Origin of the sequence: Streptosporangium sp. NPDC000563 (assembly GCF_040299985.1) — a bacterium.
Lineage (GTDB): Bacteria > Actinomycetota > Actinomycetes > Streptosporangiales > Streptosporangiaceae > Streptosporangium.
On record NZ_JBEPDA010000005.1, the window covers coordinates 139,011 to 196,681 of the forward strand.

Below are 57,671 nucleotides of genomic sequence, written 5' to 3' on the forward strand. Positions count from 1 at the left end.
GGACGACCGATCGCCGTCACCGGCGGCTACGACAACACCGTACGGATATGGGACCTGACCACACGCAAACCCATCGGCAAACCGATGACCGGCCACACCGAAGCCATCCAAGCGGTGGCGGTCGGGCAGATGAAAGGTCAGCCGGTCGCCGTCACCGGTGGCTACGACAACACCGTGCGAGTGTGGGACCTGACCACGTACAAACCCATCGGCGAGCCGATGACCGGCCACACCGAAGCCATCCACGCGGTGGCGATCAGCGAGGTCGACGGCCGACCGATCGCCGTCACCGGCGGCTACGACAACACCGTACGGATATGGGACCTGACCACACGCAAACCCATCGGCAAACCGATGACCGGCCACACCGACCTCATCCATGCGGTGGCGGTCGGGCAGGTGAAAGGTCAGCCGGTCGCCGTCACCGGCGGCCGAGACAACACCGTGCGCGTGTGGGACCTGACCACACGCGAACCCGTCGGCGAGCCGATGGCCGAGCACGCCAAGGATGACTACACTCACACGGTCTGGGCGGTGGCGGTCGGACACGTGAACGGCCGACCGGTCGCCGTCACCAGCGACGACGGGCGAGTCTGGGATCTGACCACGCGCGTACCCAGCGGCGCGTTGACGACCGGCCGCATAGAGGCCGTTCATGCGGTAGCGGTCGGGCAGGTCAACGGCCTACCGATCGCCCTCACCGGCGGCTATGACAAGATCGTGCGGGTGTGGGACCTGACCACGCATGAACTCCTCGGCGAACTGGCGAACCAGGAATCGACCCCATCGACCCAGTAGCCGCGGTCGGCCAGGTAAACGATCAACCAATCGCCGTCACCGGTGACGGCGATTGTGCGGAGGTGGGACTTGAGTTCCTACACCTGACGAGGCGGCCGCCACACAGCTGAGCCAAAAGCCTGACTCCGTTCACTGCCTGGGCGGCGCCTCCCCAACCCATAGTCACTCAGTTGGTCACCCAGCAACGCAGAAGGCCACTCCCGATCTCTCGGAAGTGGCCTCTGACCTGGTGGAGATGAGGGGATTCGAACCCCTGACCCCTTCGATGCGAACGAAGTGCGCTACCGGACTGCGCTACATCCCCAAGACGTGGACTAGATTAGCAAACTTCCAAGGGCACTCGCGCCATCCGGAGCGCGGGTCAGTCGCCGACCGCGCGGCGGGGTGTCTCCGCGTACTGGTCGAAGAGTTCGTCGCGGAGCGCGGCGAGGTCGATGATCTCGGCCACGGGGCGCTGGGCCTCCAGCAGGGCGGCGCGGCGGCGGGCGCGCTTGGCACGTTCCGCGTGGGCCTGAGCGATGGCTACGCGCCGCTCGGCGTCGATCTGGACCGTGACCCTGAGGATGGCCATGTAGATCCCCAGGAGCACCACTGAGGGCGCCACGCCCCACCAGGGGATGATCTGGACGGCGGCCGTCACCACGGAGGCGAGCAGGAGCAGCACGCACCAGAGCGTGAGGCGCCTGCGCTTGGCCACCTGCTTGCCCCTGCGGCGAAGCTCCGCACGGCGACGCTCGGAGAGAACGCCACCGGTGGCGGCCCTGCCGGTCGCGGGCTTACCTGCCGAGGGTCCGGCGGGCGTCGCCGCGACCCCGGAGGCCGCGGAGGTCCCGGAGGCCGCGGGCTCCGACGCGGCCTGGACGCCCGCAGGGGCTTCCCCGGCGCCGCGCACCTCCCCGGCACCGGACGACGCGGCGTCATCCCCCTCCAAGGACGAAGGAGGCGGAGAGGACGAGGCTGCGGAGGGGACGGGCAGGGGCTCGGCGAGGGTCTCGGCGGAGTCCTCGTCGATCACCCGCTCGTCGTAGGCGTACGGCTCGGCGTCCTTGTGGGTCTCGGGGAGGGTGTTGCGGTCGCGGTGCAGCCACATGGGCACGAGCACGCACAGCCACATGACGACAATGGCCAGATAGAGGACGACACCGCTGCTCACGACCACCTCCGGGCAGCGTGAGGACAGGGGTGGTCTCCCGGCGTCCTCAATCTGCTCATGTCACGCACCGTAAGACCGCGTGTCACTATTTGACGAGCATTCGATGCGGTGTGTCGCGAGATCTTCAAACCTCTTCGTGGGGAGTGCCCCCGTGGGCGGCTGCCTCACGGTCCCGTCGCCACCGTACGAGCAGCCCTCTTGGCGCGTCCTCGACCGTGAGCGCGTAGCAGATGTGGTCGCGCCAGGCGCCATCAATATGCAAGTGTCGACGTCTGACCCCTTCTTCCCTAAAACCTAGCTTTTCAACCACTCTGCGGCTTGCATGATTCTCTGGGCGGATATTGGCCTCGACACGATGCAACCCGGTGGTGAAGAAGCAGTGGTCGACGGCGAGCGCGACCGCGGTGGGGATGATCCCGCGACCGGCGAGCGCGCCGTCCACCCAGTAGCCGATCTGGGCCGATCTGGCCGAACCCCAGACAATGGCGCCCACCGTGAGCTGTCCTGCGAAGGCGCCCTCGTAGGTGACGACCCACGGCAGTGCGAGCCCCTGCCTGGCCTCCCTGCGCAGGGTTCCGGCCATGGAGACGTAGGGACCGAGACCGGTCTTGAAGAGGGGGGTTTCCGGGTTGCTCGGCTCCCAGGGGCGAAGCCAGTTCGCGTTGCGCAGCCGCGACTCCCGCCAGACGCGTACGTCCCGCAGTCGCAGCGGCCGAAGTCCTACCGGGCCTTCCGTCAGGGTCACCGGCCAGCCACGAAGTCGATCCACGCCCTCCATCATCCCCCCAAGAGTGCCCGTCGTGCCATGTGAGCCGGGCAGACGGGTCAGCGGGGGTGGTCTCCGCCCCTGATCTGGTCCACGGCGTGCCTGAGCACGGGAGACAGCACCCCCATACCGTCGCGTACCCCTCCCGAGGAGCCCGGCAGGTTGACGATCAACGTGCCGCCGGCCTGCCCGGCGAGCCCGCGGGACAGGATCGAGGTAGGCACCTTGTCCCGGTTGACGTGACGGATGGCCTCGGCGATGCCCGGGACCTCCCTCTCGATCACCCGCCGGGTCATCTCCGGGGTGAGGTCCGCGGGGGTCAGGCCGGTGCCGCCGGTGGTGACGATCACGTCGTACCCCTCGGCGACCCCCGAGCGCAGCGCCGCCTCGACCGGATCGCCGTCGGGGACCACCCTCGGGCCGTCCACGTCGCATCCGGCCGCCGTAAGCAGCTCGGCGAGCAGCTTCCCCGAGGTGTCCTCGTACGTCCCCGCGGCGGCCCGGTTGGAGGCGGTGATCACCAGAGCTCTCATGGGCTCATTCTCCCAGGATCTCGGGGGTCCGGTCTCAGGGGCGGGTCCAGATCCCCGTCTTGCCGCCGGTCTTCTCCTCGACGCGGACATCGGTGATCACGGCCGCCGGGTCGACCGCCTTCACCATGTCGATCAGGGTGAGCGCGGCGACGGAGACCGCGGTCAGCGCCTCCATCTCGACGCCGGTACGGTCGGCGGTCTTGACCCGCGCCACGATCTCCACGCCGTCGTCGGCCACGGTCAGCTCGACCTTCACCCCGTGCAGCGCGATGGGGTGACAGAGCGGGATCAGGTCGGGGGTTCGCTTGGCACCCATGATCCCGGCGATCCGCGCGGTGCCGAGCGCGTCGCCCTTGGGGACCTCGCCGGAGCGCAGCAGCGCCACGGCTTCGGCGGAGAGCAGCACCCTGCCGGTCGCGGTCGCCGTACGAACGGAGACGTCCTTGGCCGAGACGTCCACCATGCGCGCCGCGCCGGTCTCGTCGATGTGGGTGAATCCGGTCACTTCGCTCCGCTCCCCGCTCGTTCGTAGGCTCCGCTCCCGCTCGTTCGGGGAGAGGCAACCTTCACGGTCCTGCTCGTTCAAAGGCTCCAGTCCCGCTCGTTCGGGGAGAGGTGACCTTCACGGTCCTGCTTGTTCAAAGGCTCCGCTCCCGCTCGTTCACAGGGGGATGACCTCCACGTCCGCGCCCTCGGGGAGCTCGGTGACGTCCTCGGGCACCACGATCAGCGCGTTGGCCGCGGCGAGGGCGGCGAGCTGGTGGGAGCCCTGCCCGCGCACCGGGCCGACCGTAGCGTCGCGCCCGAGCACGCCGCGCAGGTAGGAGCGCCTGCCGGCGGGTGAGCGGATCGGGCTCGTGGTGACCGCCCGTACGGTCGGCGTGGGCTCGTCGGGCAGGCCGTTCATCTTGCGCAGCGCGGGCCGGACGAACAGCATGAACGACACGAACGACGAGACCGGGTTACCGGGCAGCGCGAAGATCGGTATCCGGTCCTCGCCGACCACGCCGAAGCCCTGGGGCATGCCCGGCTGCATCGCGACCCGCTCGAAACGGACCGTGCCGAGCGGGCCGAGCGCCTCCTTGACGGGCTCGTACGCCCCCATCGAGACGCCGCCGCTGGTGATCACGAGGTCGGCCCGCAGGAGTTGCGCGTCGAGCTGGTCGAGGAAGCCGGCGGCGTCGTCGCCGACGATCCCCGCCCGGTAGCCCTCGCCGCCCGCCTCGCGGACGGCGGCGACGAGGGTGAAGCTGTTGGACTCCCAGATCTGGCCGTCTCCCAGGGGCAGGCCGGGCTCGACCAGCTCGGCCCCCGTGGAGATCACGACCACCCTCGGGCGTGGTCGTACGAGAACCCTGCGGCGGCCGACACCGGCGAGCACCCCGAGCTGGGCGGGCCCGATCGGAGTGCCCTCGGGCAGGACGACGTCACCGGCCCGCACGTCCTCCCCGGACCTGCGGACGGCGTTCCCCTTCTCGGCGGGGCGGCTGATCGTGACCTGCGCGGTGCCGCCGTCGGTCCACTCGACCGGGACCACCGCGTCGGCCCCGGCGGGCATCGGGGCCCCGGTCATGATCCGCATGACCATGCCGGGGCCGATCGCCTGTACTCGGCCGTCTCCGGCCGCGATGTCGTCGATCACCGGGAGCGTCACCGGGGCGTCCGCGACGTCCTCGGCCCGCACGGCGTAGCCGTCCATCGCGGAGTTGTCGAAGGGGGGCAACGGGATCGGGGCCGTGACCTCTTCGGCCAGCGTGGTGCCCTGTGCCCGTTCCAGCTCCAACTCCAGCGGGGCGAGCACCCGCACGGTGCCCAGGATGTCGGAAAGGTGGTCGTCGACTGATTTCATGGAGCTCATCGCGAGGCCAGGAACTCCTTGAGCCAGGGCATGAACTCCGGCGCCAGGTCAGGGCGTTCGGCGGCGAACTGCACCACCGTACGCAGGTAGTCGATCTTGTTACCGGTGTCGTAGCGGCGGCCCCTGAACAGCACGCCGTGCACCGGGCCGCCCTGGTCGGTGCCGCGCCCGGCGAGGGTCCGCAGGGCGTCGGTGAGCTGGATCTCGTTGCCGCGTCCCGGCGGGGTGTTCTCCAGGACTTCGAAGACGGCCGGGTCGATCACGTACCGGCCGATGACGGCCCAGTTGGACGGTGCCTCGTCCACCGGGGGCTTCTCCACCAGGTCGGTCACCCTGACCACGTCGTCCTCGCCGGTGGCTTCGATGGCCGCGCAGCCGTACAGGGAGACCTGCTCCTGGGGGACCTCCATGAGAGCGATCACGCTGCCGCCGTACGTGCCGCGCACCTCGATCATGCGCTTGAGGAGTTCGTCTCGGGGGTCGATGAGGTCGTCGCCGAGCAGGCAGGCGAAGGGGTGGTCGCCCACGTGCTGCTTGGCGCACAGGACCGCGTGGCCGAGGCCGCGTGGCTTGCCCTGCCGTACGTAGTGGAGGATGGCCAGGTCGGCGGGCTCTCTCACCTGGGAGAGTCGCTCGTCGTCTCCCTTGGCCTCCAGGATCTCCTCGAGCTCGTGGGCCCGGTCGAAGTGATCCTCGATGGAACGCTTGTTCTTCCCGGTGACCATGAGGACGTCGAGCAGCCCGGCGGAGACGGCTTCCTCAACGACATACTGGATCGCGGGCTTGTCGACGATGGGCAACATCTCCTTGGGCGTCGCCTTGGTCGCCGGGAGAAAACGGGTGCCCATACCCGCTGCGGGAACGACGGCTTTCGTCACAGCTTCGAAGTCGGCCATAACCAAAACCATAGTGGAGGGACCTGTGGACAAGCAGACGCTGCGTACCACAATCGAGGGGGCACGCGCCTCGATGTCCGACGAGCAGCGGCATGCGGCCTCCGTCCAGATCAGGGAGTCCCTGCTGGACCGTCCCTGGGTCCAGATGGCCGGACTGGTCGCGTGCTACTGGTCGATCGGGACAGAGCCCGCGACGCACGGGCTCGTCTTCGCCCTGTGGAAACACGGCGCGACCGTGATCCTGCCCGTGCTCCGCGACGACGACGATCTCGACTGGGCGGTGTACGACGGCCCGGACACCCTCGCCCCCGGCCGTTTCGGGATCATGGAACCGGTCGACACCAGGCGCGGGGTCGACGCCATAAGGACCGCGGCCCTGGTGATCGTGCCCGCGCTCGCGGTGGACGTCTCCACCGGCGTACGGCTGGGCAGGGGCGGAGGCTCCTACGACCGCGCGCTGGCCAGGGTCGGCCCGAACGTGCCGACGGTGGCGCTGCTCCACGAGGGCGAGCTGCTCGGCGGTGCTCGCGACAGTGGTTCCAACGACGCTCTCGACAGTGGTTTCGACAGCACTCTCGGCGGCGCTTTCGAGGGGGTGCCCGCCGAGCCCCACGACGTCCCGGTCCGCTACGCCGTGACCCCCTCGGGAATCTTCAGGACCGCCGCCGCCGGAGTGTGACCTATCGCTCAGCCGCCCGGACTCCCTCAGAAGCCCGAGCGAAGTGCCCCGACGGGATCGACCTGCGAAACCCCCGCCGGGTACGGGATAGAAGGCGCCGGAACGTGCCGGGAGGCGTCCGCCACCTGGTCGTGACGGCCTTTGCGAATACGACACAATGGTCCCCGGAGTGAGAGAGGGGGCCAGATGGGACTGGACGTCTGGCTGCTTCTCGGCGCCGGGATCGTCATCGCGGCCATCGTCGCGGTGCGGGTCGCCCACCGGAGCGGACTGCCCAGCCTCCTCATCTTCCTCGGCTTCGGGCTGATCGTCGGCGAGGCCGGGTTCGGGTTGCAGTTCGAGGACCCGCGGCTCGCGCAGCAGATAGGCATGATCGCGCTCGCGATCATCCTGGCCGAAGGTGGTCTGACCACCACCTGGAGCCACGTCAAGGACGCCATCCCCACCTCCCTGGTGCTCGCCACCGTCGGCGTGGGGGTGAGCATCGCGGCCGTCGCGGTCCCGGTGCACCTCATCCTCGGCATGGACTGGCGGACCGCGTTCCTGCTCGGCGCGATCCTCGCCTCCACCGACGCCGCCGCCGTCTTCTCCGTACTGCGCCGCCTGCCCCTGCCGCCGCGCCTCGCGGGCATCCTGGAGGCCGAGTCCGGCTTCAACGACGCCCCCACCGTGATCGCCGTCATGCTGCTGAGCACCGCCGCCTCTCCCAGCCTGGGGGTGGCGCTGTTCGACGTGTTCTTCGAGCTGGCGGTGGGTGCCGCCGTCGGCCTCGCGGTCGCCCCGCTCGGCGCGTACGCGCTGCGCCGCATCGCGCTGCCCGTCTCGGGCCTGTACCCCATCGCGGTGCTCGCGCTCGCGTTCGTCGCCTACGGGGGGGCCGTGCTGCTGCACGGCAGCGGCTTCCTCGCGATCTACCTCGCGGCGCTGGTCATGGGCAACTCGCAGATGCCGCACCGCGCGGCCTCGCGGGGCTTCGCCGAGGGCGTGGCCTGGCTCGCCCAGATCGGCCTGTTCGTGATGCTCGGGATGCTGGCCAGCCCTTCCGAGATGCCGTCCTCGCTCGTACCCGGCCTGGTGGCCGGGCTGATCCTGGTCGCGGTGGCCCGCCCCGCGTCGATCATCGTCTCCGCGCTGCTGACCCGGCTGCTAGGCATCGACCGGCTGGGCTGGCGTGAGCAGGCGTTCCTGTCGTGGGCGGGACTGCGCGGTGCGGTGCCCATCGTGCTCGCGACCATCCCGTGGGCGGCCGACTCCGTTCCCGACGGCACCGCCAAGTTCGTGTTCAACGAGGTCTTCGTGATCGTCATCGTCTACACCCTGCTGCAGGGGCCGACGCTGCCGTTCGTGGCGAAACTCCTCAAGCTGACCAGGCCGGAGGAGGCCCGCGACCTGGAGGTCGAGTCGGCGCCGCTGGAGGAGCTCAACGCCGACCTGCTCCAGGTCAAGGTGCCGCCGACGTCCAAGCTGCAGGGCGTGGAGATCTTCGAGCTGCGGCTGCCCAGGGACGCCCAGGTGACGTTGATCGTGCGGGAAGGCCGTTCGTTCGTCCCCTCCGACTCCACGAGGATCAGGGTCGACGATCAGCTTCTCGTCGTCGCCACGGCCGCCTGCCGGGACGTGGTCGAGCGCCGGATGCGCGCGATCAGCCGCAGGGGCAAGCTCGCCGGATGGTACGGCGAGAAGGGGACGTGACGCCCTCGCAGGCCCTCTGAGCAGGGGATTCGCCCTCGCCACGGCCTCATCCGATCGGAATGTGGCTACGGAATGCGAGGACCCCGGCTCGCGTTTAAGCTTGTCAGCTGCATACCATTAGCAGTCGCGCCACTAGAGTGCCAATCGGCGCGGATCACACGAGGAGGAGAGCGTGCCCACCTACCAGTACGCCTGCACCGCTTGTAACAACCAGTTCGAAATCGTCCAGAAGTTCTCCGACGATGCTCTCACCGAGTGCCCGAGCTGCGCGGGCGACCTGCGCAAGGTGTTCTCCGCGGTCGGCATCGTCTTCAAGGGCTCGGGCTTCTACCGGACCGACAGCCGGTCGTCGTCGTCGAGCACCGTGGCCTCCGCGAACGGCTCGTCGAGCGCCTCGGGCTCCTCCGACTCCGGCTCCTCGAAGTCCTCCGACTCGTCGAGCTCGTCCTCGTCTTCTTCGTCGTCCTCGTCGTCGAGCTCCTCGACCTCGTCGGACTCCAAGCCCGCGAAGGCCGCGAGCAGCACGGCCGCCGCGGCCTCCTGAGCCGCGCGCCCGGAGCCGTTCCCCAGCCCTCTTGCCCCTGTCCCCAGCTCCTTCACCCCCTCCCCGCCCTCAACCCCCTCAGCCTCGTCAACCCCCGATGATTACCCGGCGAACTCGGTTATCCACAGGCCGTCATCGGGGGTCCTCAGCGGTCGGTTCGTGGCGCTAGCCTCAGCTTCATGGTCACTCGCGCGGACATCGGGGTCATCGGCGGCTCTGGTTTCTACTCCCTGCTCGACGACGCCACAGAAGTCGAGATCACCACGCCGTACGGCCCGCCCAGCGACGTCGTCACCGTCGGCCGCATCGGAGGGCGTTCGGTCGCCTTCGTGCCCCGCCACGGTCGCGACCACCGCTTCCCACCCCACCGCATCCCCTACCGGGCGAATCTGTGGGCGCTGCGTTCCCTCGGCGTCCGCCAGGTCCTCGCCCCCAGCGCGGTCGGCTCCCTGCGCGCCGAGATCGGTCCCGGCGCCCTGGTCGTTCCCGACCAGCTCGTCGACCGCACCATCGGCCGCCCGCAGACCTACTACGACGCGGGCGGCGTCGTCCACGTCTCCTTCGCCGACCCCTACTGTCCCCTGGGCCGTGCGGCGGCCATCTCCACCGCGCGTTCCGCCGAGGGCTGGGAGACCGTCGACGGCGGCACCCTGGTCGTCATCGAGGGCCCGCGCTTCTCGACCCGCGCCGAGTCCCGCTGGTTCAGCGGCAACGGCTGGTCGATCGTCGGCATGACCGGCTTCCCCGAGGCGATCCTCGCCCGCGAGCTCGCCCTCTGCTACACCACGCTCTCCCTCGTCACCGACCACGACGCCGGGGTCGAGGCGGGCGAGGGGGTCACCCACGAGGAGGTCCTCTCCTTCTTCGCCACCAACGTCGGCCGCATGCGTTCTCTCATCGGCGACGTCGTGGCCGCACTCCCGGAAAAACGCACCTGCCCGTGTCCCGACGTCCTGGACGGCCTCAAGCTCCCCTTCGAGCTTCCGGGCTGACCGTTTTCTGTAGCGGCCGGGCTGTGCCGTGGCGGCCTGGCCGTAGTCGCGCCGGGCCGCAGCGGCCTGGCCTTGCTCCACCGCCACTCCGTCACTCCGTCACTTCGCGGAGTGATCCCACCACCCATCGCGGGCACCGCGCCGCCCGACTCCCCATCCCTGGAGTCAGCCATGCGCGCTCTGCGCCGCTTCCTCGGCCGTCGTCACCGTCTCATCGCGACCCTCGTCGCCGCTTCGGCGATGGGCTGTGCCATCCTCGCGCTGCGCCAGGACACCGCCTCGGTGACCGTCCTGGTCGCCGCGAGGGATCTGTCCGGAGGCGTGCTGGGGGTGGCCGACCTGATACCGGCTCCGCTGAGACCCGGTACGGCCCCCGACGGCGTCCTGAGGCCCGGCACGCCGTTCGCGGGCAAGGTCCTGACAGGTCCCGCGAGGCGAGGGGAGCCGCTGACGGACGTCCGCCTGCTCGGCCCCGGCCTGCTCGCCGCCCACGGCCGGGGAACGGTCGCCACTCCCGTACGGGTCACCGATCCCGAGACCGCGCGCCTGCTCTCGCCGGGTGACGTGGTGAACGTGCTCGCCGCGACCTCGGCGTGGGAGGGCACCGCCCCGGCGAGCGTCGTGGCCGAGGACGTCACGGTCCTCGCCACCCCGGGTGGGGAGTCGGAGCGGGGTGCGCTCGTCGTGCTGGCCACCACAACGGCCCAGGCCACCGAGCTCGCCTCTGCCCAGGCCGGCGGGCGGCTCTCCATCACGATCGGCCCCCGCGCGGGATGAGCTTCTCCCGACGGCCCTCCATCATGACCGCCCCCGGCACGGAGATCTCTCCTGACGACACTGCTCCATCATGATCGGCTCCCGGACGAGGTGAGGTCTCCCGACGACGCTGCTTCGTCACGATCGACTCTCGCGCGGGGGCCTCACGGCGGCCGACGAGGGTACGGCGGCCGGGGCCTTTCCCGGCCCTGGCCGCCGTACCCGCTCAGGGGCGGTCGGTCGTCTCGGTGATCGCCCAGCGCTGGACGATCGCGGTCATCTCGGCCTCGCGCATCTGGGACTTCAGGCCCTCGACGGTCCGGTCGCAGAGCAGCACCGGTTCCGGGGTGGGCCAGGTGGCGATGGCGTGGAAGAGTCGGCTGCCGGTGCCGTACAGCACGGCCCAGCCCGGCCAGGTGACCTGCAGCAGCGCCGCCTCCGCGCGCGCCTGGTGGTCCCAGGTGTAGCGGGGGACGGCGACGGCGACCACGCCGTCACGGTGACGCCCGCGAGCGGAGACCCGCCTGCTCGGAAGGCGGCGGATCACGAGATCCCCCATCCCGCGGCCTGCTCCTGGGCCTTCCTCGCGATGCCCTCCTGCCGTTCGGTCTCGGCCTGGAGGGCGTCGAGGGTGTCGGCGTCGACGGTCCGTTCGGCTCCGGCGTGGAACGCGATCGACGAGAAGGGCTCCTCGCGACTGGCCCACAGCCGTCCGGCGTCACTGAGGATCAGCCGCCAGCCGGGGATGGCCGGTTCGGGGGCACTGGACCTACCATCGTTCATTGATTGGACCTCCATCCGATCAAGGGCCCGTCCGGACGTTGGTAGCGGTGGACGGGCCCGCTTTGTGGAACGGGCGAGAACACGGAGGGGTGAGCCGTACGGGCCGGGCGGCCGGTACGGAGACGGGGTGAGCGCCGCCGCGCGGCACGGGGTGGGGGTGGCCGTTCGCCCGAGGTGGTGCTCAGGGTCGAAGGGCGAGGGTGGCCGGGGCGGGCAGGGCTCGTTCGGGTCGAGCACGCGAGGCCGCCCGGTGCCTGGCCGGAGTCGGTGGGTTGGACAGGTCTCGTGAAGCCGCCCTGTGCCGGGCCGAGGTGAACGGTTTGGCCGGGTCGGCCAGGTCCGCCGGGCGTGCCGGTTCGGTGCGGCCCCAGACGGAAGCCCCGGACGACGAAGGCAGTGCACCCGGCGCGGTGACGACGCCGGTACGGCCCGGATACGTCCCCGCCCCTGTCGGGAAAGGCGCCGAACGGTCGCCGACGTGACGTCCCCCGCGGCCCGGACCTCGGCCTGCTCCTGCTCTGCGGACCGCTGGGTGGGCACCGAGAGGATCACCTCGGCGGGGCATACGGCGGCGAGCGGCTCGAAGCAGGGCATGGAGCGGTTCCCCGTACGACGGGCCTCCAGACGGACGTCCATCAAGGCGCCCGAGGGCTGCGCGTACTCGTGATCGGCGGGCCAGCCGGGGCAACCGTGCGCGTAGGGAGCGTGCCCGCAGGCGGCACACCCCATCGGCAACGGCGGTACATCGGCGAAACAGCCGCAGCCGCTCACCACACTCCGGTCGAGGACCGGAGCACTAGGGTTGTTCACGGGTCAGGACTCACTTCCTGATCAAGGACCCGTCCGGTCGTTGCAGCGCCGGACGGGTTCGTTTTACCGGACACAGATTGGATGTGCACCAGGCTCTACCCTGGTGCACCACAGTTGAGCAGGGTAGAGCTTGAGCGGGTTAAGTAGGGCAAAGTGCAGCCCTCTACGGTACGGATCATGGAGTGGGACGAAGATCGCACAATCTGGGAGCAGCTCTACAGCACCCTTCGGACGCGCATAGAAAATGGTGAATATCGGGAAAGATCCGTCATCCCCAGCCTTACTCAGCTGGAGCAGGAGTTCGGTGTCGCCAGGACGACGATCCAGAAGGTCCTGCGCATCATGAAAGATGAATCTCTGATTCGCACCATTCCGGGCAAAGGAACTTACGTACGCCCCCAGGGTGAATGGCGACATAACGCGCATAGCCCAGAAGAGTGACGATACGGGGAGCATCAACGACCCTCCAGCCATCGCGCGATTACTATGTCGCAGGCATCATCTCCCCAGACGACAATGAGACGCTAGGATTTCCGAAAGAATTTTAGAAACTTCTATTTTTCGCGGAAGACTGGATCATGATGGCTGGCTCGGGTCCGACGGTACGGCAACGCCGACTGGCGACAGAGTTACGCAGACTTCGTGAGCTCCAAGGACTTACCGGGGAACAGGCCGCGCGACGAGTCGGGTGGCAGCCATCCAAGATCAGCCGTATCGAGCACTGCACATCCCGCGTGAAAGCCGCCGACCTGATCGCTCTCTTGGACGCCTACGAGGTGTCAGGGAAGGTACGCCAGAGCCTGATCACCCTGCAGGCATCAGCCCGTGAGCAGGGATGGTGGGACGTCTACGACGACCTGCCGTCCGACTACGCGGGCTACATCGGCCTGGAGTCCGACGCCGCCGCGATCAGGTGCTACAGCATGCAGCTCGTCCACGGGCTACTCCAGACCGAGGAGTACGCACGAGCTGTCATCACGGCGACGATGATGTCTGGGGAACCCGCCGAGGAGATCGATTGGCGCGTCGAAGTCCGGATGACCCGCCAGGCCGCATTGGGCAAGCCCAAGCCCCTGCGCATCCATTCGATCATCGACGAGGCCGCGCTCCGCCGCGTAATGGGCGACTCCAAAGTGATGAGTGCGCAATGTGCCCACCTACTTGCCCAGACCCGGCAACCTCATGTGACAATTCAGGTCCTACCGCACGATGCCGGGGCACATCCCGCCGTTGTCGGCCCCTTCGCGATCCTTGGCTTTCCCGGCACCCATCCAGACGTCGTTTACATCGAGACGCTGGCGAGTAGCATCTACATCGAAGCGGACATTGAAGTGCACCAGTACAACCTGGTTTTCGACCATCTATCCACGATGGCACTTAATCCCGATGATTCCCGCACCTTTCTCCATATCATCGCGACCGCACCCTGAACGTACGGAGGATGCTGATATGCCGGACCTGGCAGCTACCCCCGCGTGGCGCAAATCCACCCTCAGCGACGGCGGTAACGGCTGCGTCGAGGTAGCCACCAACCTGCCGGGCCTCGTCGCCGTACGCGACAGCAAGGATCCCTCCGGCCCGACGCTCACCTTCTCCCCCGCAGCCTGGAACGACTTCCTAATCGGCATCCGCAACGAAACGATCTGACCTATCCCAAAAGTCCACGGCATCCATCACCGCGACGAGGAGCAACCATGATCTCCCCTGACCTGTCCGGCGCCGAGTTCCGTACGTCCACCCTCAGCGGACCCAACAATGACTGCGTCGAGGTGGCCACCAACCTGCCCGGCCTCGTCGCCGTACGCGACAGCAAAGACCCCTCCGGCCCGACGCTCACCTTCTCCCCCACAGCCTGGAACGACTTCCTGACCAGCATCCGCAACGGAACGGTCTGACTGTCAGGGACAGCATCCACGAAACCGTGAGGCCCTTACAGCAGGGAGCCGATCTCGGGGTCGTACTCCCAGTGCCAGGGCTCGAAGGGGCTGACATAGGCCCACTTGGGGTGGATCCAGCCGTACTTCTTGCCGTTCGCCTCCAGCCAGTTGAACTCGGCTGAGCGGAAACGTTCGACGCCCCCGCAGAGGTCGACGGCGAGTCCCAGGCCGTGGTTGCTGCGACCGGGGACCGCCGCCAGGCCAGGGCGGCGGTAGTAGACCGACTGCTGCTCGGCCAGGCTCCGGTAGCTGTCGGTCACGCACATCGGCTTGCCGAACTGCCGCTTGTACGCCTCGTTGAGGCTGATGAACGCGAGTGCGGCATCCCCTCGCAGCTGGTTGCCGCTCTGCTGGAGCGGGCAGAGATATGCCTGCGGAATCAGCCCGTTGGGAAACTCGCTCATCGAGGTCGCCCTGGTCGGGTCGCACCCGGCGGCCGGACGCCCCTTCTTGTCGATCTTGACGCCCAGTTTCACCAGGGCCTTGGTGAGAGACTGCACGATCTTCTGTGAGCGCACCCTGAGCGTTCCGATCTCGGCGCCCATCTGCGCCTCCGCGAGGAGGTTGCCCGCCCTGAGTTCCTGCGCCTCACCCGCCAGGCGCTCCCGTTCCAGCTGCAGACGACTGCTGTCCTCAAGGATGCGGTCGCGCTCGGCGACGATCTGGGTGAGGCCGGCCATCGCGCGCAGGGTGTCGGCGTTGGACTCGCCGGATAAGAAGCCGGCCAGATCCCCACCGGAGGGCTGCTGGTAGAGGATCCCGACGAGGTCCGACAGCGGCTGCCGTACCTGGGCGAAGGCCCGCTCGGCCACCTGCAGCTCCCGCAGCTTGGCGGAGAGCTCCTTCTCCGAGTTGCGGATCTGGGTCCGCCGCTGCTCCAGGGCCTTGGTCGCGGCCTCCAGGTCCTTCGCGGCCTTCTCCGCCTCACGACGCAGCTCTGTGAGATTCACCGGATCCGCGGTGACGACGGTCTGAGCCTCCGCCGGCGCTCGCTGCGCGACAGCGGATCCCGGCAGGAGGGACGTCAGCGTCGCGACGACGGCGATCAGACCCGCTGATCGACGAGGTGGCACGTTCGACCCCTCCGTTTGCGAACTCGTGACCTGGGTCAGGCACGCACGCTACTACAGCTGACCAAGTGAACGGGCCAGCTCTCCACAGCCGTTATGCGCCGAACACCCCTTTTTGGGACCGGACAAGTCAGGCTTCTTGCCGCGCGTGCTTCTTGCAGACCCCCCAGAGCCACGTCCCCTTCCACTCCGCCGAACACTCGTCGCGGCGCTCAGGCCGCGCGAGTGGCGGCGTACGACGCACCCGAGACTCAGGTGCCACAGGGGGTGGAGATGCCACCTTCCGTGGGCCTCTAGGGGCTTGCGGGCGAGGTGTGATGGGAACGACCGCCTCCGCCTCGCTCGCACCATCGGTCCCGCTCGGGTTGCTTTGCCAGCCAGCCTCGTCCGGATCTGTGTCGCGCACCCTTGATTTCGCCGCGACGGGCATCCATCCTCCGTACACCCGCTCCGGCCGCAACGGCGGAGGCATCAGCCTCGGCCCGAACACCCGGCTCCGTACGGCCCCGACCACGACCGGCACCACGGCCACCACTTCATCCGGTGCTCGCGCCTCTCGCGGCTTCTCCGCTTCTCGGGGCGTCCCGGCCTCTTGAGGTGCCTCCACTGCTGTCGGCGTTCCCGCCTCCGCCGGTGTGTCCGTTTCTGCCGGTGACCCCGCGGTTCCTTGCGGCTCATCCTGTGGCTCGTCGTCCGGCGATTCCACAGGCTCTCCGGCCCTCAGCCGAGACGCCGTGCCTCTCCAGGCTCCCCCGCCTTGCCGGAATCCCCGACGCACCCTGTCCCCCACCCAGAGGGCCTCACCGTCGTCAAGCCTCTCGGTTTCCTCGCCCTCTTCAGCCTCCTCGGCTCTCCGGGCCTCCCCGGCTCCCGCCGTCTCCCCGAGTCGTTCGGCTTCTCTCGCCCGTTCGGCCTCCCGGAGTTCACCGGTCCTCCCGGCCTCTTCGACCTCCTCAGGCCCCTCAGGCTCCGCACCGACGTCAGCCCGCTGGACAGCGGCCTCGTACCCGGTGAGCTCGGCCACCAGTAACCCCCCGGCCAGAAGCGCGGGCGCCAGCATCGCACCACACAGCACCACCGGTCGCAGGGCTCGATGCCCGCGAATGCGCTTCCGTCGCCTGTCGATCACAGATCGTGACGCTAACCTCACCCAACGCCGCACACCCGCTCACTTGCCGCCCTTATTACTCCAGGCCAGCGAACCGATAACCCGTCGCCCGCCCCCAACTCCCCCTTCGGGCGCGCAACCACTCGCTACTTTCGCTACTCTTACTAGGAGCCCCTGCCTCCGTAGCTCAGGGGATAGAGCACCGCTCTCCTAAAGCGGGTGTCGCATGTTCGAATCATGCCGGGGGCACCATCTTGACCAGCCGTTTGTCCCCTGACCTGGGGTTCAGCGCGCCCTCTCTTAGTGATCACATGCAGCCGGGTGCTGCCACAGGCAGCCGCATGTCAGTGGTCGCGGGATATACGCGGGATGGCTCTGGACACCTTTACCCAGGTCGAGGCGTGAACTTCTGTGTGGCAGAGCCGCACCCACCGCCGTCCACAGTCTCGGCGTTCCCGCCGCACGAAAAGCTGGACACCATGACCTCGTATCAGGATCAGCTACGCGCTCGTTTCCGCACCGCCCCTCTTCAGCCGCCGCCCGTGCCGTGGCAGTCGTTGACCCCAATAGCGGTGGGCGGCCTGTCCTGTGTCGGGTTCGGTATGGTCTGAGCTTCCCCCAGTAGTCCGGACACCCACCAGGCCCAAGCGGTCACGGTGCTGGCCCGCGCCCAGCAAGACGCCATCTGGCGAGTGCATCGCACCGGCAACGAGCTGCGCTCGGTACTACGCGAGTACTACCCCGCCTTCCTGGAGCTGTTCGCCACCCAAGAAGGCGGAGTCAGCTGCCGCGAGGCCCGCGCGATCCTGGCCATCGCCCCGACCCCCACCGCAGCCGCCCGGCTGAGCCGACCGCAGATCCGCGCCGCCCTCAAGCGCAGCGGCCGGATCTACCACCTGCAGCCCTGGACCGAGAAGATCCACACCGGGCTGCGCGCCGAGCACCTGCGCCAACCCGGCCCCGTCGAAGAGGCCTACGGCCACCAGGCGCTGGCACTACTGGCGGTGCTGGACGCCGCCTGCACCTCGGCCGCAGCCCTGGAAGAAGCCGCCATCGCCGCGTTCCGTTCCCACCCCGACCACGCGATCATCACCAGCTTCCCCGGCCTGGGCGATCTGACCGGCGCCCGACTGCTCGGCGAGGTCGGCGACGACCGCAACCGCTTCGCCGACGCCCGAGCCCTCAAGGCCTACGCGGGCGCGGCCCCGGTCACCCGCTCCAGCGGACGCAGCCGCGCCGTGATGCACCGCCGGGTCAAAAACCAGCGCCTGGCCGCGGTCGGGTATGTGTGGGCATTCGCCGCCCTGACCGCCTCATCTGGAGCGCGAGGCCACTACGACCGGCGCAAAGACCAGGGCGAGCGCCACGCCGCCGCACTGCGCAACCTCTACAACCGCTTCCTCGGGTGCCTGTTTCACTGCCTGACCACCCGCCAGACCTACCGGGAACAGGTGGCGTTCCCCACATCGGCCCAGCAGCCCGCCGCAGCGTGAGCCGGCCGGGCTGAGCACCGTTGCCGCTGAGGGCTTCGCAGCCCCCAGACCCCCGCGCACCGGAGCAACCGCCGGCGCGCCCACTGTCATGCCCACACCCCGCCGCTCGCGCCGACGGTCACTCCGGACCGGGTTGACACGCCCCGCCCATCGGATGTCTCGGGCCTGACGGCCCTGCGGTACGGGTCCCCTTGCCACCGGGTAACGTGGTTGCTGCCCGTTCTATCGAGGTGTGTTTAGCGAATCTCCACCCAATTGGCATCAGCCCCCCTGCTATGCAGCCATGGCTCTCAACGATGAATTGCTATGACACTGCCCCCCGTCCTCAAGCAACTGTCCAGCATGAGGATAATAGCCAGTCAATCGTTCGACCTTTAGCTAGGCGGTCATCAGTGCCCGCTTGATGGCTAGGGTACAAGCTCATCACACAACGAGCAGTCATCTCCGGCTTGCAAATTAATTTCCTGGCCAGCGAAGCGGATGAGTCGATTTTCTTCTACATAGTAACCTTCAGGGAGAGGTAGTGAGGATTGATTTTTCGGCGTTGTATGGAAGTAAAGAGCTCGTTGTCGAAAGAGACGACTTCTCTCAACTTGAGATTCGCCAAAGCGATAAGGACTCACTCCATTACTTCTATGACAAGAAAAACCGACGTCTAGTCACAGACTTCGTCCTCCAGGAAGGGGCGAGAGTGGCAACTATATGCACTGTCACTCTTATTTATAAGGACGGAACTTACACGCCGCGCCTTAGGTTCTGGAAGAAGGATAAAGCCAAGCCCGGCAATCAGCCTTACCTTGATATTGAAATTCCAGACACTTCGGACACGCGAATGGTCAAATCTGTCGTCGACACAAGTGATGCACATCGGCAATTTTGGATCCTAATCAAATTCCTTCAAGAGTGCAGAGAGCTCAGCCTCCCCGCAGGCCAGTTCAAGATCGTCGGCAACGACAGTGCAGAGATCGCCAAGATGCTCCAGGGAAGTGACAAAGCCCAAGTTGTCGAAGCGCTGAAATCCGTACTGGGCAATTCGCTGACTCAAGCTGATCTTGACGTCATCGCGAATCGCAAAGGTCAACTTGAAGTCTTCTGCAGGTATCTCACTGATAGTGATTACTTCGATGAGCGCCGAAAGCAACTACGGAAAGAAGAGAAAGACTGGGGGCCAGAAGCTGTTTGGCAAAATTTTTTGAAGACAACCCTTGGATATTCGGTTATGGATTAAATCTAATCGCTTGCGAGTCTTATGATGATCAGAAACTTCAGCAATTAACGACCGGGGCAAGTAAGTTCGGCGGCGCAGGGAAGCGAACCGATGGCCTCCTTCGAACGCGCGGCATAGTCAGTAGTTTACTGTTTTGTGAGATCAAGCGGCATGATACTCCGCTACTTGTGGCAAATCAGTATCGAAAGCCAGACGTTTACGCTCCGTCCTACGAGGTTGTGGGGGCAGTGTCACAAGTTCAAAAAAAACTGCCGAAAAGGCAGTTCGCGGAATAAGGGAATTCCTTCATCGGCAATACGACCCAGATGGCACGCCTACTGGCCTCGAAGTTTCAACTGTAAAACCGAGGCAGGTGGTTGTCGTTGGACACACTGGTGAATTCGAATCCGAAAATAGGCTCAATCGCGAAAAGGTTTCTTCGTTCGAACTCTATCGTCGTTCCGTGAGCGACGTGGAAATAATAACGTTCGATGAACTCTATGAACGTGCGTGTTTCATTGTTCAAGATAAGGGGTGACAGCTCTGCTGTGGGGATAGCTTTCCCTGGGAATCGTATGCTTGCAGCATTTAGTTCGTGAATTACCGCTGTTCATGTGATGGTGCCGTGCAGCAACATCGCCTTATATGATCACACACCACCGGACTAGATCTGCCGAGTGACTAGGGCGAAGGCCCCTCTACGTCGTGGCCGGCTCCCACTTTGCAAACAGGAACTCACGCTCGTGACGACGACCCTGCGTAAGCTGTCATCGTGCAACGGCTTGCGCTTTTCGACTTGGACAACACCCTCGTCAACCTGGACGAGGCTTTCTAGATATGGGTTGGGGAGTTCGCTGAGGAGCATGGCTTGGGCCACGAGGCGCCTGGCTGGCTGATCGCTCTCGACCGAGCTGGCTACCCACACCGTGAGGTCTTCTTCAGCAAAGTCCGGGACCACTTCGCCTACCCGAGCTGGTCGACGAGCCGTGGAACCACTACCGTCAGCGCATGCCGTACCTCGTTCACCGTTGGCCCGAGGTAATGGACGGCCTGTCTCGACTCCGCGCATCCGGGTGGAAGGTGGCGATTGTCACCAACGGCACTGCGGACAACCAGCTCGGCAAGATCCAGCGAACGGGACTGGCCGAGGCCGTCGACGCCTACGCGCTCTCAGGGGTCGACGGCATGCGTAAGCCCGACATTGGTCTGTTCGAGGTCGCGGCCAAGCGCTGCGGTATGGCCCTCGAAGGCGGAGGATGGATGGTGGGCGACAACCTCGTTGCCGACATCGGTGGGGGGCGGGCGGTCGGCCTACGTACGATCTGGATCGACCAAGGCGCACGGGGAAATATCCAAACCGTCAGTTACTTCGAGTGCACACATCGCAGAGCGCAAGTGTTGGAGAATCAAGCATGTCTACGTGGCGCGATCAGGTTCCGACGAGCGGCTCGATCGAACTGCCGCCCGATCCACGCGCCCTCGAAGGGCTCGGCCGCAACCACTCTCTAGAAACCGCCGTCGCCGACCTTGTCGACAATTCCATCGATGCGGGCGCAAGCCGCGTGCTCATTCGTCTCGTGCGAGTAGAAGGGCGCCTTCGCGCTCTGTACGTGGTCGACAACGGTCACGGCATACCCGAATCGAAGATCGACGCGGCGATGACCGTTGGTGGCCAGCGCGCCTACAACTCCAAGGATCTAGGAAAGTTCGGCCTCGGGTTGAAGGCCGCTTCATTCAGCCAGGCCCGTAGTTTAGCCGTGGTCTCCAAAGCGTTCGGATCTCCCGCCGTCGGTCGACGCTGGCTTCTCAACGAGAATCGCAAAAGCTTTCACTGCGACATCATCCCTACTGACTTCGCGACGGACGAGTTCGAGCGGAAGTGGGGCATTGAGGAGATCGACACCGGAACGGTGATCCGCTGGGACGACGTCACAGGATTCCCAGCAACCGATGACTTTGCGCGAGTGGAGGAGTTCATCTCCCACACGGCCAGCGCACTGCGCAACCACCTCGGTCTCGTCTTCCACCGCATCCTTGATGCGGGTCGGATCTCGATCGAGATCGACGTAGAGGACATCGAAGGTGACGTGTCCGGTCCCAGGATCCCGGTGGGCGCGCTCAATCCTTTCGGCTACACCCGATCCGGTCGCGCCGGCTACCCGAAGGGTTTGTCGGCGCAGGTAGGCGACATCGATCTGAAGTTCAAGTGTCACATCTGGACGGGCCGATCCACGCTGCAGCAATTCAAGCTGCCCGACGGGGCAGAAGCCCGCCAGGGTCTCTACTTCTACCGCCGCGACCGTCTGCTCCAGGCGGGAGGGGGATGAAACGGCATCCGTTCCTCCTCTCGGCGGCTCCAGCTCGCCCGTGTCGAAGTGGAGATCGACGACGACATCGTGCGGCTGTTCACGATGAACCCGGAGAAGTCCAAGGTCAATGTCGGCCCCGAGTTCACTCGGCTGGCCGAGCACGCCAAGGCGGAGGACGGCACGACCTTCAGCGACTACTTAGAAGCCGCCGAGCAGGCGTTCCGAGAGTCACGCAAGCGCAGCACCGAGCGCCGCAAGATGGCGCCACTGGGTAAAGGCATCGCCCCCGAACTACGTAAGGCCATCGAACGAGAGATCCCGTTCGATGAGGATGCAGACCCCATCGACATCCGGTGGAAGCGATTCTCCAACGACAACTTCTTCGAGATCGACCGGGAGCAGCGCGCTCTATGGCTGAACGAGAAGTACCGCCCCAAGACTAAGGGCGAGCGCCGCAGCGTGAATGATGCTCCACTTCTCAAGGCACTGCTGTACGTCGTCGCTGAAGACTTGTTCCGCGGCGAGTACCTTGGCGCACGCGATAAGGACAACATCGAGCTATACCAGGAGATCCTTACCGCGGCTGCGAGGAGCGAGCAGATATGACGAGCCCCGATCGGCATCTGAGCGCGGACAACTTCGAGGAGTTCGTACGACGCGCGATTCCGCTTGAGCACCCGATTCCCGGCGAGCCCCAACTGATCTTGTTCATCGATCCCCGACGCCAGGAGATCGGCCTCCGTGTTCGGGCCACCAGCGGAGAGCCGCGGCTGGAAACCGGGCTGGAGCACGTACAGCTTCGCCCTGTCCAGCGAGGTGTTAAGCGATTCCTGGAAATCGTGATCACCGATCCACGACTCTTCTCCGATTCCTACCCCGTGCTGTGCGCGGTGGCTGACCGAGTTCAACTACAAGGCCTCAGTCTCGGCGCCGCACTCAGCGACACACTCAGGATCCTGGGACGGTTGCTCACGCGCACGGACACTCTCCCCGTAGAGATGGAACTCGGCCTCTTCGGTGAACTCATGCTGCTCCTCGGTCTGAGCCGCAAGCTGGACCCGGAGGAGGCCCTCCAAGCGTGGCGCGGACCGGAGCGGGAGGAGCACGACTTCGGCCTGCGCGGCCATGACATCGAAGTCAAAACAACGGGAGCCGAACGGCGCACCCATTGGGTCGGCTCGCTGACCCAGCTCCTCCCTACCGGAGATCGGCCGCTCTGGCTGATCTCCCACCAGCTGACGAGGGCTGATGCAACCGATGGTCGCACCCTGCCCGACCTGATCAACCTGGTACGGCTTAGCGTCGGCGACCTTCTTCCTAAGCTCGATCGGCACCTTCACAACGCCGGCTGGCGAGACCAGTTCACGGACACTTGTCGCAACCGCTGGCGTCGACGAGAACCCTCCGTGATCTTCGCCGTGGATGCCGACTTCCCCAGCCTGACACCTATGAAGTTGAACGGAGTACCGCTCGCCCGCATCCCGGACGTCCGCTATCGGGTCGACCTGACAGAACAGCCCATCGGCACCGCCGGACCCGACTTCCTGATCGAAGCACTGAACCACGGAGAGATCGCATGACTGAAGCGCTCCGCAAGGCATATCTGGGCGCACTCGCCCTCATGGACACCATGGGCCCCCGCGACCTGCACAGCGCAGCTACCTTTGCCTGCGAGGATCCCGCTGTGGTCTGCGACGACGCGAACCTGCGCGCATATCTGGCGAACGTCCATCCCAACGATGCGTTGAGCAAAGGCCTTCATCTTCGACTGGCCACGTGGGACAGCGCGGCAATCAACGGACTGTGGACCGACGACACGGCGACCAACACCGAGGAACGCCGCACAGCAGTCATAAGACGGCTGAAGGTAGACGACGAGACCGCCATCCTGTTCCGTGAGCGCTTCCCCGTCGCCGGCGTAGAAGAACCGATCACCATCGCCGACCAGTGGGATCCCTGGTACACCGAGGCCATCCGCCATGAACACGGCTTCTATTGGAACCACTACAGCAGATTCTTGAGCGAGAGACGCGGTTGGACGCCCGAAGCAGTCGCCACCTTGGATGTCGCGACAGACCGGGTCGTTGAACGGTTGTCGAACCCTATGCGTGAGGAGGCCTACCAGGCCAAGGGTCTCGTTGTCGGCTACGTGCAGAGCGGTAAGACCGCGAACTTCACCGGTGTTCTCGCCAAGGCGATCGACGTCGGCTACCGATTGATCATCGTCCTGACCGGAACTACCGACCTTTTGCGTGCACAGACACAGCGCCGCCTTGATCTGGAACTTGTAGGTCGCGAGAACATCCTTCGTGGCATCGACTCCACAGATCATGTGGCACTCGACTCTGCCGACTACCAGGACGACCCGGACTGGATCGACGACAAGTTCGTACGGCACGGCACCCGCCCATCCGACGCGGGATATCCAGACATCCACCGCCTGACCACTCACCGATTCGACTACAAAAGCCTTCGTCAGGGCATCGTCGCACTCGACTTCGAGAAGCGGGAACGCCAACGGCCGTTCTTCCACCCGGAGAACCTGTTCTTCAGCGACACCCGCCTTCTCATCGTCAAGAAGAACGCCTCCGTACTCGGAAAGCTGGCGAAGGACCTCAAGAAAATCACCGCTCGTCTCGGTGAGATCCCCGCACTGATCGTGGACGACGAGTCGGACCAGGCGTCGGTCAACACCAGCAACCCTAAAAAGTGGAAGGCGGACCAGGTCGAACGAACCGCCATCAACCGGCTGATTTCGGAGTTGCTGGTGATGCTGCCGCGAGCCCAGTATGTGGGCTACACAGCGACCCCGTTCGCGAACGTCTTCATCGACCCGAGCGACGCCGAAGACATCTTCCCCAAGGACTTCCTGATCTCGCTGACGCGGACACCCGGATACATGGGCGCGTCCGACTTCCACGACTTGGACTCGAAGATCGAACCTTCGAAGCGTACTTACGCAAACTCCAATAAGGAGGCGCACGTCCGCGAGCTCGATCCACACGAGAGCCTCGACACAGAGCTCCGCGAAGCAATGGACATGTATGTCCTGGCGGGCGCGATCAAGGTCTACCGGGAGCGTCAAGGACTCGCCCTGTTCAAACATCACACGATGCTGATCCACGAAGCGATGAAAACAGGCATCCATCGCGAACAGGCCGAGAAAATCCACAGTCTGTGGACGTCTGCAGGATACTTCTCCACAACGTCACACGGTCGGCTCCGCGCCCTCTACGAGAAGGACGTACTTCCCGTTACGCAGGCGATCGGCGACGGAATGCCTGCTCCCGAAACCTTCGAGGAGCTCCTCCCCCACCTGGGAGAGGCTGTCTCCCGCATCGGCCGCACCGGCAACCCTGTCATCGTGGTGAACAGTGACAAGGACATCGAGCAGGAAGACCTCGACTTCGATCGCAACGAGGTTTGGCGCATCTTGGTCGGCGGCAACAAGCTGGCGCGCGGATTCACCGTGGAAGGCCTGACCATCTCCTACTATCGTCGGCTGACCAAGCAGGCGGACACCCTGATGCAGATGGGCCGCTGGTTCGGCTACCGAAAGAACTTCAGGGACCTGGTCCGGCTCTACATCACTCCTGAACTGTATGAAGCGTTCGAGGCGATCGTCCTCGACGAGGAGCACTTCCGCTCCGAGCTACGTCGCTACGCCGAGATCGTGGACGGCCGACCCCAAGTCACCCCCAAGCAGATTCCCCCGCTCGTCGCACAGCATCTTCCATGGTTGAAGCCTGCTGCTGCGAACAAGATGTACAATGCCATCCTCACAGAGCGCCGATCCCCCGGCGTGGGGGTCGAGCCGACAGGTTATCCGGACGACAAGTCTTCGCTGCTCATCAAGGCCAACACGATAGCTTTCCTCCCGGTTCTCCAGGCCGCGCAGCAGAGAGTCGACCTGCTCACGACCGAGACCTCACGCTTCTCAGCACTGGTCGGCGCAGTGAGCCACGCCGCTCTTCTCGACGTCTTGGGAGCATTGTCCTGGGTGGACTCCGAGCACTTCGCACCCGACCTCAGGTGGCTCCGTAGCTTGAACAGCGATCAGATCCACGACTGGATCGCCATCCTGCCCCAACACACGCGAAGTGGCGAGGCCCAAGGGGTCGTGCTCGGCAACGGGCCCTTCAGCCTGCATCACCGCGAACGTCGCCGGCCTCCTTTCTTCGGTGCCATCAGCATCCCGCGGCACCGAATCCCGGCACAGAGGATCGCGGGAGTGAGCGAGTCGATCGGAGACCCTGTCGCCGATGCGCTCGCACGGCCTCATCGAGGAGCGTTGCTCGTCTATCCGCTCATTACAGGTGATCTCCCCTCGGACGATGAAGCGAGCCTCGGGAAGATCATCATGGCCTTTCACCTGATTGCACCTCAGTCTGCTCAAACCAGCGATCGGAAACTGGTCACCTTCACCACACGCGACAAAAAACAGCAGAATGCCGCCATCATCAACTCGGTTAATCTCAAATAATAATCGGCAGCAAATGAAACACCGCCCAAGCCGGACCTCTGTCTACTATTCGCGCGAGAAAGTCGTGACCAAACCCTGCTTCAAGGGATTTAAATAGAAGCCAAGGCTCTGACGAATCGAGGCAGGCATAATTCAAGCAGGTCCCAGCAAGGAGGGGTATGCGTTTTAATAATATGATCTATTTCTCCAGGCCGCGACTGGAAGCTTTCTTCCCGGAACGCCCTTCGAGGCGGCTGCCAACAGTGAACGTAGAGCTAGATCTTCAGGTGGCGACGGTTGGCTTGGGACCTGCGGCTCCCCGGAGCCCTAGCGACGCGGAACTTCGCAAGCTGCGGCAGGTGCGCCATCAGATTGAGCGCGAAGCGTCGCACTTCTATGCTCCTGGCCTATCTGCAGGAGAGTGGATTTACTTCGATCTTGAGATGGGCTGGGGGACCTCCTATGAAGACACGACTCTTCCTAACCTAGATGACGTCCTCATGTTCTACGGGTCGCTATCCTGCGACCGTAGTCGCGTTGGGGGGCCTGTGGATCTCATGTTGTGCGGATCGACCGAACACCTGCTCAAGAAAACCGCCACGGTCGGCAGGTTGGGCTCCGGAACTGACTGGTTGTACGAGCTCGTCGTTAAGATCAACGACTTGGATGCCCGCGGTGACACCCGGATTCCCGAGGAACTGGCGAAGGAAGCCCTGGCCCTTCCTCGTGTCAATCAGCCCGATCAGGTGGCACGGTGGGTGTTCGATGTCATCGCATGGCACCATTCGCCCCGGCACCGGGCGCGCGTCCAAGGGTTAGCGCGGGTAGACCTCAACATTCCAGGTTGCGAAGGGGTTTCCCGGTTGATCTTGGCCACTCCGATGTATGTGCAGTACGCGTCAAGGAGGTCGTTGCGGTGGATCACCAAGCTCCGGCTTCATCGCGACCTGCGCCGCCGCTACGGACGTCCGATCTGGAAATGGAAGCCAGATCTTCCGCCAGAAGATCGCCGCAGGTTCTATGACCCGGAAGGCATTTCAAGCCCAAGTTATGACGAAGAGTGAGTCTCGTGGCAGCTCCTGATCGACAACAGTATGTCGATACAATTCGGCGCCCCAGGTCAAGGTAGTTTCACCGGGGCGCAGTTTCGGCCCTACCAGGGGTTGCCACATCCGATACCACCGTGGCCCCCCCTTTAGAAGCAAACTTGTCCATCCCCCGAAATCAGATGTCCACCAAACCGGGCCAACCCAATCCAGGTCACCTGGCCCAAGCCGTTGTGGGCCGACAGGACCCTGCTGTCTGGACTAACCGAGGTACACCTGTGTCCGATGCCATGCGAAGTAGGGTTCGCGTTCGATGTTCCACTTCTGTGTCTTGCGGCCCAACAGACGTTGGCGAACGTGCTCACCTAGCGCCGGGTACTGATCGAGAGCTTTGCTGAGCATGATGGTCCCGTCCTCGGAAACGGCGATGTAGCCATGCTCGTACAGGCTGTCACAGCCCAGGGTGCAGGCCAGCATGGCGATGTTGTCCAGCGAGCGACGTTCTTCCTCCGTGCAGTGGCTGCGCTTTTTGATATGGGCGGCCACCAGGAAACGCTCAGGCAGTTGAGCTTCGCATAAAGCGCATGCAGCGCCTCTTCCCCGCAGGAGTAGTCGTCTTAGGGTTGCCTGTTCGCCGCGCTGCTCGACCAAAGAGGACTTGCTCAGGGTGCCCTGGAAGGCGCCAGCGGCTGGTTCAGAGGCTGGCCCGTCGGTGAGGTGTGAGGTCAGGAAACGCCGGCGGTGGGCTTCGATAGTCGACGTTGCTTCGTCCAAGCCGACGGCGTGGAGAAGCGCGGCTTCGTCCGTGCCGTCGAAGTATGTGAGCAGGAGTGAGTCGGCCACGCGGGCGACGGCTTCCGTCGAGGTGGCGAAGAGGTTGTGGACCGGTTGCTGCAGCCCGCCGTGGACATGCGGCCGAGTCGTGTTGAGCCATCTCAGGTGCGCGTCTCCCGCTAGACCTTTGGGAGGTGGAGGGGCGCTCAATTCCCATAGAGCAGTGCCGTTGAGCGCCAAGAACGGCAGGTGGGGGTTACGAGCATCGCCCGGATGCCCAAACTCGTCGATGAGGCGCCCGATCTCCATCTCGGCCTCGGGCCAGGGCGCTAGCCGGTTCTTACCATTTCTCGCCCGACCGATCGCCCACAGCAGAGTCAACGGCTGGTGCCGCTTGGCGAAGCCGTCAACGTACCGCTGTGGACGGAGTTGCTCCACTGCCGTGAGCATCGTCTCAATGGTGACCTCTGAGGCGGAGACACGGCCCATCGCATCGTGTGGGGGGTGGGGATCCGAGGGCGGCCCGTCATCCGTAGCAGTGGTGGAGGGGAGGGCAGCTAGATCACGGGCCAACCGGTCGGCCTCATGCAGCGCGTAACCGGGGAGGCTAATTCGTAGCCGAATTCGCTTGGTGCTGTTGCCGCCTTTGGTTGCCGTAGGGCTCTGACCGATCCTGACCTGGGCGGTCGTCAGTCTTCGACGCAGTCCTTCGGAATCGGAATGGTCTGACAGGCGGATGGGTCCCCTTATCAGCCGGCGCTCTTCCTCTGGTAGGTGGCGGGTGCGGCTGGAGTCCACCAGCGCGTCCAGCAGGACGGCGTCGCGCTCCCTCAGCCTGGTGATGAGCAGAGCCAGGGCTTGCTTGTATTCGGTGTTCCGGCCTGGTCGGCCGGCGTTACGCCCGCTGGCGCTTGCCAGAATCAGAGCGAGGTGATCGCCGTCTCGCTCAATGGAGTATTCAGCGTCGAGAGGTTGATCACCGATGTAGGGGTGCATGTCTGCAGCATGGCAGTGCAGTCCGACATCTCTCGCCCGTACAGCGACATAGGAATGAAAGATGATCTCTGGCAGAACTCGACTCCAGGAAGCATTCATGGATCACTGCGAGCGAGAGGCGCTGAAGGGGGTCGCGTCGCATGTGCATCGTCGCCAACGGTCTGTGAACCGTTTGGATGGGCATGCTGACGTGCTTTCCAATTCGAGAGCGCGGGACATGCACGGGATGATCTTGTCTTCTGCAGATGGAGAGCACGGTGTTGATGCAGCTCATAGGTCATAAGCCGTGTGCGCAGCAACCACTCTCCTAACTCGGCGCTCTATGCCTTGTACACGGCTCTCATTCCGATCGCCCTGTACCGGCCGCTTGACGCACTTCTGCCAGAACCCCGTCCCAAAAGCCGACGACGTTTCCTCCTCCGAGCACCAGCTGACGGTCGAGCAGTCTGTTGCCGGTCTCGCACGAGGTCTCGCTCACAAGGGAGCAACCGTGGCATGCAGACAGGTTGAGTTGGGACGAACCCTGCCTGTCTCTCTCTATGCACACAGGGTCGTTCGAGCAGACATCCGCGTCGTCAAGCGCCGAGACGAGCAGCGGGATCAGCTTCCCAGGCTGTCCGAGCCGAGCCAGTCCTCCAAGGGTTCCCTGGGCATCCCCTGCCGCAGTGTAGATCAGGATCCCGGCGGTCTTGTCCTTCCGGTCGGAGTTCGCATAGATCCGTTCCCGCAGCGACGCTGATGCGTATCCGCTGGCGAACGCCAGCCTGCGGATGAGCAGGTGCGACAACGTGTGCAGAACGATGTAGCGCGGTTCGGGAACGTCGAGCCGGTCCGCCCATGGCGTGCCCGCGCGGCGCTTCAAGAGGATCCCTGCCCGCGCCTGGACTCCCGGTTGCGCCTCCCACTGTGCGAGCTTGTCCTCGTCGAACCTCAGAAAGATTCCCTCGCCGAACATTTCCATCGCCGGATAGATGGGGAACCCTGTAGGTCCGAGATCAGCAGCGATCAGATCGGCCTCCGCGCTGTGGCGCCTGAAGCCCCGCAAGGCAGTCACCTCGCGTACCCGGTGCACCTGTCCGACACCAGCGATCCGGCTGACGAGACTCTCCGGTCCCGAGGTCGTGTCCCGGCTCCATCCGTCGACGACGAAGTCTCCACCGGTACGGTCTCGTCCACCCTCGAGCTTCTTCAAGAAAGCGGCCCACTCCCCGTCCTTGAGGTCGAGAAGTACGTCGTCGGCCGAGGGCTCGTCTCCTGCCGCGACCTCGAGTACGGTCTCCTGAGACACGCCCAGCTCGCCGGCTATCCATCCCGCAATCACCTCCGTCTGAGGTCCGCCGTTGTCCGCCACGAGCTTCCCGAAGAACATATGACCACGGATCTTGTCGGCGACCTCCGCTGACGGAGGACGTTCCTCAGGGATGTCGAGCGCGGAGATTCGATCGGCGATGTAGTTCCCTGTCGCCCCCCGCTGAACCGCGACAAGACGGTGGTTGCACGGCTTCTTCACGGAGCTGTCCGGCTCCCACGGCTGCCGGCCGACGCAGTGGAGGCCGTCGCGGTGCAGGGCGTCCTTCGTCACGAGCTCCGCCAGAGACCGGCTGTGCCCGCAGCCGTAGCACTTGACCCGGAGGGAGGCCAGACCCTCGCCCTGACCGGACAGCCTCTCGAACCGGAGCTCCTTGTAGGCCTTGCAGAAGCGAACAGCTTCGTCGAGGCTCGCCCCGTGGCCCCTGTGCGCCCACTTGAACCACGGGACGTCCTGGGCGTGACTGCCTTGTTCGCAGATCGCGATGTAGCGCATCGGGACGAGGAACCCTCCGCACTCACAGGTGTTGCTCCACTTACCTTTTTTCTTTCCTGTCAGCTTGGAAAGCTTTGAGCACCTCTCGCAGAACCGCCAGGCGGGAAAGCGCCAGTAGAGCAGTGCCGGTGTGTCCTTCCCCGCATGGCCGGCATGAGTCGGCGGCTGCCTGAGGACACCCGCACCGAGCCTGGCGAGGAGTCGCTCACAGCTGATCTCATGGGCGTACTTCTTGTCCCACCACGAGGTGTCCGCCGCGATCAGTGACTCGCCTCGGATGTCGACGATCGCTCCGACGCCGAAGGGCATGATCGTCTCTGACAACCGCAGGTCATGCTTGATCTTCTCCACGGTGCACCTCCTCCTGAGGTTCCTGGACGTTCACGGCCACGTTCGGTTCGACCGACCTCATCGAGTCGCCGACGAGCCACCCTTCCCCGGGCTGTCCGAACCTCTTCACCAGCGCTTTTTCGATCTTGGCTGACCGCTCGTACCCCAGCGTCTCGTCCGCTTCGCGGGCCGCACTCGCTCGACGGTCCCAGTCGCGCAGAAGGCTCCAGATCGCCTGTCGCGTCTCCTCCGCCTCGATGTCGTCGGCCCGAGCCACATATCCGAGGAAGCGGTCGACAAGATTCGACACAGCATCACTGAGTGCCATGTCATCGAGGTCGAACCGTCCTGCTGTGTCATTGTCAGCCAGCGGGACGAACGACTGTCGCACCAGCGCCACGAGCGCCCCGGCCAGCGAGCGCTCCCGCGATGCCAACGACCAGGGGGTCACGCTCGTCGGTTCGACGCTGCGGTAGAGCGCCTCGTGGTATGCACGGAAGGTCTCGAAGTGCGACCGGTCCCGCGCACGACTCGACCTGAAGAGCGTCACCACGATGCCGTTGGTGTCGCCACGTCCGACACGGCTCGTCGCCTGAATGTACTCCGCGGTCGTCTTCGGCTGCCCGACCATGAGCATCAGGGCAAGCCTGGGGATGTCGATGCCGACGGAAAGCATGTTCGAGGACAGGACGACGTCGATTGCATCCGGGGACTCGTCCACACGGACCCGAAGCGCTCGAAGGTCGCTCGGGAGTTGCTCCGCTCCCCTTCGGCTGGTCAGCTCCAGCACACGCTCCGCCCTGACCGTTCGCGAGGGCAGGCCCAGACGTTCCGCGCGGGGCTCGAGTCGGGCCCGAATGTCGTCAATGACGAGCGTTCCGGTACGTCCGAGTTCCCGGAGTGAGTTGTGGTACATGACCAGTGTCCAGTAGGCGTCTTTGGGTACGACGGTTCTGCCACCGGCGGAGAGGACCTCGGGTATCTCGATGAGCGGGGTGACCGCAGAGATGACGGCCGAAGGCTGGGACACCGACTGAGGCATGAGCCCGATGTAGAGCCGCCCTTCGCCGTTCTTGACAGGTCGAGAGAAAAAAGTCTGGTCGTCGTCGAGCCCGGACGGCGGGTAGAGCACGACCTTGCGCCCGTACAGCCCCTGCACCTGTTCGTCCGAAGCGCGGATGGTCGCAGTGGAGGCAACGATCTTAGGACTCGTACCCATCCGGCTCAGCAGGAGCTGGATCACGGCGTCGAACACCGCGACGGTGGTGCCCAGCGGCCCGGACAGAAGATGGAGCTCGTCCTGGATGACCATGGAGGGCTGCTTGAACGTGGTTCCGAGACCCAGCAGCCTTCCCGCCGCGGGCTTGAACTGGAGGCGGGCGAACTTGTCGACGGTCGCCAGGAGAATCGTGGGCGGATCGTCGTACAGGACCTCGTCGACGACGGCGAGCGGCAGTTCGTCGCTGAATCGACACGATGTGTCAACGCAGTGGAGCACGACGTCCTTGCCGAGCAGACGCATGCCGTAGTCCTTCGGTTGCGTGCTCTTGATCTTGGGCACCATCGGTGCCAGGCACCAGGGGCAGCTTTCCACCTGGAACTGGTTGGCCTCTTCGGGTCGTGCCGCCTTCAAGAGCCGGTCCAGCGCTGCTTTCGCCTCCGAGCGGGTCCCGGGAGTGACCTCGTTCCCCACCCACAGGCCGATCGTGAAGGGCGTCATACCCTTCACTCGAGAATCCGCGCCACGGAGCAGCTCCATGGCACAGACGAGCGCTGCTGCCCGCTGGAACTGTTGGGAGGTGAGGAGCCGAAGTGTGTACCTGGTGATCACCGCGGTGCCACCACCCGCTGTGCCATGGAGCAGTCGCCGGTGGAAGATCTCGATCGCCGCGAGGCCCAGATACGCCTCCGTCTTGCCACCGCCGGTCGGGAACCAGATGAGATCGACGAGGTCACGGTCACCGTGCTTCTCGTCGACGGTGGAGGCGAGCGAGACGAGCAGGAACCCGAGCTGGAAAGGCCTCCAACGTGGTTCCTTGGAATCGGCCCCAGGGCCACCTCTGTTGATCGAGGACTGACGCATCTGAAGACGCATCGCCGCCATGCCCAGAGCGAATGCCGTACGGAGGAGTCCCTGAGCCGGATCACGAAGCAGCGCCACGCCGGCCCGCATCCGTTCGACCGCGTCCTGGGAGCGGCGGGCAATTCGTCGAGCGACCTCCGCCTCGTCACCGAATCCTTCAGCCCGCCACGTCTGTTCGTCCACCCACTCGGCGAACGCGTCGGCGAACGCATCCAGAGACTGCAGCACCGGCTCCGGGTCCGAATCCATCCTCATGAGATGTGCGAGTTCCAAGGACTGCGCTTCGGGGGTGTTCTTCGGGAAGCCCGTGGTCTCGACGGCGGGCACGACGAAAGCCGGCACCGGATCGAGGAACACTGCATTACAGCGACCGTCCGTGAAGTCCCAGTCGGCGGCCATCCCGTGACCGACGGCGTAGACCTTGCGGTTGCGGTACCTGAGCCGAAGCTCGGCGGTCTCCTGATCGCCGCCTAACAGACGGGTGGTGTCGTACTCCATGAACTGTGCGCCCGCGGCTGGACTGACGGACAGCCCTACCTGGAAGAGCATCTGAGGGATGTCGAGACGATCGTCTCCGGTGGACTCGGACATCACCCTGACGTGCACCGTGACCAGGAAGTTCCCTCTGAAGTCGCGCCAGCGCGACCCGATCTCCACAGGCACGTCGCCCACTGTGAGAAGCTCCGGGCGCTGGCCCTTGGCCAGCGAGATCTTGCCCGAGGCGAACGGTCTACGACGCCACTTGGGCGGCCCTTCGACCGACTCCTGCGAGTACGTACCGCACGAGAGGCTTGCTTCCACCGAAGCACCGTCGGTGACGAAGGAGATCGCGACGGACGATGGACGCCAGTCCTCGGCCAGCGGAACAGCCGCCCCGTCCTCCTCGAGATCTCCCTCGGGTACGTCCGCCGAGATCTCGTCCTGGGGTTCGGCCTGAGCCTGGCCATCGGTCTCCGGAGCGGCGGGGAACAGCATCCCGACGGCGTACTGCCGATGCGGGAGGTTGCGCGTCACTTCTTCCGGTCCCGCGTCCGGCCCTACGTAGGTGTCCCGAAGGTGCTGCAGTGCGGCACGCTGTGCCTCGGTGAGGTTCACTTCCCGACCTGCTTCCGGACGAGTCCCTGGAGCCGCTGCTTGTCGTCCTTGGAAGCGACGACATGGAGCGCGACCCGTGGTCTGGTGACGGCGACGTAGAACCCGGCGAGCCCGTGCTCGTCATAATCCTCGGGCAGGTCGCAGACGATCACGTGCTCCGCCTCCAGCCCTTTCGCAAAGCGCGGGCTGGTCACGGTGAAACCTGCGGCGCTCCGAACGGGAGCGGCGTCGGACGTGGCTCTGATGATCCAGATGCTTTCGCGACGGACACCGTCGTCGACGAGCTGACGTGCAACGCTCTCCGCAGCGGCTACATCGGCCTCCGCATCGGCCCATCTCCACTGCACTCGCTCACCATTGACGATTCCAGGATCTCCGATGTCAGCCCCCAGGTACTCCTGGACGACGTGGACGATCGCCCGCGTGTTGCGGACATTGCGGTTGAGGTCGAGGAGCAACGCCTCGTCGGACACGAGCTCGTAGACGTCCTGGTCGAAGGAGCCGTCCACGTGGGCCTGGTTGTTGGGGTCGAGGAACATCCGCCACCGACCTTTCGCCCGTCCTCCTTTGATGGCCGCGTCCAGCGCGTCCATCCCGTCGGCGTTCATGAGGTCCTGCGCCTCGTCGACGAGAACGACGTCGTACTTCTTCTCTCCGTCGAGTTCGGAGAAGGGGCGTAGGTCGATCGCACGTCCTGTGATGCGCGGTGAGAAGAAGTCGACCAATGCCGGCGAGTGGAAGGTGATCAGAACGGATCTGCCCTCGCCGGCCTCTTGTTTCGCAGCCTCGGTCAGCACGAGGGACTTCCCGGTACCGGCGCCTCCGATCACCATCATGCGCTGGTTGCGTGAGAGCGCGGACAGCACACGCGCCTGGTCGTCCGTCGCACGGTTCTGCTCCTCGATCACGGCCCCGCGCTGGGCATCGACGACCGGCATCCGTGTGAACTCACCGAAGAGACGTGCCCGTAAGAGGTCGGTATGCGCGATCTTCACTCCATGCGGCGCCGTCCTCGCTCCGTCGACGACGGTCCTGAAGGCCGCTGTCATGGCAGTGACGCTCATCTCCTCCTTGGCCCACCAGTGGCTGCCTTTCGACTCGACGGTCGGAGGAGGGGCATCTATGTCAGGCGTGATGACAACTGCCTCGCTTGCATACCAACCGATGCCTTCTTCGTTGAAGATCGCTCGTAGCGCGTGCATGGCCGACTGTGCCTGCCGCATCGGGGATTCACGAAGCCTCTTCCAGTCGCCGCGTCGGTCGACGGTGTACCAGAGGCCGTCGTGCTTGCTCACGCCTCCGCCCTTGACCTCGACCAGGATGACGATGTTCTCCCACAGGACGACGAAGTCAGCCTCCGCCTGTTGCTTGGTCCCGTGGGTTCGGAGCGACACAGAGTGGAACGCGACGGCGCCTTCTGGCCCCTCGATCGCGCCGAGGACACGTGCGACCCGGCGCTCTGCACCGCTCGTCGCTGTCGCCTCGATGTCCGCGAGGTCCGGAACAAGAATCATGCGCGATGCTCCCGCCAAAGCTGTTCGTACTCCCGGTAGCCGAGAAAGTCGTTGACCGCACCGAAGTTGTCGGCGATGTCCACGATCAGGCACTCCTCCTTGCCGCCGTTCTCCGGCCCGCGAAGGCCACGCCCGGCCATCTGGATGTAGGCGCTCGGGCTGAACGTCGGACGCGCGATGTAAAGAGCACGGACACCAGGAGCGTCGAATCCCTGGATCAACAGATCGCAGTTCGCGAGCACACGGATCTTTTCCGACTTGAACTGCTCGATGACATCCCGGCGTTCCTGGCGACCGGTCTGGCCGCTCACCGCGGCGGCCTCGACCTTGCGGTAACGCAGGGTCGCCGCGAGCACCTGTGCTGACAGCACGTTAGGGGTGAAGACGAGGATCGGCCATTCCGGATCCTGTTGCATGATGTGGTCCACGAGGACCGCCATACGTGCTTGGTTTCGGCCGATGCGATCGAGAACCTGTGGTTCGAGCTTGCGCTGAGTCCGGACGTTGGCCTCCTCGCCGGGGTTCAGAACGACGTCGACCCCCGGAAGCACCTCGTGCCGGACGCGAGCAAGCACACCCATCCGGGACAGTTTCCGGTAGGCCTCGCCCCCTTCAAAGGCCTTGATCATGCGGCGTCCGAAGCGCGCAGCCAACTCCTTCGTCTGAGTGTCGTTTCCCATGGAACCCTTGAACGGCGTCGCGGAGAGGCCGACGAGAGGCCGCTCCCAACTGCGCCCGTCCACACCCAGCCATCTGAGGATTTTCGTGTATCTGGAAGAGCTCCCCGCGCGATGGGCTTCGTCGACGATCACCGCGGACGCGTTGCTCAGCCACGCATATTCCGGGCGATCGATGATCTTGACCAGCTTCGCATCCGTGGCGACGACGACGCCGAACTGTGTGTCAGGCTCATGCACCGAATTGCTCTCCCAGAGCCTGCCGATCGTCAGTGGTCGTTCGTCAGCCAGGCCGCGCCACACCATGCTGAAGGTCTGCACCGCCTGTTCGCAGAGCTCGGCGGACTGCGCGATCCAGAGCACGGGCCCGCTCAGGGCACCGTCGATGAACAGCCGCAGCACCGTCTCTGTCGCCACGCGAGTCTTTCCTGCACCGGTAGGGAGCTCGACCATGGCCTTGAGCGAGTTGCCGTTCGGCTCCTTGAGGATCAGGACGTCCCTCAGGCGGGTGCTGATGTCATGCTGGAAATCGTGCAGGGGGTTCAGCTTGACGGCTCCAGGAATGACGAACTCGTCGTCCTGACGCTCATTCCGTTGACCGGCGTACTCGGCACCGAACCCCATTTTGCGAAGCCACGTGATGGTCGGCGCCGCGCCGGCCCACGTCGTGGGGACGTCCGTGTATCCCTCGCCGCGGAACTGGTCGGCGAGCAATCGGATCGAATCGCTTCTGTAGACGGTGAGAAAGAGTTCCGCGACAGAGGTCGCGTTGTTCACCAAGCCTTGTCTCTCAAGTGCCGACCAGAGGCCCTTGGGCAACGCCTCCCGGAGGGTGTCGTCCCCAAAGAACACCTCCAGACGCTCCTCGTCGGTGGGGGCCGCCTTGGCTGCTTGGCGCTGCTCCTCAAGACGCTGGTCCAGCCCTGCCTTGAGTACTTCGCTCAGCTGGGCGTTGTCCAACCCCAGACCGAATGCCTGGTTGATGACCTCCAGGACTTCCCGCTCTCCGAGGTCTGCCCGCACGATCAACGCATGTCCGTCGAGGTACCTGTCGAGCGATTGGTCCTCCACACCGTCCTCGGTGGTCACGCGCTTGGCTATGTGTACAGCCCTCGCCACCGTGGCGTTCATGACCTTGTCCGCCGTGTAGGTCGAGCGAAGTCCGGTGTACAGGTCGATGATGCGTTCGCCGTCCTGCTGCCCCTCGATCAACATGGAGAAGGAGAAGCTGTCCTCGAACCTACGGCATCCCACGACCTCGACCAGAGCGGCGACCTCGTCACTGTTCGCCCTCAGGTAGGGCTTCTGCCGAGACGCCAGGAAGCGCTGCTCCTCGTCCGTGGTCGCGATGTAGACCGTGTCCGGCCGCCGTGATTCGACCCCCTGCCCGATACGGGCTGGTATCCGTGACGGATGTCCTTGCGGGAACGCGAGTCTGCTCGCGGCAATGATGAACTTCGTCAAGGTGTGATCCTTGACGCGTGGCGGGAAGAGCTCCGCCTCGAGAGCTTCCCGCAGCACGTCCGACGGCACCTGAGCCAGCTCGCGAGGCAGGTTCAGCTTGTGCTCGACGCTTCGGGGGCCTCGGTACAGCGGCAGCAGGTCCTCGTACTCGACCATGGCTGCCGACACGATCTTCTGTGGAGATCTGCGGCCCCGGGTAGAGGGGAGCACGCCTACTCGGTCGACCGCCCATCGAAGCGGTGAGGTCACCCGGTAGGTCTGACGGGAATCGAGGTCCTCGACGGTCCAGGATTCATCCTCGAACCCCAACAGCTGCGTCGTCCATCTCTCTCGCAGATGATCAGGCGCGGCTGCGTCCCGCAGCATGAAAAGGACGGAGAACGGACCAGGGCCCGCGTGTTCGACGAACTCGATGCGCTCGATCTCTCGTTCACCCGGCCCCCGCCTGGTGTTGAGGAAGTCCCTCACCCACCGGCAGTAGTCCCCGAAGAAGACCTCGTCCTCGGTGGGATACTCCTTCACGGGATCGTGGACGACGCCTACTGCGTGAGCCACCTGTGGGACGCATCGGGATCGGTCCAGCAGGCTCCCGCCGAACTCATTTCCAAGTCCGTCGATGTCCACTACCTGGCTGGGCCACGACCACTTACCGTCAAGGATAGGTACCTTGATGTGCCCCGACGTGTCCTTCGACAGCATCCTCGCGGCTTCTGACGGCGAAACATTGAAAACCGCGTCCCAGAACCTGGTCAGGGCCTCGTCATCGGAGTCGGCAGAGAGCTTGTTGAGACGTGCTCGCAGGATGGCGAGGGGATCCAGGTCGCGGAACCCCTGACCGCGTAGACGCTCGTCGATCTTCGGAATTGCGAGAAAGACTTCGGCGACGAACCGTGCTCCCTCGATGTCGACGTCGTCGACCCGCCTGAGGAAGACGTTGCTCCGGTCCTTCAAGGCGCACAAGCCATCTGTGGTCGGGATCACCCGTGCCGTCTGAATCCCCTCGATGGCCAGGTGGTCGACGACAAAGGTGAAGGCTCTCGCTGCCGAAGCGGGATCCGTGCCCTCGGCCCACTCGCGCAGCCACGTGAGGATGCCGCGCTTCGGCACTGCCTCAAGAGCTCGCTTCTCGTCCCGAGCGTTGATCTCCAACTTCTCGGCGACGCTGAAGACGCAGAGCTGCCGCAGACGGGCGATTCGCTGCTGGATGGCATAGCAGCGCCAATGCGGGACGTCGTCGCCCGTGTTCGGGGAATTGATCCAGTTCCTGTGGTCCTGCTCGGAGACACCGCTGACCATGAAGTCGAGCGGGCGAAGCTCTCCAGCGAGCCTCAGCCTGCCTGTCGCGTCTGGAACGATCTCGCGCTGCGCCGCGATGCTCGGCACGTGCGTGGAGAGAATGTCGTCACCGAACGAGAGCACCTCACGACCACGCGCAGGCATGTACTCAAGGTGGGCGGCAGGGTCGTCACTTGGCGCAACCTTGGGAAGCATCCCTACGAACATCTCGGAGAGAGTTTTGAGGATCTCTCGGTTGTAGGTGTTCTCGAGCAGCGTCGTCCGGTCGTCGTTGACGCTCCAAGGAGCATTGAACAGCGCCGAGGCAGTGGTCTTGTCCTGCAAAGGGAAGTATGACCAGAACTCGCCGGTCTTGGGCCGAGACTGGCGGGACGGCATCGCGACCGTGACCTTGACCTGATCCCGCGAAACCGCCTCTCCGACCTCGATCCGAGCCTCCTGGGACGGAGAGTGCATCCGATGCTCCACGACCCACTCGTCGCCGGACCCGTCCGGGCGCTCGATCCTGAAGCTACCCTCGCCGAGGTCTCTGGACATGTGGCTCGTGCTGTAGGACTCCTCCTCGGACCCGATGACACGAAGCCGCACTTCGCGCACCTCGGTGACGAACAGGAGGAACTCCGACCGGAACTTACGAATCTCCTCATTTAAACGTTCCAAGTTGGCGGCTCGTGGCAGCTTGACAACCGTGGTCGCCCACTCGGCCAACTCGGCGAGCACGGAATCTTCCTCGAACGCCGCCTCAGCATCGATCAGAGTGGCGGTCCGCAGCGCAGGAAGCCTCTTCGCAGGCGCTCGGACAGCATTGATCGCCGCCTTTGCCTTGTCCGAGTTGAACTCGAAGGAGACCGATCGGCTGTACACCTGGGGCGCATCGGTCACCGCCAGGACCGACTTGAAGCCCAGACCGAAGCGCCCAATCTCGTCACCGCGCTTGCCACTGAGGTGGGCGTGTGCGATCGACGTCAAGCCGCTCTTCGAGAACGGACGTCCGGCATTGGCGCAGTACAGCGTCGCGGACCGCAGGTCGAGGACGATCTCCACCCGCCCCGCACCGAAATGATCCGAAGAGCCGCCGGACATGGCGTCCGCCGCGTTCTGCACCAGTTCAAGGAGCGTGCGGTTGGCGTACCCACCGACTCGGATCGACTCTTCGTGGTTCGCATGCTCGGTGATGAGGTTGGGATTTGCCTCGTACGACGCGATCGCTCGTTCGAACTGCTTCTCGACTTCTTGTGTGAGTCCGACATCCGGGGTCCAGTCCTGCCGCCTCGCCATTACGCCCTCATGCCTCTCTCGTCCGACCCTGAAAGGCTGCCGCCACTCTCGGCATCACAAAATGCTTGTGGCACATCCATTGCCGCATACACGCCTCATCGTGCATAAAGCGGTCAGATCAGACCTATGGCCACGAGGGGTGTCACCGACATCACCGGCGCAATAATAGACCCGACTACCTCTGTTCTGGCAAACACGAAAAATCCTCCCGTACTGGCGGGAGGAATCACACGTCCAGGGCATCGCGCCCGCCACCGTCGACGACGCACCGTCCGCGGATCTCGGTACCCCGCAGCCAGCTTCGCGCGCAGCAGACGCGCCACCGGGCGAAGGCTGATACTTGCGCAAGTGCGAGGACGCATATGGCTCGCGGAATGATGACAGAAGCGAGCCTGGCCAAATTTCACAGGACTCTTGCACGGCTGACCCCTTTAGGGGGATCTCTGCGCCACTGATGCCAGCCCTCAAATGCATGCACGACAGCCATGCCCGACGGAGCCCGAGGTTAAATCAAACGTCGGTTTCCATGCATTTCCAATTATCCCTGCTAGCTGCAACCCCTCCGAAGACGTTGTTGCTTCTGCTCATATCGCCCGGAAGACAGCCGGCGGAATAGAGTAACTCATCTCCCACCGCAGCTCGCACGACTCCTTATCGTGATCAGCATTCCCGATGACACCATTCCTGATCACGGCCAATGTTCGCACGCTACAATTCCCGCTGAGAAATGTCCAGGCGCGCAGCTCTGCTATGTCGTAGCCACCATGCCTCTTCCCAGATCGGTCGATGTGTCGGCACGGATGAGCAGGCAACGTCGGAGGGACACTGCCCCTGAGCTCGCCGTGCGGAAGCTGCTGCACGCCCACGGGCTGCGGTATCGAGTGGCCTGGCCAATACTGAGCTTCCCCCAGTAGTCCGGACACCGGCGGTGTGCCATCAGGCTCCAGGGTCCGGCGGCTGGTGACGCCGCTCGTACTCGTTGGGGCTGAGCATTCCGATGCCGGAATGCCGCCTGTAGGGGTTGTACCAGCACTCGATCCATTCAAACACCGCGTTGGCGAGTTCTGCTCTTGTTGCCCATTTCTTGGTGTCGAGCAGTTCGAGTTGCATCGTCCCCCAGAACGATTCCATCATCGCATTGTCAAAACAATCGCCGACCGTTCCCATCGAGCCCATCAACCCGGCCTTGCGGAGTCGCTGCCCGAATGCCCAGGACGTGAACTGACAGCCGTGATCGGAATGCAGAATAGTCGCCCCACCCTCCGGAGTACGGCGGGTGACGGCCATGGAAAGCGCGTTGACGACCAGCTCCGTCGTCTGACGTTACGCCATCGACCAGCCAATGATCCGGCGTGAATAAGCGTCCATAACCGCCGCGCAATACAGTTTCCCCTCGCTCGTGGGATGCTCGGTGATATCGGTCAGCCAGAGCCGGTCAGGAGCTTCCACGGTGAACGCCCGGCCGACGAGGTCGTCCTCGGTCGCGACGTTGACCAGGCTGCGGCGGCCTCGTCGCCGGTAGGCGCCCCGTAGCCCGGCGCGGCGCATGAGCCGCTCGACGCGCTTGCGGTTCACCGCCAGCCCCAGGCCGAGCGTCAACTCGGCGTGCACGCGCGGCGAGCCGTAGCTACCGCGGGACTCGACATGGATCTCGCGGATGATTTTCGTGAGTTCGGTATTCTCCTGTTCCCTGGCCGATGCCGGCCGGCCGAGCCAATCGTGGTATCCCGAGCGCTATACCTTCAGCACTCGGCAGGCCACCGCGATAGGGATATCGTCGTCGGCGAGTTCACGGACCAGCGAGTACGCTATTTTGGGAGAACGTTCTCACGCGCGAAATACGCGGCTGCGCGTTTGAGGATCTCGTTTTCCAGTTCCAGCTGTTTGTTCTTGCGTCGCAGCTCGGCGATTTCGGCTTTCTCGGCCGTCGTGAGCCGACCCGACGTTTGCCCTTCCTGGTCGGCGTCGGCCTGGGCCAGCCAGTTTTGCAGGCAGGAACGGCTGATTCCCAGTTCCTTGGCCAGAGTGATGATCGGTTTGTCACCGAGTTGGGCCAGTGCGACGGCGCGCTCACGAAACTCAGGCGAGTGAGGTGCAGGCACGAGTCCCTTCCTTCCCAGCCGACGCAAGGTCGACTCAGGCGAGGTGTCCGTCCTGCGGGGGGGGGAACCTCAAGACGCGTTCGCTCGACGGAGGGATTGCTCGTCGCGCTCGTGTGTCTTGGGCACGTCTGCTGACGGCGTCGAGCCACACCTGGTACCCGAGGCGTCGCCGTGGAGAGAATGGCGCTGCGGCAAGTACATCCGGGAGGGTCAATGACCACAATGTCCGGCAAGGTGTGTCTGGTGACCGGCGGGACCAGCGGGATTGGCCGGGAGACGGCGGCCCGGCTGGCCGAGCTGGGGGCCACCGTGGTCGTCGTCGGGCGCGACGTCGAGCGAGGGCGAGCGGCCGTCAAGGAGATCCGGCATCGGGCGCCCAGCGCCGAGGTGGACCTCCTGACGGCCGACATGTCGAGCCTGGCCGAAGTGCGCCGGCTGGCCGCCGAGGTGCTGGAGAAGTACCACCGGCTCGACGTACTCGACAACAACGCCGGCGTGATCATGCTCAAGCAGCAGTTCACGGTCGACGGCTACGAGACCATGTTCGCCGTCAACCATCTGGCGCCGTTCCTGCTGACCAGCCTGCTGCGGGAACGGCTGGTAGGCAGCGCGCCGGCCCGCGTGATCACGGTTTCGTCCAATGTGCATCGCTCGGCCAAGCAGATTCCCTGGGACGAACTGGCCCGCGGCGAGCCGAGCTACCCGCTGTCGAAACTGGCGAACATCCTGTTCACAGCCGAGCTGGCCAAGCGCCTGACCGGCACCGGCGTGGTCGCCAACTGCCTGCACCCGGGCCTCATCCGCACCCAGTTGGGCCGCGAGGTCCGCGGCGTCGCGAAGCTCCTCGTCGCGGCCGCCAAGCCCTTCATGGGTACCGTCCAGACCGGCGCGGCCACCCCGGTCCACCTGGCCAGCGCCCCAGAGGCGGCCGAGGTCACCGGAGGCTACTTCTTCCGCGGCAAGCAGATCGAGCCGAGCTCCCTGGCCCGCGACCCCGAGGCGGCCGCGCGTCTATGGACCCTCAGCGAGGAGCTGGTGGCGTAAGCCGAGCCAAGATCGTCGCCATGTGGCGCGCTCGCCAAACTTGTGATCAATGGCCTGCTGAGCGGCGTACGGACCGTGACGATCGACGTGAGCCGCAGCACCGGCTCAGCGGAGATCCGCATGGGTCAGAATGTGCCGATGACGATCTCCGCCGACACGCTGCCCGACCCGGTGCCCGGCACCCGCAGGAATGGATGAGCTGGTAAGAAGGTCGACACCTGAAGTATGGTCTTAAGTATGGCAACAAAGAAAGTGACGGTGACGATCCCCGAGGAGCTCCTTGACGAGATCCGCGCGGATGCGGCCGAGCGAGGCCTGTCGGCGTACGTCGCCGAGGCGTTGCGCTTCAAGCGTGACCGGGATCGGTTGCTGGAGCTGGTGAACTGGCTGGAGGAAGAATACGGGCCTGTCACCGATGACGAGCGTGCGGCAGCACTCGAGGAGTTGGAAGACCTCGACGCCGAGCACGAGCGTCGCCGTGCGAGCGGAAAGCGCAACGCAGGAGAGGCTGCGTGAGCCAGCGAAGCGGTGATCGCGGGCAGCCGCTACGGATCTTCGTGCTCGACTGTCAGGCCTTGTCCCTGGCCGTGCGTGGCGACAAGAAGATGATCGCCTGGCTCGACCTTGCGGCCCGGGGGCAGGCGGAGGTGGTGACGTCTCCGATGACGGTGGTTGAGGCCTACGACGGCAGGGTCACCGAGCAACGTTGGGATTGGGTGCTTTCCCGGCTCAACGTCCCCCATATCGGGAAGGACGAGGCCCGCCAGGCCCGTCGGCTCCTGGCCGACGCCAAGCTGCACGGCCACAAGTACGCGATCGACGCGGTCCTCGCCGTTATCGCACGGCAGCAGAAGGGACAGGTCACCGTCTTCACCTCGGACGTAGACGACCTGGAGAAGCTCGTTCCGGACACGATCGTCGTCAAGAAGGTATGAACTGCAGGCCCGTCACCGGGTCTGTGCTCGCCTTGAGGCTTGAGGAAGGCCGGGGCCGCTCCGCGTTTTCCGGACGCGATGCCCAGACAGGGTGCCGACCGCTCTGGAGGCAAGAACCACAAGCTGGATCGAGGTGCTCTTCGTCGCGCCCCTGTACGTAGTTCGCTCGTCAATCTCGTGCCCCATCGACTCCGAGCACCTCAAAGTCAGACCCTCACCTCCGCAGTATGCGCATGCCCGCGACTCCCCCCCACCTCCACCTTCAGCGCACCCCTGGCCTTGCGCACACTACGATCGCTCTCCCTCACCGACTTCACCCGCCAGGGCAACGTCACCTTCACCTCGTCAACAGTCCGAGACGGATCGGACACCGCGAGCCGTACCCGCTCCCCCACCCGCCGGACCAACAACGTGCAGGGACCGTCCACGCTGAGCGGCCCGTCCTGGGTCTCGACGGTCCCCCCGCGCCAGAAGACGGCCGCGATCATGCCATCACGTGAGATGGCCTGCACCGCTCCGGAGTTGGCGAGGATCTCAACCCGCCCCGCGTAAGCCTCCATCTGCGTGATGGAGGCGTCGGGCAGCACGGCGTAGGCGTAGCGCGCCTTGCGGGGGTTGACGCCGTGGTCGATGACGATCGTCGTGTAGTGCCTGGTGACGGGGGTGGTGTCGCCTCCGGTGGTGGCGCCCTTGTCGATGTCGCGCCAGCGGCCGGTGCGCTCGGCTCGGATCACCTTGGCCTTGGCGCCGTCGAGGAGCGCGTAGCCGGCCACGCCGGGCAGGTGGATCCAGCCCTCACCCCGGGTCAGCGACGGGTGCCGGTCGTGGGTGTTGCGGTTTTCCACGATGGTCTCGATGCGGCGGCCGTCGGAGGCGGTGATGCCGGTGCCGAGGGCGATGACCGCGTCGTCGAGCATGAACCACGCCTTCTTGGCCCGTAGCGAGGAGCCGCCGGCGATCAGTTTCATGGCGGCCACGCCGTACTCGCCGTCGAGGGCCACGCCGCCCGCCCACGGGGTGGGGGGCAGGCGGCGGTGGTCGTGCGGGAGGTCGGCGCGTCTGCGGGTGTCGACCGTCGTTCCCGGCAGGCGGTACGGGTCGATCGTGGGCCACAGGTCGTCGTTCCAGTGGGTGAGGTCGCCGGTGTAGAGGTAGGTCATGCCGTCGCCGGTGTACCAGCCGTGCAGGTTCTCCCGGTTGATGGCCTCGGCGGCGCCGATGCGCTGCGAGCTCATCGAGATCGCGTACGCCCAGGTGGGGCGGCGGTGTACGACCCGGTCCATGTCGGCGAAGACGTACGTGCCCGTCGTGCGCTCACCGACCGGCACCGCGGGGTCGGTGAGCAGGGCCGTGGCTCTGGCGATGCTCGCCGGGGGTGCGTACGTGCCGTAGGGGACGGTCTGGTTGCGGGTGAGCCAGCCTTTGACAAGCGGTCGCCAGCGGCGGGCGTGGCGTTCGGGGGCGGTCTCCAGCAGGGTGAGGACGGCTTCGACGGCCTTGTGTCCCGAGTGGTGGTCGCGGTGGCCCTGTACCGAGATCTGCCGGCCGCGTACGCAGTCCATCATCAGCCCGTCGAAGACGAACGGTACGAACGTGCGGTCCACGAGGTCGTAGATGTTGCCGATTCCGGTGATCTCCCACGGCGACCTGGAGAGCATGGCGATCAGTTTGGCGACGCTCTCCAGGTAGTCCACGCCGTAGCTGCCGGTGTAGGGGTACACGTCGTGCTGGATGAACGATCCGTCGCGGTAGAAGCCGTCGCCCGGGCCCCTGGTCGGCCGCAGCAGGTCGGAGACCGCCTTTCCCGCCCGTCTGACGAGGCGGGCGTCGTGGGTGAGGACTCCGCGCATCGCCACCGCCATCGCCTTGCCCGCGCGGTTGGCGCCGGTCTCGACGACGCCGGGGTGGCTGACGCGGCGTTCCGGGTCGGGGCACCAGCGGTGCAGGGGACGCAGCCAGCGATCGAGGCGGCCCGAGGGCAGGCCGTCGTACAGCAGGGCGCAGGTGTCGGTGAGCGAGCGGGGGACGCCGATCTCCCACCAGTACCAGTTGCTGCCCCGCCGGTCGAGCCCTTCGTGGTACGCGTGCTCGTACAGGAAGTCCAGCGCTTGAACGGCGGTCCGGGCGACCTGGCCGTCGTGGTGCATCGCGGTGCCGGGTGTGGCCCAGGCGAGCGCGAGGGTGCGCATGCGGTTGTAGGAGCGGTTGAAATTGCCGGTCCGGGGGTTCGAGAGCGGCAGGTCGGGCCAGAGGCTCGGACGGCCGGGGGCGGGGTTCAGCTTGCGCAGCACCGCGTTGGCCGAGCCTTCGAGTGCCCGCGTCCTGTCTATATAGGTCGCGTCGGTATGAGCTGAGGTGTCCGACCCGCCGGCCATCAGGTTCACCCACCGCTCACGCGCGTCGTCGAACGCGGCGGTGCCGGTCGCCGCCTCGGCCGGTCTGTCCCACAGGGCGAGACCGGCCACCGTCGCGGCGCCCAGCAGGGCGGACCGTCGACTGAGGGGGTGGGTCATGGCGGCCCTTCCGGCAATAGGGCAAATATCAGACGAAAAGATCATAAGTCGACATGCGGGTGGATCATCCGGCTCCTCTGACGGTGAGCGGCGCTGGGCGGCGGTGAGCGGGCGTACGGACGTCATCGGGAACGCGCGCTACCCGGCTCGGGCGGTGACATGCCGGACCGATCGGCCGGCGGCGTCCCACCCGCTTGAGTATCCCAAGCCGCCGGCCTACCCGCCGCCCCCAAGAGCAGGTCGAGCGTCCCCGGTCGCCGTCACCGGTTTCGGGAACTATTGGGAGAACCGCGTCGCGGCCTCCCCCGTGAGCCGGCCCGGCGGCAGACGTCGCCCACAGAGGACAAGCAGCAGGTCCTGGGCCGGTCCCCGGAGCGGTGTTCCCGTCCCGTGGCTCCAGTCGAGGTCGGTCGCCCGCAACGCGACCCCCGCGAGGTCGGTTCCGAAGAACGCGATGTTCTTCGGACGCATCCCGGCCAGCACCATGGCCACCCGTTCGACTGGAACCCGGCGGTCGAGTCCCAGACCCACCGTGATGTCGAGTCCATGGATGACTTCGTGCGCGAGCGCCCCGTGGACGCCTCCGCCGGGAGGAGTCCACGGATGTGCGGCGTTGTCCCGCAGCGAGGCGAGCAGTCTCTCGGGCGGCAACCTGACGGCGTCGCGACGGGCGCACCGATCGGCCATGCGATTGAAGTCTCCGCGTGCCTTCGCCAGCTCCAGCAGGGTCCTTCCGAGTGAGGTGCGGAAGGGCATCGTCGTGTGGGCGACGACCTCGCGGACCCTCCAGCCGTCACACAACGTGGGCGCATCCCACTGTTCGGGACGCAGGGCCGCGAGCAGGTCCGCCTGTTCGCGGCGTTCCTTCACCAGTGCGTCCCGAAGTCGATCTTCGGTCATCAAAGCCTCCTCGTGCTTGTTCGGCGCGTACGTTCACGGTGTGATCCCGGTATGGGTACGAACGCGGAGCCGGAAAGTCATCGGTCCCCCCGCGTGATGTGTCGGTGGCGGCGCATACGGTCGGGGAATGGCTGAAACGCTGACCGGTGAGGATTCCCGGCTGGAGCCGTTCCGGGTCGAGCTGACCGGTTACTGCTATCGGATGCTCGGCTCCGGCTTCGAGGCCGAAGACGCGGTGCAGGAAACGCTGCTGCGTGCCTGGCGAGCGTTCGACCGCTACGACGAGCGACGGGCGTCGCTGCGCACCTGGCTCTACAGCATCGCCACCAACATCTGCCTCGACATGCTGCGCAGCACGCAACGCCGGGCCCTGTCCATGGATCTCAGCCGGGCCGCGGACGGCGGATCGAGCATCGGCGAGCCGGTGTCGGAGCGGGTCTGGGTCCAGCCGGTTCCGGACGCTCTCGTGCTGCCGATGGACGGCGATCCGGAAGAGCTGGCCGTGCGGCGGGAGACGATCCGGCTGGCGTTCGTCGCCGCGTTGCAGCACCTGCCGCCCCGGCAGAGGGCGGTGCTGATCCTGCGTGACGTGTTGCGGTGGAAGAGCGGGGAGGTCGCGGACCTCCTGGAGACCACCGTCGCGTCGGTGACCAGCGCGCTACAGCGGGCGAGGTCGACGCTCAAGACGGTCGACGCCATGCCCGGTGAGCCGTTCCGGCCGGCCGACCCGGGCCAGCGCGAGTTGCTCGCCCGCTATTGCAGCGCGTTCGAGCGTCACGACGTCACCGCGCTCGTCGCCCTGCTGCACGAGGACGCGACGATGTCGATGCCTCCCTTCGCCTGGTGGCTTCGCGGCCGCGACCTGATCGAGCAGGCGCTGCTGGACCCGAACGCGTCCTGCGCGGGCGCGCGTCTCGTCCCGGCCGCGGCGAACGGCTCGCCGGCGTTCTGGCAGACCAGACCCGGTCCCGACGGCGTTCACGTGCCCTTCGGGCTGGTTCTTCTGGACGTGTCCGGGGGTCTGATCAGCGGCGTCACCACATATCTGGACGCCGACCGGCTGATCCCGCTTTTCGGCGCTCCGGCCGCGTCTTTCCCGCCACCGCGATCGTTTCCCGCACACCGATGAGTTTCGTGACGCCACGGCGTATCCCCGTGGACGGCTACTCACCACGAACCGGAGGAACGACCATGGCGACTGTCCAGCCCATCATCGTCACATCCGACCTGGATCGACTGCGAACCTTCTATGAGCGCCTGTTCGGGGCGATGGAGGTGAGCCGCTTTCCCGAGGACGGACCCACGTTCTTCGTGAACCTGAAGTTGGGCGACTCGGAACTCGGACTGGTCAACGAGGCGGCGACCGACCTGTCCGCCCCGCAGCGGATCCTGCTGAGTGTGAAGGTCGACGACGTGAACGGTCTGCTGGACCAGGCCGAGTCGGCCGGCGGACGAGTGCTCGGCCCGTCCAACGACATGCCATGGGGAGAACGTGTGGCCCATATCCACGACCCTGACGGAAACAAGGTCAACCTGACCCAGCCCCTCCGGTAGAACGCCGGACGGCTCAGGCGATGACCCGCCTGCTGCTGACGTGCGCGGGGGCGTGCTTCCTGTCGCTCTGACTGCTCGTCCCCACGATCCCCGAGCACGTCACCGGCCCGCCGGAGCGAGGTCCGGTCCTGGTCGGCGGTTGCTTGGCGATCACGGCCGGGTGCGCCGTGATCTTCCGCCCACTGGCCGGCCGACCGGCGCGGCCGCGGAGCGGCGGCCTGCACCGGCGCCGCGCTGCCGGCGATCACCTTCTTCGCCGCGCTCACGGCCGAGGCCGACCGAACCTGGTGCGGGTACGGAACTCACTTGCTCCAGACGCTCTCGGCTCCGCTGTGGCCCGCCCGGACCATGGCGACGGTGCCTCCCACGCCGCCGACCAGGGCGAGGATCACCAGGACGATCATCGCGCCGACGTACCATCGCGGGCGCGTTCCTTCATGGGGTGAGTGCCTGCCGTGCCCCATGAACCGGGTCGCCAGGGAGAGGCCCAGCGCGGCCAGCCAGAGCACGATGGCGAACGGCAGCACCTGCTCGCCCTGCTCCTCGTGGGCCTCGATGAGCGCGTTCTCCCCGACCGTGTCCGCCAACGTCTCGCCGCTGCTGATCGACAGCGGCACGGCGATCAGCGCGACGGTGGCGACGAACAGCACCGCCGGCCACAACCGGCGCGCCGCCGCGGGCCAGAACGCCATCAAAATGGTGCCGAGCGCCGCGAGCGGCAGGCACACGACGGCGGCGTGCACGACCAGCGGGTGCAGCGGCAGGCCGAAGAACATGTCCGTCTCCTGTCTCGCGCGACGCCGGGCACCGGATCGCGACCGGCGAGAAGCGCCGATGGCCGCGGGCGGTGCCGGCGGCCATGACTTCTGTGGCCTCCGGCGTCAAGCGGCCGGAGCCCGTCATCTCCTCACCGTGAGTCCGCCGCCGGAGGCTGCCCGGGCTGCTCGGGAAGCCGATCCAGCTCTCGCTGGAAGGCGCGGGCGTGTCCGGCCTCGTCCTCGGCGTTGTTCGAGAAACGGGCGGCCGCCTGGCTGTCGCCCGCCGCCTCGGCGCGCTTGGCGAAGGTCGGGTACATGGTCCGGGACTCGTACTGTTCGCCGGCGATGGCCTTGGTCAGGTTGGCGCGCGTGTCACCGACCAGCCCGGCCAGCTTCGCCTCATCGGCGAAGTGCTCGTGCAGCTCCACCTCGGAGGTGCCGCGGAACAGTTTCGCCACGGCCGGGTTCTTGGCGTGCTCGGCGTACTGATGATATTTGGCGTACGCGAACCCCTCACCGTGCAAGGCCGCGTCCAGATCGGCCTTGGTCTGCTGTGCGCGGACCTCGGGCGGCCCCTTCGGGACCCGAACCTTGTCGGCCTTCGGCGGCTTCGGCACCGTACCCTCGCCGGACTCGACGGCGCGCAGCGCGGCCTCGAACGCCCGCCCGTGCCCGCCTTCGTCACGGGCGATCTCCGAGAAGCGGGCGGCCGCCCGGCTGTCGCCGCCTGCCTTGGCCTGCCGCGCGAAACCGGGATACATCTGCCGGGACTCGTAGGTCTCCCCGGCCACCGCGGCACGCAGGTTCTCGGCGTCGCTGCCGACCAGGCCGCTCAGCTGGGCCTCCTCCCTGAAGTGTTCGCCCAGTTCGACGCCGGCGGTGCGCTCGAACAGGCGGGCCACCGCCGGCAGCCTCTCCCGCTGGGCCTGGGCCGCGTACAGGCGGTAGGAGGCGTTGGCGAACGCCTCACCGCGCATCGCCTGTTCGAGGTCCTTCTGGGTTTGCGGGCTCGGTGGATCCACCGGTGCGGCGGAAGCGGCGAGCGCGCCGCCGACGGGCACGCTCAGTGCGATGGTGAACGCGCCTGTGATGACTGCGCGTGCGAACGAGGTGATCATTTCGACCTCCCGCCTGGTGCGGCTGTTTCCTGCCATCAGGTGAGGACTTACCTGGAGCGAGTGGTCGGTAACGGTCGTCCTGGCAAAGCCGGGTGAAGCATGCGGGCCGAACGCAAAGGGTGCCCCATGCGCGGGGCGGCGCACTCCCGGGGGTGGTACGCCGGCGACTCTCCGTGACGCCGCTTGGACGAGTCACCCTTGGGACGAGCGGCTCGGGTCCGAGGGCGGCCCCCGTCGCACGTTGCCTTCCGCTCTGGAATCGACACAGGAATATCTATTGTGCACTGAGTTCACGATACGCTTTACTCGTGACGCAGGTTCACCCCGACCAGGGACCCCGCGCGACGGGTGCGTCTCGCGTGGCCTTCCATCGCGATCACCAGCCGAGTCTGTGAGGTCCCCGACTTGCCAACGGCTTCCCACACACGAAGACGAAGCGTCCCGAGCGACGGCGCCACCCCGGAGAAGACAGGAGCCTTCACCTTCGGAAAGCCACAACCACCTTGTAAGCACACAAGCCGCAAATCGCCGCCGATGTTCCGCCAGGTCACGCCGATCACCGGAATCCTGTCCAGTTCTCCGGGAATTTCGGCCCGCCCTTTACGGCAAGCCGGACAATATATCAAATAACCACATCGATAACCATCTAACCTGGCCACCATGTATTCCAGGGTGTAGCTTCCAGCAGCTTCACATCGATGACCCAAGGCGCTTAATCCGTGATGAATGATCAAATTCCCGCCAGATGGCCTGCCGGCACCCTCATGGACAGAATCAGCCCGGAGGAGCGGAAGGAACTCCTGGATCTCGTGCCGCCGTCCCCGCGGCAGGCCGGCGAACCACTCATCTATCACGGAGACCGAGAGAGGTCCGAGGTCTATCTTCTGAGGTCCGTCCCGGGTCAGCGGATCACCGCGTGCGTGAAGGTGACGGCCTACCTGGAATCGGGCGCATCAGCAATATTGGGCATCCGGGTCAGCGGCGATGTGGTCGGCGAGCTGGCGGCTCTGCGCAGGGAGCCCAGATCGGCTGCGGTCACCGCGTGCAGTCCGATGTGGGTGCACGTCATCCGCGCGGAGGTGTTCACCGACTTCCTCGACCGTCATCCGGCGGCATGGAACGCGTTCGCCAGGATGATCGCCGACCGGCTCGACTGGGCCAACCGCAGAAGAACCGACTTCGCCCAGTTCAGCGTGCCCGTACGGGTCGCGAACGTGCTCGTGGAACTCTCCGGCCGGCACGGGGTCGCCCGGGCGGACGGCAAACGGGAACTGGGAGTCGATCTCACCCACGAGGAGATCGCCAATCTCGTCGGGGCCGGGAAGGACGCCGTCTTCAAGGCCTTCCGACATTTCAAGGAGCTTGAACTGATCGCCTCCGGTCATCGCAGGAAGATCGTCATCGACCCAATCGGTCTGTCCAATTACCGGTAAAACGTACTGGTACGTCTTGAGGCGATGCGACCTTCGCCAGACTCATCCCCGGCGATCTCCCCACCGCTCTGGTGGATCTTTCTCGCAACCACAAGGTGACGTGATGTTCGATTCTGATTTCAGCCGCCGCCTGGTCATGGCGGTCGACGCGGAGGGATACGGCCGCGGCGACGACCTACGGCACGACTCGATCCAGTCGGGCCTGGCCCAGGTCATGGACCGTGGCGCACGAGAGGCCGGCCTGCGGCGCGAGACCTGGGCCCGCCAGGAGGCCGGCGACGGCGAGGTCATCGTCATCCCCGAGAGGGAGGGCGAGCTTCGGGTCGTCGACGACCTGGTCCACCGGGTGCGCAAGGCGCTCCACGACCACAACCGCGAACGCCGAGACGACGCCCGCCTGCGGATACGCGTCGCGATCGGCCACGGCGTCGTGAAACGCGGCGCGATGGGCTTCGTCGGCCAGGTCGTGGTGACCACCGCCCGGCTGCTCGACGCGGAGGCCGCCCGTACCGCCCTGCAGGTGAACCCGCGCGCCGACCTGGTGCTGATCCTCACCGATCGGCTCTACGAGGACGTCGTCCGACAGCTCCACACCTCCTACCGGCCGGAGGCGTTCACCCGGCTGGAAGTGCCGACCAAGGAACGCACCGAGATCGCCTGGATGTGGATTCCTTCCGAAGACCTGGCTCAGAGAGGAACTCTCGACATGGACAACCTGCCCGAGGTCGCCGACACCCTGTGGGCTCTCATCGCCGGGGGTGCCATCGAGCGTCTCGGCGCCTACGGCACCGAGACCGGCCTGGGCGGAGCACGCAGACTGCTCGCGAAGATCAAGAAATTCCGGTCCGAGCAGGGCCAACCGGCCGCCCCGGAGTCGCGGGACGACCTGCTGGAGTCCCTGGAGAAGCTGGTGCGGGCCGACCCCACCGCGAAGCGGGTCGCGCAGCAGTTCAACGCCGAGCAGATGACCGTGAACATGATCACCGCTCCCATCTCCGGGGAGGAGATCAACTTTGGTATCCGAAACTGATTCGCCGCCCGACGGCGTCCTGATCGGCGAGGCGGCCACACCGGTGGATCTGACCGATCAGGCCGAGGCGACGGACGAGGGTTTCGCGCAGGTCTCCCAGGTCCAGACCGTCATCAACCACATTCACGGCAACGTGGGAGACGCCTCGTTCGGCATCTCGGGGGCTCGCCCCAGGTCCCGCCGCACCTCGGGACCCGTGTCCGCCGACGAGATGGCGGAGACCCGCACCCGCCACGTGCGCCACGCCACCTACGAGGCCGCCGCCGAACAGCTGGGCAGATGCAACCTGGTGGCCCTGATCGGCACTGCCGGCACCGGCCGCCGGACGGCGGCGCTCAACCTGCTTCAGGACTTCGTCGCGGAACGGCGCGAGGTGGTGGAACTCAGCCCGGCCTACACGCTGGAGAAGCTGGCCGCCCGCGAATACCGGAAGGCTCACGGCTACCTGCTGTGCGACTGGCCCAAGGACGACGTCGAAGGAAACATCGCCGACTTCCACGTACGGGAGATCAGGCGCCGGGTGCGCGACGCCGGGGCCTACCTGGTGATCACGGCGACGGCGACCTCGCTGCCGGAGGGAGACCGGATCGCCTGGCGCCCGCCGCCGGCCCGTGACGTCCTGCTGGCTCACCGGGTGGCGCCCGAGGTCGCCGACGAGGCGGCCGCGCAGATCACCGCCGACCACGCCATGGCCGACGTGGTGACACTCGCGCGCGACCTGGCGTCGGGGATTTCGCTGGACGACGCGCTCGACAGGCTGGAGTCCGCCGGGCGGCGCGATGTGGTCGCCTGGTTCGACGGCCCGCGTACTCGGGGGGAGCTCTTCGAGATGGCCGCCATGGCCTTCACCGCCGGCCTTCCCGAAGCCGGCTTCGAGTCGCTGCTCGCCCGGCTGGAGTCGATCGCCGGTATCGGCGCCGAGGGTGCGGTCACCGTTTCCGCGGACGATCCGATGCCGAGCCGCCGCCTACTCCGGGTGGCGGAGGGCTCCCTTTTCAGCCTGTCGCCGGGGCGCAGGCTGGAGTTCAGGGTCCCGAGTCACCGAACGCACGTGATGCGGGAACTGTACCGGCGGCACGGCATGCGGTTGTGGGAGCCGGTCACCGAATGGCTCCATGAGTGCGCGGCTCTCCGCGACCCGAGCGCGCAGGCGGAGATCGCCAGGGGGGTGGCGGTTCTCGCCTCCGTCTCGGACTACTCGTACGTCGAGAGCACTTTTCTCACCCCGTGGGCCCGTGGAAGAGGCGTGATGCGCAGCCAGGCCACCGCCGCGATGGCCATCTCATGGCTGTGCCTGGACGAGACGACCCGTCCGGAGGTGCTGCGCACCGTCAGCTCGTGGACGAGGGCGTCCGCCGCCAGACCCAAGTTCACCGCCACCCTCGCCTGGTCCGGTGAGCTGGGCATCCGGTTCCCGCTGGAGGCGGTCCGGATGCTCTGGACACAGATCAGGGGCAGTGAGAAGCCCGTCCGGCACGCGGAGATCGCGCTCGCCCGTCTGTTCGCGGCGTTGACCGAGGCCACCGGCAACGCCCTGCCGATGCTCGACTGGCTGGCCCGCCAGATCGGCAACGACCGGCGGATCGGCCGTGCGGTCGATCCGCTGATTCGGGCGATCCTGAGTGTCCTGTCGGCTCGCGCGGACGGCGTCGGGACTCCCACGGTCACCGCTCATCTGCGCAGTTGCCCCGCCTCGGCCGTCCCGCTCGCCAGACTCTGGGCCGCGGTTCTCGTCAAGCGCCCCCACCGCAAGGACGCGCTGACCGCCCTGTACGACGCCGTCTGCGCCTTCGACGACCGCGACGGCGACGACCGCGACCGGGTCCACGCCCTGTTCGCGGCGCTCGTGGAGGCGCTCCCCGCGAAGGAACGGCCACTGCTCGCCCATGACCTGCGGCGTTATGCCATCTCCCGCGACACCGACGAGAACCGGCTGGAGATTCTCCTGTCGCTGCTCCGAGTCTTCCTGAGCCCGGCTGTTCTGTCCCTCGACACCATCGGAAAGCGTCCATGACTTACCCCGTGATCAGCCAGGTCTCCCTTGATCCTGTCGCCAGGCAGGGGTTCCTGAGCAAACCCCGGCGGCCGATCTCCAGCCTCCCCCGCCAGCTTCCGCACCAGCGGCTCGTCTTCGAGTACGACGGCACGTTCGTGCTGGGCGACCGGCGGTTGCACGGCGACGAACCGCACGTGCTGCACGCAGCCAGCGTCAGCGTCGTGGACGTGACCAAGGATCACCCCACCACGATCCGGGTGCCGATCAACTCCTCCGGCGCCCACGACTTCACCGTCTCGATCCACTTCCGCTGCACGGTCGACGAGCCGATCGAGGTGGTGCGTGCCGGTCTGACCGATGTCACCGAGCACCTGGTCACCTACGTCCAGGCCTACCACAAGCTCTTCGAACTCGGCCGCGGCCACGGGCTGCACGAGGTCCACGAGTTGTGGACGCTCGTGCACGCCCAGGTGAAGGCGTACACGACCGTGGTGCCCTGTGTGCTGCCCGGCATGACGGCAGAGTTCTCCGGCCTCAACGTGCACGCCCCCGACGAGATCGCCCAGGGGCGGCGACACTACGAGACCAGCCTGCACAACATCCGAGGCGAACACGGCCTCCGCGACGTCAAACGCAAGCTCGATCGTGACTACGAACTCGACGAGCAGGATTACCTGCACACCAAGGGCCACAGCGCGAACGACTTCACCCGGCAGGAGGCGGCCCTCGACCGGGATCAGCAGATCACCGGGGCCAAGAAGATCAGGGACCTCCTCAACAGCGGTCCCGGCGCCGCCGACGGCCTGTACGTCACCGTTCCCGGTCTCAGCGAACAGCAGATCGCCGAACGTTACGCCGCCCTGGGCGACCGGGAGTACAGCGCCACCCAGCGCGGAATCCAGCAGGAACACGAGTTGCAGGTCGTTCAGGCCCGCGCCCGGGCCGATGTCGTCCGGGCGGCGATCGCCCAGGGCCTGTTCAACGAGACGACCGGCAAGGAACTGCTCGCCACCTTCGACGAGGTCGAGCCGGAGGCGGAGGTGAGAGACCTCGAAAGGCCCGCTTACGAGGCCCAGGCCGAGGTGACGGCAGGCGACAACGACGACGACTTCTTCATGGAGGAGGACGTCCGTGGTTGACATCCTCCACGGTCCCAAGGCGGCCCAGCAGCACAGACGGCACCCCCGGCGTCGGGAGAGGCCCGATCTCGGGAGGTTCTTCCGGCGGTTCACCGGAGTCGACGAGAAAATCCTCGCGAGCGTTCCTCAGGAACGCTCCCGCTACACCAGTCTCGGCGGAATCGTGGCCAGCACCGCGCTCATAGCGGGCGCCTCCCTGCTGGGCGCGCTGACCCTGATTTTTTCGGCGTCTCCGTTGTATCTGTTGCCGGTGGCGGCGCTGTGGGGCCTGAACATCGCCAACATCGACCGGTTTCTGATCACCAGCCTCGCCGGTGACAGCGACGGCTGGTCCCGCTGGGGCAACCTGCTGGTCCGGCTCGCCGTCGCCCTCGCCATCGGCGTCTTCATCGCCGAGCCGCTGACCCTCAAGATCTTCCAGGAACGGCTCGACCGGCAGATCATGGCGGAACGCGACCAGGTGATCAGCCAGACGGAGAGCCGGTACAAGCGGTGCAACCCCCTCAAGGGACCGGCTCCCGGAGGTGTCGACTGCGCCGATTTCGTCCTCGACGGCGGTGACCGGGCAACCGCCGTCGAGGACAACATGACGCAGCAGCAGAGCCTCCTCAAGGCCGCGGAAGATCGGCTGGCAGCGGACACAAAGGAGGAGGAGAAGCTGAAGGAACGCCGCGACCGGGAATGCCTTGGCGGCCGCAGGATCCCGAACTGGACCACGGGCGTGCCCGGCAACGGCCCCGAGTGCAAGGTCAGAAACAACGAGCTCGCCACCTTCGTCGCCAACCACAACATCCCCCGGCAGCAGGAGGAGGTGGCGAGACTCAAGGCGAAGCTCGGTTCTCTCGCGGCCGATCGCGCCAGTGCGGAAACGGAAAGCGCGGCGGCGCTCAGCAAGAAGATCACCGAGCGCGTCGAGGAGAAGAAACGGGCCTACACCCACATCGGC

50 protein-coding genes, 2 tRNA genes and 2 pseudogenes (1 of these 54 only partly in view) are annotated in these 57,671 nt (G+C 65.7%); 34 read left to right on the plus strand and 20 right to left on the minus strand.

The window, feature by feature from the left end; genetic code table 11:
* A partial coding sequence (locus tag ABT352_RS15690) for a WD40 repeat domain-containing protein (RefSeq protein WP_350945521.1) occupies positions 1 to 798 on the plus strand: 798 nt, incomplete at its 5' end.
* A 227-nt stretch (positions 799 to 1,025) separates the two neighbouring features.
* Here ABT352_RS15690 and ABT352_RS15695 read toward each other — a convergent pair.
* From ABT352_RS15695 to galU, 7 genes are all read right to left on the minus strand, one after another.
* Positions 1,026 to 1,102, minus strand: a tRNA-Ala gene (locus ABT352_RS15695).
* A gap of 57 nt (positions 1,103 to 1,159) precedes the next feature.
* Complete coding sequence (sepX, locus tag ABT352_RS15700) at positions 1,160 to 1,951, minus strand: divisome protein SepX/GlpR (RefSeq protein WP_350945522.1); 792 nt, start codon at positions 1,949 to 1,951, stop codon at positions 1,160 to 1,162.
* Between the two features lie 124 nt (positions 1,952 to 2,075).
* On the minus strand, positions 2,076 to 2,729 hold the full coding sequence (locus ABT352_RS15705) for a GNAT family N-acetyltransferase (RefSeq protein WP_350945798.1): 654 nt from the start codon (positions 2,727 to 2,729) through the stop codon (positions 2,076 to 2,078).
* A gap of 47 nt (positions 2,730 to 2,776) precedes the next feature.
* Positions 2,777 to 3,250: a MogA/MoaB family molybdenum cofactor biosynthesis protein gene (locus ABT352_RS15710; RefSeq protein WP_350945523.1), complete on the minus strand. Its 474-nt coding sequence runs from the start codon at positions 3,248 to 3,250 to the stop codon at positions 2,777 to 2,779.
* A gap of 34 nt (positions 3,251 to 3,284) precedes the next feature.
* A complete protein-coding gene (moaC, locus tag ABT352_RS15715) occupies positions 3,285 to 3,755 on the minus strand; it encodes a cyclic pyranopterin monophosphate synthase MoaC (protein ID WP_350945524.1) in 471 nt (156 codons plus the stop codon).
* Between the two features lie 156 nt (positions 3,756 to 3,911).
* Positions 3,912 to 5,099: a molybdotransferase-like divisome protein Glp gene (glp, locus tag ABT352_RS15720; protein ID WP_350945525.1), complete on the minus strand. Its 1,188-nt coding sequence runs from the start codon at positions 5,097 to 5,099 to the stop codon at positions 3,912 to 3,914.
* Between the two features lie 5 nt (positions 5,100 to 5,104).
* Positions 5,105 to 6,004, minus strand: coding sequence for a UTP--glucose-1-phosphate uridylyltransferase GalU (galU, locus tag ABT352_RS15725; RefSeq protein WP_350945526.1), 900 nt, complete (start codon positions 6,002 to 6,004; stop codon positions 5,105 to 5,107).
* Positions 6,005 to 6,029: 25 nt separating this feature from the next.
* Between galU and ABT352_RS15730 the strand changes: the two genes are divergently transcribed.
* The 5 genes from ABT352_RS15730 (at position 6,030) to ABT352_RS15750 (ending at position 10,688) form a co-directional block, all read left to right on the plus strand.
* Entirely contained in the window at positions 6,030 to 6,683 is a 654-nt protein-coding gene (locus ABT352_RS15730; protein ID WP_350945527.1) for a 5-formyltetrahydrofolate cyclo-ligase, read from the plus strand.
* 186 nt (positions 6,684 to 6,869) lie between these two features.
* Positions 6,870 to 8,375, plus strand: a complete 1,506-nt coding sequence (locus tag ABT352_RS15735) for a potassium/proton antiporter (RefSeq protein WP_350945528.1) — start codon at positions 6,870 to 6,872, stop codon at positions 8,373 to 8,375.
* Between the two features lie 172 nt (positions 8,376 to 8,547).
* Complete coding sequence (locus ABT352_RS15740; RefSeq protein ID WP_350945529.1) at positions 8,548 to 8,919, plus strand: FmdB family zinc ribbon protein; 372 nt, start codon at positions 8,548 to 8,550, stop codon at positions 8,917 to 8,919.
* A 179-nt stretch (positions 8,920 to 9,098) separates the two neighbouring features.
* On the plus strand, positions 9,099 to 9,911 hold the full coding sequence (locus ABT352_RS15745; protein ID WP_350945530.1) for an S-methyl-5'-thioadenosine phosphorylase: 813 nt from the start codon (positions 9,099 to 9,101) through the stop codon (positions 9,909 to 9,911).
* 171 nt (positions 9,912 to 10,082) lie between these two features.
* On the plus strand, positions 10,083 to 10,688 hold the full coding sequence (locus ABT352_RS15750; protein WP_350945531.1) for a CpaB family protein: 606 nt from the start codon (positions 10,083 to 10,085) through the stop codon (positions 10,686 to 10,688).
* Between the two features lie 205 nt (positions 10,689 to 10,893).
* Here the strand turns inward: ABT352_RS15750 and ABT352_RS15755 are convergent, their stop codons facing one another.
* Both ABT352_RS15755 and ABT352_RS15760 read right to left on the minus strand, forming a co-directional pair.
* Positions 10,894 to 11,226 carry a hypothetical protein gene (locus tag ABT352_RS15755; protein WP_350945532.1) on the minus strand — a complete coding sequence of 111 codons (333 nt, stop codon included), beginning with the start codon at positions 11,224 to 11,226 and terminating at the stop codon, positions 10,894 to 10,896.
* A complete protein-coding gene (locus ABT352_RS15760) occupies positions 11,211 to 11,450 on the minus strand; it encodes a hypothetical protein (RefSeq protein ID WP_350945533.1) in 240 nt (79 codons plus the stop codon). The genes ABT352_RS15755 and ABT352_RS15760 overlap by 16 nt, the downstream gene beginning before the upstream one ends.
* 478 nt (positions 11,451 to 11,928) lie before the next feature.
* Between ABT352_RS15760 and ABT352_RS15765 the strand changes: the two genes are divergently transcribed.
* From ABT352_RS15765 to ABT352_RS15785, 5 genes are all read left to right on the plus strand, one after another.
* The gene (locus tag ABT352_RS15765; RefSeq protein ID WP_350945534.1) at positions 11,929 to 12,117 is read left to right on the plus strand and encodes a hypothetical protein; all 189 of its coding nucleotides are present in this window, start codon (positions 11,929 to 11,931) and stop codon (positions 12,115 to 12,117) included.
* Positions 12,118 to 12,437: 320 nt separating this feature from the next.
* Positions 12,438 to 12,701 (plus strand): GntR family transcriptional regulator, encoded by a 264-nt coding sequence (locus ABT352_RS15770; protein WP_350945535.1) that lies wholly within the window; start codon positions 12,438 to 12,440, stop codon positions 12,699 to 12,701.
* Positions 12,702 to 12,841: 140 nt separating this feature from the next.
* Positions 12,842 to 13,690, plus strand: coding sequence for a helix-turn-helix domain-containing protein (locus tag ABT352_RS15775; protein ID WP_350945799.1), 849 nt, complete (start codon positions 12,842 to 12,844; stop codon positions 13,688 to 13,690).
* Positions 13,691 to 13,709: 19 nt separating this feature from the next.
* Positions 13,710 to 13,907 (plus strand): DUF397 domain-containing protein, encoded by a 198-nt coding sequence (locus ABT352_RS15780; protein WP_350945536.1) that lies wholly within the window; start codon positions 13,710 to 13,712, stop codon positions 13,905 to 13,907.
* A 47-nt stretch (positions 13,908 to 13,954) separates the two neighbouring features.
* Positions 13,955 to 14,155, plus strand: coding sequence for a DUF397 domain-containing protein (locus ABT352_RS15785; protein WP_350945537.1), 201 nt, complete (start codon positions 13,955 to 13,957; stop codon positions 14,153 to 14,155).
* Between the two features lie 35 nt (positions 14,156 to 14,190).
* On the opposite strand, the gene ABT352_RS15790 is transcribed toward ABT352_RS15785, so the two are convergent.
* A complete protein-coding gene (locus ABT352_RS15790; RefSeq protein WP_350945538.1) occupies positions 14,191 to 15,147 on the minus strand; it encodes a D-alanyl-D-alanine carboxypeptidase family protein in 957 nt (318 codons plus the stop codon).
* An 877-nt stretch (positions 15,148 to 16,024) separates the two neighbouring features.
* Between ABT352_RS15790 and ABT352_RS15795 the strand changes: the two genes are divergently transcribed.
* The 11 genes and pseudogenes from ABT352_RS15795 to ABT352_RS15850 all read left to right on the plus strand — a co-directional run bounded on the left by ABT352_RS15795 (position 16,025) and on the right by ABT352_RS15850 (position 26,910).
* A complete protein-coding gene (locus tag ABT352_RS15795) occupies positions 16,025 to 16,297 on the plus strand; it encodes a hypothetical protein (RefSeq protein WP_350945539.1) in 273 nt (90 codons plus the stop codon).
* Positions 16,298 to 16,551: 254 nt separating this feature from the next.
* Positions 16,552 to 16,627, plus strand: a tRNA-Arg gene (locus ABT352_RS15800).
* A 440-nt stretch (positions 16,628 to 17,067) separates the two neighbouring features.
* Positions 17,068 to 17,868: a transposase gene (locus ABT352_RS15805; RefSeq protein ID WP_350945540.1), complete on the plus strand. Its 801-nt coding sequence runs from the start codon at positions 17,068 to 17,070 to the stop codon at positions 17,866 to 17,868.
* Between the two features lie 523 nt (positions 17,869 to 18,391).
* Positions 18,392 to 19,096, plus strand: a complete 705-nt coding sequence (locus tag ABT352_RS15810; RefSeq protein ID WP_350945541.1) for a hypothetical protein — start codon at positions 18,392 to 18,394, stop codon at positions 19,094 to 19,096.
* Positions 19,048 to 19,613: pseudogene (locus tag ABT352_RS40775) on the plus strand (Shedu immune nuclease family protein). Before ABT352_RS15810 ends, ABT352_RS40775 begins: the two are co-directional and overlap by 49 nt.
* Positions 19,614 to 20,083: 470 nt before the next feature.
* On the plus strand, positions 20,084 to 20,584 hold the full coding sequence (locus ABT352_RS15825; protein WP_350945543.1) for an HAD family hydrolase: 501 nt from the start codon (positions 20,084 to 20,086) through the stop codon (positions 20,582 to 20,584).
* Positions 20,488 to 21,402, plus strand: coding sequence for an ATP-binding protein (locus ABT352_RS15830; RefSeq protein WP_350945544.1), 915 nt, complete (start codon positions 20,488 to 20,490; stop codon positions 21,400 to 21,402). Before ABT352_RS15825 ends, ABT352_RS15830 begins: the two co-directional genes overlap by 97 nt.
* Before the next feature lie 48 nt (positions 21,403 to 21,450).
* Positions 21,451 to 21,990, plus strand: coding sequence for a hypothetical protein (locus ABT352_RS15835; protein WP_350945545.1), 540 nt, complete (start codon positions 21,451 to 21,453; stop codon positions 21,988 to 21,990).
* Positions 21,987 to 22,964: a PD-(D/E)XK motif protein gene (locus ABT352_RS15840; RefSeq protein ID WP_350945546.1), complete on the plus strand. Its 978-nt coding sequence runs from the start codon at positions 21,987 to 21,989 to the stop codon at positions 22,962 to 22,964. Before ABT352_RS15835 ends, ABT352_RS15840 begins: the two co-directional genes overlap by 4 nt.
* Entirely contained in the window at positions 22,961 to 25,867 is a 2,907-nt protein-coding gene (locus ABT352_RS15845) for a Z1 domain-containing protein (RefSeq protein ID WP_350945547.1), read from the plus strand. The genes ABT352_RS15840 and ABT352_RS15845 overlap by 4 nt, the downstream gene beginning before the upstream one ends.
* Before the next feature lie 158 nt (positions 25,868 to 26,025).
* Entirely contained in the window at positions 26,026 to 26,910 is an 885-nt protein-coding gene (locus ABT352_RS15850; RefSeq protein ID WP_350945548.1) for an SAVMC3_10250 family protein, read from the plus strand.
* Between the two features lie 243 nt (positions 26,911 to 27,153).
* Here ABT352_RS15850 and ABT352_RS15855 read toward each other — a convergent pair whose 3' ends face one another.
* From ABT352_RS15855 to ABT352_RS15875, 5 genes are all read right to left on the minus strand, one after another.
* On the minus strand, positions 27,154 to 28,662 hold the full coding sequence (locus ABT352_RS15855) for a phosphorothioated DNA-binding restriction endonuclease family protein (protein ID WP_350945549.1): 1,509 nt from the start codon (positions 28,660 to 28,662) through the stop codon (positions 27,154 to 27,156).
* A 340-nt stretch (positions 28,663 to 29,002) separates the two neighbouring features.
* Positions 29,003 to 30,817, minus strand: a complete 1,815-nt coding sequence (drmB, locus tag ABT352_RS15860; protein WP_350945550.1) for a DrmB family protein — start codon at positions 30,815 to 30,817, stop codon at positions 29,003 to 29,005.
* Positions 30,798 to 33,974 (minus strand): helicase-related protein, encoded by a 3,177-nt coding sequence (locus tag ABT352_RS15865; protein ID WP_350945551.1) that lies wholly within the window; start codon positions 33,972 to 33,974, stop codon positions 30,798 to 30,800. Before ABT352_RS15865 ends, drmB begins: the two co-directional genes overlap by 20 nt.
* Positions 33,971 to 35,488, minus strand: a complete 1,518-nt coding sequence (locus tag ABT352_RS15870) for a nuclease-related domain-containing DEAD/DEAH box helicase (protein WP_350945552.1) — start codon at positions 35,486 to 35,488, stop codon at positions 33,971 to 33,973. Before ABT352_RS15870 ends, ABT352_RS15865 begins: the two co-directional genes overlap by 4 nt.
* On the minus strand, positions 35,485 to 40,203 hold the full coding sequence (locus tag ABT352_RS15875; RefSeq protein ID WP_350945553.1) for a DEAD/DEAH box helicase: 4,719 nt from the start codon (positions 40,201 to 40,203) through the stop codon (positions 35,485 to 35,487). Before ABT352_RS15875 ends, ABT352_RS15870 begins: the two co-directional genes overlap by 4 nt.
* 800 nt (positions 40,204 to 41,003) lie before the next feature.
* Between ABT352_RS15875 and ABT352_RS15880 the strand changes: the two genes are divergently transcribed.
* Positions 41,004 to 41,117, plus strand: a complete 114-nt coding sequence (locus tag ABT352_RS15880; protein WP_350945554.1) for a PDDEXK family nuclease — start codon at positions 41,004 to 41,006, stop codon at positions 41,115 to 41,117.
* Positions 41,118 to 41,139: 22 nt separating this feature from the next.
* Here the strand turns inward: ABT352_RS15880 and ABT352_RS15885 are convergent.
* A pseudogene (locus ABT352_RS15885) lies at positions 41,140 to 42,305 on the minus strand (IS3 family transposase).
* 213 nt (positions 42,306 to 42,518) lie between these two features.
* Between ABT352_RS15885 and ABT352_RS15890 the strand changes: the two are divergent.
* From ABT352_RS15890 to ABT352_RS15905, 4 genes are all read left to right on the plus strand, one after another.
* Positions 42,519 to 43,349, plus strand: a complete 831-nt coding sequence (locus ABT352_RS15890; protein WP_350945555.1) for an SDR family oxidoreductase — start codon at positions 42,519 to 42,521, stop codon at positions 43,347 to 43,349.
* Between the two features lie 75 nt (positions 43,350 to 43,424).
* On the plus strand, positions 43,425 to 43,547 hold the full coding sequence (locus ABT352_RS15895; protein WP_350945556.1) for a hypothetical protein: 123 nt from the start codon (positions 43,425 to 43,427) through the stop codon (positions 43,545 to 43,547).
* Between the two features lie 39 nt (positions 43,548 to 43,586).
* The gene (locus ABT352_RS15900) at positions 43,587 to 43,865 is read left to right on the plus strand and encodes a CopG family transcriptional regulator (protein WP_350945557.1); all 279 of its coding nucleotides are present in this window, start codon (positions 43,587 to 43,589) and stop codon (positions 43,863 to 43,865) included.
* A complete protein-coding gene (locus ABT352_RS15905) occupies positions 43,862 to 44,284 on the plus strand; it encodes a hypothetical protein (protein ID WP_350945558.1) in 423 nt (140 codons plus the stop codon). Before ABT352_RS15900 ends, ABT352_RS15905 begins: the two co-directional genes overlap by 4 nt.
* A 206-nt stretch (positions 44,285 to 44,490) precedes the next feature.
* On the opposite strand, the gene ABT352_RS15910 is transcribed toward ABT352_RS15905, so the two are convergent.
* Positions 44,491 to 46,797, minus strand: a complete 2,307-nt coding sequence (locus tag ABT352_RS15910; protein WP_350945559.1) for a polysaccharide lyase 8 family protein — start codon at positions 46,795 to 46,797, stop codon at positions 44,491 to 44,493.
* A 276-nt stretch (positions 46,798 to 47,073) separates the two neighbouring features.
* Positions 47,074 to 47,697, minus strand: a complete 624-nt coding sequence (locus tag ABT352_RS15915) for a maleylpyruvate isomerase family mycothiol-dependent enzyme (protein ID WP_350945560.1) — start codon at positions 47,695 to 47,697, stop codon at positions 47,074 to 47,076.
* 127 nt (positions 47,698 to 47,824) lie between these two features.
* Here ABT352_RS15915 and ABT352_RS15920 point away from each other — a divergent pair, with 127 nt between their 5' ends.
* Positions 47,825 to 48,826: a sigma-70 family RNA polymerase sigma factor gene (locus ABT352_RS15920; protein ID WP_350945561.1), complete on the plus strand. Its 1,002-nt coding sequence runs from the start codon at positions 47,825 to 47,827 to the stop codon at positions 48,824 to 48,826.
* A 62-nt stretch (positions 48,827 to 48,888) separates the two neighbouring features.
* Positions 48,889 to 49,251, plus strand: coding sequence for a VOC family protein (locus ABT352_RS15925; RefSeq protein ID WP_350945562.1), 363 nt, complete (start codon positions 48,889 to 48,891; stop codon positions 49,249 to 49,251).
* A 302-nt stretch (positions 49,252 to 49,553) separates the two neighbouring features.
* On the opposite strand, the gene ABT352_RS15930 is transcribed toward ABT352_RS15925, so the two are convergent.
* Positions 49,554 to 50,027 carry a DUF2231 domain-containing protein gene (locus ABT352_RS15930; RefSeq protein ID WP_350945563.1) on the minus strand — a complete coding sequence of 158 codons (474 nt, stop codon included), beginning with the start codon at positions 50,025 to 50,027 and terminating at the stop codon, positions 49,554 to 49,556.
* A 131-nt stretch (positions 50,028 to 50,158) separates the two neighbouring features.
* Positions 50,159 to 51,127, minus strand: a complete 969-nt coding sequence (locus ABT352_RS15935) for a ferritin family protein (protein ID WP_350945564.1) — start codon at positions 51,125 to 51,127, stop codon at positions 50,159 to 50,161.
* Positions 51,128 to 51,891: 764 nt separating this feature from the next.
* Between ABT352_RS15935 and ABT352_RS15940 the strand changes: the two genes are divergently transcribed.
* The 5 genes from ABT352_RS15940 to ABT352_RS15960 form a co-directional block, all read left to right on the plus strand.
* Positions 51,892 to 52,560, plus strand: coding sequence for a Crp/Fnr family transcriptional regulator (locus tag ABT352_RS15940; protein WP_350945565.1), 669 nt, complete (start codon positions 51,892 to 51,894; stop codon positions 52,558 to 52,560).
* A 103-nt stretch (positions 52,561 to 52,663) separates the two neighbouring features.
* Positions 52,664 to 53,590, plus strand: coding sequence for a hypothetical protein (locus tag ABT352_RS15945; protein WP_350945566.1), 927 nt, complete (start codon positions 52,664 to 52,666; stop codon positions 53,588 to 53,590).
* Complete coding sequence (locus ABT352_RS15950; protein WP_350945567.1) at positions 53,574 to 55,604, plus strand: hypothetical protein; 2,031 nt, start codon at positions 53,574 to 53,576, stop codon at positions 55,602 to 55,604. The genes ABT352_RS15945 and ABT352_RS15950 overlap by 17 nt, the downstream gene beginning before the upstream one ends.
* Positions 55,601 to 56,725, plus strand: coding sequence for a hypothetical protein (locus ABT352_RS15955; protein WP_350945568.1), 1,125 nt, complete (start codon positions 55,601 to 55,603; stop codon positions 56,723 to 56,725). The genes ABT352_RS15950 and ABT352_RS15955 overlap by 4 nt, the downstream gene beginning before the upstream one ends.
* Positions 56,718 to 57,671, plus strand: the 5' portion of a protein-coding gene (locus ABT352_RS15960; protein ID WP_350945569.1) for a DUF4407 domain-containing protein. Its footprint extends 381 nt past the window's final position; the window shows 954 of its 1,335 coding nt (coding positions 1-954); its start codon is at positions 56,718 to 56,720; the stop codon falls past the right edge of the window. The genes ABT352_RS15955 and ABT352_RS15960 overlap by 8 nt, the downstream gene beginning before the upstream one ends.

What these genes read in the sequence shown, in the direction of transcription:
- ABT352_RS15705 (WP_350945798.1), bottom strand. Translation starts at nt 2,729, where the DNA reads ATGGAGGGCGTGGATCGACTTCGTGGCTGGCCGGTGACCCTGACGGAA.
- ABT352_RS15710 (WP_350945523.1), bottom strand. Translation starts at nt 3,250, where the DNA reads ATGAGAGCTCTGGTGATCACCGCCTCCAACCGGGCCGCCGCGGGGACG.
- glp (WP_350945525.1), bottom strand. Translation starts at nt 5,099, where the DNA reads ATGAAATCAGTCGACGACCACCTTTCCGACATCCTGGGCACCGTGCGG.
- galU (WP_350945526.1), bottom strand. Translation starts at nt 6,004, where the DNA reads ATGGCCGACTTCGAAGCTGTGACGAAAGCCGTCGTTCCCGCAGCGGGT.
- ABT352_RS15735 (WP_350945528.1), top strand. Translation starts at nt 6,870, where the DNA reads ATGGGACTGGACGTCTGGCTGCTTCTCGGCGCCGGGATCGTCATCGCG.
- ABT352_RS15745 (WP_350945530.1), top strand. Translation starts at nt 9,099, where the DNA reads ATGGTCACTCGCGCGGACATCGGGGTCATCGGCGGCTCTGGTTTCTAC.
- ABT352_RS15750 (WP_350945531.1), top strand. Translation starts at nt 10,083, where the DNA reads ATGCGCGCTCTGCGCCGCTTCCTCGGCCGTCGTCACCGTCTCATCGCG.
- ABT352_RS15755 (WP_350945532.1), bottom strand. Translation starts at nt 11,226, where the DNA reads ATGGGGGATCTCGTGATCCGCCGCCTTCCGAGCAGGCGGGTCTCCGCT.
- ABT352_RS15760 (WP_350945533.1), bottom strand. Translation starts at nt 11,450, where the DNA reads ATGAACGATGGTAGGTCCAGTGCCCCCGAACCGGCCATCCCCGGCTGG.
- ABT352_RS15770 (WP_350945535.1), top strand. Translation starts at nt 12,438, where the DNA reads ATGGAGTGGGACGAAGATCGCACAATCTGGGAGCAGCTCTACAGCACC.
- ABT352_RS15775 (WP_350945799.1), top strand. Translation starts at nt 12,842, where the DNA reads ATGGCTGGCTCGGGTCCGACGGTACGGCAACGCCGACTGGCGACAGAG.
- ABT352_RS15780 (WP_350945536.1), top strand. Translation starts at nt 13,710, where the DNA reads ATGCCGGACCTGGCAGCTACCCCCGCGTGGCGCAAATCCACCCTCAGC.
- ABT352_RS15785 (WP_350945537.1), top strand. Translation starts at nt 13,955, where the DNA reads ATGATCTCCCCTGACCTGTCCGGCGCCGAGTTCCGTACGTCCACCCTC.
- ABT352_RS15825 (WP_350945543.1), top strand. Translation starts at nt 20,084, where the DNA reads ATGCCGTACCTCGTTCACCGTTGGCCCGAGGTAATGGACGGCCTGTCT.
- ABT352_RS15830 (WP_350945544.1), top strand. Translation starts at nt 20,488, where the DNA reads ATGTCTACGTGGCGCGATCAGGTTCCGACGAGCGGCTCGATCGAACTG.
- ABT352_RS15840 (WP_350945546.1), top strand. Translation starts at nt 21,987, where the DNA reads ATGACGAGCCCCGATCGGCATCTGAGCGCGGACAACTTCGAGGAGTTC.
- ABT352_RS15845 (WP_350945547.1), top strand. Translation starts at nt 22,961, where the DNA reads ATGACTGAAGCGCTCCGCAAGGCATATCTGGGCGCACTCGCCCTCATG.
- ABT352_RS15850 (WP_350945548.1), top strand. Translation starts at nt 26,026, where the DNA reads ATGCGTTTTAATAATATGATCTATTTCTCCAGGCCGCGACTGGAAGCT.
- ABT352_RS15855 (WP_350945549.1), bottom strand. Translation starts at nt 28,662, where the DNA reads ATGCACCCCTACATCGGTGATCAACCTCTCGACGCTGAATACTCCATT.
- ABT352_RS15870 (WP_350945552.1), bottom strand. Translation starts at nt 35,488, where the DNA reads ATGATTCTTGTTCCGGACCTCGCGGACATCGAGGCGACAGCGACGAGC.
- ABT352_RS15875 (WP_350945553.1), bottom strand. Translation starts at nt 40,203, where the DNA reads ATGGCGAGGCGGCAGGACTGGACCCCGGATGTCGGACTCACACAAGAA.
- ABT352_RS15880 (WP_350945554.1), top strand. Translation starts at nt 41,004, where the DNA reads ATGAGCAGGCAACGTCGGAGGGACACTGCCCCTGAGCTCGCCGTGCGG.
- ABT352_RS15890 (WP_350945555.1), top strand. Translation starts at nt 42,519, where the DNA reads ATGACCACAATGTCCGGCAAGGTGTGTCTGGTGACCGGCGGGACCAGC.
- ABT352_RS15900 (WP_350945557.1), top strand. Translation starts at nt 43,587, where the DNA reads ATGGCAACAAAGAAAGTGACGGTGACGATCCCCGAGGAGCTCCTTGAC.
- ABT352_RS15910 (WP_350945559.1), bottom strand. Translation starts at nt 46,797, where the DNA reads ATGACCCACCCCCTCAGTCGACGGTCCGCCCTGCTGGGCGCCGCGACG.
- ABT352_RS15915 (WP_350945560.1), bottom strand. Translation starts at nt 47,697, where the DNA reads ATGACCGAAGATCGACTTCGGGACGCACTGGTGAAGGAACGCCGCGAA.
- ABT352_RS15920 (WP_350945561.1), top strand. Translation starts at nt 47,825, where the DNA reads ATGGCTGAAACGCTGACCGGTGAGGATTCCCGGCTGGAGCCGTTCCGG.
- ABT352_RS15925 (WP_350945562.1), top strand. Translation starts at nt 48,889, where the DNA reads ATGGCGACTGTCCAGCCCATCATCGTCACATCCGACCTGGATCGACTG.
- ABT352_RS15930 (WP_350945563.1), bottom strand. Translation starts at nt 50,027, where the DNA reads ATGTTCTTCGGCCTGCCGCTGCACCCGCTGGTCGTGCACGCCGCCGTC.
- ABT352_RS15935 (WP_350945564.1), bottom strand. Translation starts at nt 51,127, where the DNA reads ATGATCACCTCGTTCGCACGCGCAGTCATCACAGGCGCGTTCACCATC.
- ABT352_RS15940 (WP_350945565.1), top strand. Translation starts at nt 51,892, where the DNA reads ATGGACAGAATCAGCCCGGAGGAGCGGAAGGAACTCCTGGATCTCGTG.
- ABT352_RS15945 (WP_350945566.1), top strand. Translation starts at nt 52,664, where the DNA reads ATGTTCGATTCTGATTTCAGCCGCCGCCTGGTCATGGCGGTCGACGCG.
- ABT352_RS15955 (WP_350945568.1), top strand. Translation starts at nt 55,601, where the DNA reads ATGACTTACCCCGTGATCAGCCAGGTCTCCCTTGATCCTGTCGCCAGG.